The 56474-nt window shown below is 72.7% G+C and carries 49 protein-coding genes and 2 pseudogenes (1 of these 51 running past the window's edge); 21 read left to right on the forward strand and 30 right to left on the reverse strand.

The window, feature by feature from the left end:
• Positions 1-275 precede the first annotated feature (275 nt).
• A complete protein-coding gene (locus R2S09_RS32240; RefSeq protein ID WP_306191731.1) occupies positions 276-1535 on the reverse strand; it encodes an extracellular solute-binding protein in 1260 nt (419 codons plus the stop codon).
• 296 nt (positions 1536-1831) lie between these two features.
• Here R2S09_RS32240 and R2S09_RS32245 point away from each other — a divergent pair, with 296 nt between their 5' ends.
• Entirely contained in the window at positions 1832-2047 is a 216-nt protein-coding gene (locus R2S09_RS32245) for a dodecin (protein ID WP_306191730.1), read from the forward strand.
• 36 nt (positions 2048-2083) lie between these two features.
• Here the strand turns inward: R2S09_RS32245 and R2S09_RS32250 are convergent, their stop codons facing one another.
• A complete protein-coding gene (locus R2S09_RS32250; protein WP_316744842.1) occupies positions 2084-2575 on the reverse strand; it encodes a hypothetical protein in 492 nt (163 codons plus the stop codon).
• 342 nt (positions 2576-2917) lie between these two features.
• Here R2S09_RS32250 and R2S09_RS32255 point away from each other — a divergent pair, with 342 nt between their 5' ends.
• From R2S09_RS32255 to R2S09_RS32265, 3 genes are all read left to right on the forward strand, one after another.
• Positions 2918-3160, forward strand: coding sequence for a hypothetical protein (locus R2S09_RS32255; protein WP_316744843.1), 243 nt, complete (start codon positions 2918-2920; stop codon positions 3158-3160).
• A gap of 220 nt (positions 3161-3380) precedes the next feature.
• Positions 3381-4403 carry an LLM class flavin-dependent oxidoreductase gene (locus tag R2S09_RS32260; protein ID WP_306191727.1) on the forward strand — a complete coding sequence of 341 codons (1023 nt, stop codon included), beginning with the start codon at positions 3381-3383 and terminating at the stop codon, positions 4401-4403.
• A 46-nt stretch (positions 4404-4449) separates the two neighbouring features.
• Complete coding sequence (locus R2S09_RS32265) at positions 4450-5532, forward strand: MerR family transcriptional regulator (RefSeq protein WP_316744846.1); 1083 nt, start codon at positions 4450-4452, stop codon at positions 5530-5532.
• 16 nt (positions 5533-5548) lie between these two features.
• Here R2S09_RS32265 and R2S09_RS32270 read toward each other — a convergent pair whose 3' ends face one another.
• Positions 5549-5881, reverse strand: a complete 333-nt coding sequence (locus tag R2S09_RS32270; RefSeq protein ID WP_316744848.1) for a deoxyxylulose-5-phosphate synthase — start codon at positions 5879-5881, stop codon at positions 5549-5551.
• 142 nt (positions 5882-6023) lie between these two features.
• On the opposite strand from R2S09_RS32270, the gene R2S09_RS32275 reads away from it, so the two are divergent.
• Positions 6024-8438: an excinuclease ABC subunit UvrA gene (locus R2S09_RS32275; RefSeq protein ID WP_316744849.1), complete on the forward strand. Its 2415-nt coding sequence runs from the start codon at positions 6024-6026 to the stop codon at positions 8436-8438.
• A 95-nt stretch (positions 8439-8533) separates the two neighbouring features.
• Positions 8534-10288 (forward strand): hypothetical protein, encoded by a 1755-nt coding sequence (locus tag R2S09_RS32280; RefSeq protein ID WP_316744851.1) that lies wholly within the window; start codon positions 8534-8536, stop codon positions 10286-10288.
• A gap of 58 nt (positions 10289-10346) precedes the next feature.
• Here R2S09_RS32280 and R2S09_RS32285 read toward each other — a convergent pair whose 3' ends face one another.
• From R2S09_RS32285 to R2S09_RS32310, 6 genes are all read right to left on the reverse strand, one after another.
• Positions 10347-11177, reverse strand: a complete 831-nt coding sequence (locus R2S09_RS32285; protein ID WP_316744852.1) for a lysophospholipid acyltransferase family protein — start codon at positions 11175-11177, stop codon at positions 10347-10349.
• Complete coding sequence (locus tag R2S09_RS32290) at positions 11174-11950, reverse strand: GNAT family N-acyltransferase (RefSeq protein WP_316744854.1); 777 nt, start codon at positions 11948-11950, stop codon at positions 11174-11176. The genes R2S09_RS32285 and R2S09_RS32290 overlap by 4 nt, the downstream gene beginning before the upstream one ends.
• Positions 11951-12102: 152 nt before the next feature.
• Positions 12103-13131 (reverse strand): hypothetical protein, encoded by a 1029-nt coding sequence (locus tag R2S09_RS32295; RefSeq protein ID WP_316744855.1) that lies wholly within the window; start codon positions 13129-13131, stop codon positions 12103-12105.
• A gap of 98 nt (positions 13132-13229) precedes the next feature.
• Positions 13230-13979, reverse strand: coding sequence for a succinate dehydrogenase/fumarate reductase iron-sulfur subunit (locus tag R2S09_RS32300; protein ID WP_306191719.1), 750 nt, complete (start codon positions 13977-13979; stop codon positions 13230-13232).
• Positions 13976-15925, reverse strand: coding sequence for a fumarate reductase/succinate dehydrogenase flavoprotein subunit (locus tag R2S09_RS32305; protein WP_316744858.1), 1950 nt, complete (start codon positions 15923-15925; stop codon positions 13976-13978). Before R2S09_RS32305 ends, R2S09_RS32300 begins: the two co-directional genes overlap by 4 nt.
• A 1-nt stretch (position 15926) precedes the next feature.
• The gene (locus R2S09_RS32310; RefSeq protein WP_306191733.1) at positions 15927-16598 is read right to left on the reverse strand and encodes a succinate dehydrogenase; all 672 of its coding nucleotides are present in this window, start codon (positions 16596-16598) and stop codon (positions 15927-15929) included.
• A gap of 119 nt (positions 16599-16717) precedes the next feature.
• Between R2S09_RS32310 and R2S09_RS32315 the strand changes: the two genes are divergently transcribed.
• Positions 16718-17605 carry a LysR family transcriptional regulator gene (locus R2S09_RS32315; RefSeq protein ID WP_306191717.1) on the forward strand — a complete coding sequence of 296 codons (888 nt, stop codon included), beginning with the start codon at positions 16718-16720 and terminating at the stop codon, positions 17603-17605.
• A gap of 22 nt (positions 17606-17627) precedes the next feature.
• Here the strand turns inward: R2S09_RS32315 and R2S09_RS32320 are convergent, their stop codons facing one another.
• Positions 17628-18518 (reverse strand): NAD(P)H-binding protein, encoded by an 891-nt coding sequence (locus tag R2S09_RS32320; protein ID WP_316744860.1) that lies wholly within the window; start codon positions 18516-18518, stop codon positions 17628-17630.
• Positions 18519-18685: 167 nt separating this feature from the next.
• Here R2S09_RS32320 and R2S09_RS32325 point away from each other — a divergent pair, with 167 nt between their 5' ends.
• The gene (locus tag R2S09_RS32325) at positions 18686-19654 is read left to right on the forward strand and encodes a LysR family transcriptional regulator (RefSeq protein ID WP_306191715.1); all 969 of its coding nucleotides are present in this window, start codon (positions 18686-18688) and stop codon (positions 19652-19654) included.
• A gap of 3 nt (positions 19655-19657) precedes the next feature.
• Here the strand turns inward: R2S09_RS32325 and R2S09_RS32330 are convergent, their stop codons facing one another.
• The 3 genes from R2S09_RS32330 to R2S09_RS32340 form a co-directional block, all read right to left on the reverse strand.
• On the reverse strand, positions 19658-21799 hold the full coding sequence (locus R2S09_RS32330) for a bifunctional diguanylate cyclase/phosphodiesterase (RefSeq protein WP_306191714.1): 2142 nt from the start codon (positions 21797-21799) through the stop codon (positions 19658-19660).
• Positions 21796-22632, reverse strand: a complete 837-nt coding sequence (locus R2S09_RS32335; RefSeq protein WP_306191713.1) for an SAM-dependent methyltransferase — start codon at positions 22630-22632, stop codon at positions 21796-21798. The genes R2S09_RS32330 and R2S09_RS32335 overlap by 4 nt, the downstream gene beginning before the upstream one ends.
• Before the next feature lie 369 nt (positions 22633-23001).
• Positions 23002-23967, reverse strand: coding sequence for an SCO0930 family lipoprotein (locus R2S09_RS32340; protein ID WP_306191712.1), 966 nt, complete (start codon positions 23965-23967; stop codon positions 23002-23004).
• A 774-nt stretch (positions 23968-24741) separates the two neighbouring features.
• Between R2S09_RS32340 and R2S09_RS32345 the strand changes: the two genes are divergently transcribed.
• From R2S09_RS32345 to R2S09_RS32355, 3 genes are all read left to right on the forward strand, one after another.
• Positions 24742-24870, forward strand: a complete 129-nt coding sequence (locus tag R2S09_RS32345) for a hypothetical protein (protein WP_306191711.1) — start codon at positions 24742-24744, stop codon at positions 24868-24870.
• Positions 24871-24886: 16 nt separating this feature from the next.
• On the forward strand, positions 24887-25651 hold the full coding sequence (locus R2S09_RS32350) for a DUF4239 domain-containing protein (RefSeq protein ID WP_306191709.1): 765 nt from the start codon (positions 24887-24889) through the stop codon (positions 25649-25651).
• A gap of 249 nt (positions 25652-25900) precedes the next feature.
• Positions 25901-26323 carry a hypothetical protein gene (locus R2S09_RS32355; RefSeq protein ID WP_306191708.1) on the forward strand — a complete coding sequence of 141 codons (423 nt, stop codon included), beginning with the start codon at positions 25901-25903 and terminating at the stop codon, positions 26321-26323.
• A gap of 99 nt (positions 26324-26422) precedes the next feature.
• On the opposite strand, the gene R2S09_RS32360 is transcribed toward R2S09_RS32355, so the two are convergent.
• Entirely contained in the window at positions 26423-26899 is a 477-nt protein-coding gene (locus tag R2S09_RS32360) for a hypothetical protein (protein WP_316744864.1), read from the reverse strand.
• A 338-nt stretch (positions 26900-27237) separates the two neighbouring features.
• Between R2S09_RS32360 and R2S09_RS32365 the strand changes: the two genes are divergently transcribed.
• Positions 27238-27927 (forward strand): class F sortase, encoded by a 690-nt coding sequence (locus R2S09_RS32365; RefSeq protein WP_306191705.1) that lies wholly within the window; start codon positions 27238-27240, stop codon positions 27925-27927.
• A gap of 48 nt (positions 27928-27975) precedes the next feature.
• On the opposite strand, the gene R2S09_RS32370 is transcribed toward R2S09_RS32365, so the two are convergent.
• Complete coding sequence (locus R2S09_RS32370; RefSeq protein ID WP_306191704.1) at positions 27976-28812, reverse strand: polysaccharide deacetylase family protein; 837 nt, start codon at positions 28810-28812, stop codon at positions 27976-27978.
• Between the two features lie 358 nt (positions 28813-29170).
• Here R2S09_RS32370 and R2S09_RS32375 point away from each other — a divergent pair, with 358 nt between their 5' ends.
• From R2S09_RS32375 to R2S09_RS32395, 5 genes are all read left to right on the forward strand, one after another.
• Entirely contained in the window at positions 29171-29650 is a 480-nt protein-coding gene (locus R2S09_RS32375; protein ID WP_030178298.1) for a universal stress protein, read from the forward strand.
• Between the two features lie 130 nt (positions 29651-29780).
• Positions 29781-31208, forward strand: a complete 1428-nt coding sequence (locus R2S09_RS32380) for an amino acid permease (protein ID WP_316744868.1) — start codon at positions 29781-29783, stop codon at positions 31206-31208.
• A 372-nt stretch (positions 31209-31580) separates the two neighbouring features.
• Positions 31581-32129 carry a sigma-70 family RNA polymerase sigma factor gene (locus tag R2S09_RS32385; protein WP_030178304.1) on the forward strand — a complete coding sequence of 183 codons (549 nt, stop codon included), beginning with the start codon at positions 31581-31583 and terminating at the stop codon, positions 32127-32129.
• A 145-nt stretch (positions 32130-32274) separates the two neighbouring features.
• Entirely contained in the window at positions 32275-32787 is a 513-nt protein-coding gene (locus R2S09_RS32390; protein WP_306191701.1) for a hypothetical protein, read from the forward strand.
• A gap of 178 nt (positions 32788-32965) precedes the next feature.
• Positions 32966-33616 carry a zf-HC2 domain-containing protein gene (locus tag R2S09_RS32395; protein ID WP_306191700.1) on the forward strand — a complete coding sequence of 217 codons (651 nt, stop codon included), beginning with the start codon at positions 32966-32968 and terminating at the stop codon, positions 33614-33616.
• Between the two features lie 7 nt (positions 33617-33623).
• On the opposite strand, the gene R2S09_RS32400 is transcribed toward R2S09_RS32395, so the two are convergent.
• Both R2S09_RS32400 and R2S09_RS32405 read right to left on the reverse strand, forming a co-directional pair.
• On the reverse strand, positions 33624-34487 hold the full coding sequence (locus tag R2S09_RS32400; protein ID WP_306191699.1) for an Fpg/Nei family DNA glycosylase: 864 nt from the start codon (positions 34485-34487) through the stop codon (positions 33624-33626).
• A 52-nt stretch (positions 34488-34539) separates the two neighbouring features.
• Positions 34540-36645, reverse strand: coding sequence for a SpoIIE family protein phosphatase (locus R2S09_RS32405; RefSeq protein WP_316744872.1), 2106 nt, complete (start codon positions 36643-36645; stop codon positions 34540-34542).
• 111 nt (positions 36646-36756) lie between these two features.
• Between R2S09_RS32405 and R2S09_RS32410 the strand changes: the two genes are divergently transcribed.
• Entirely contained in the window at positions 36757-38181 is a 1425-nt protein-coding gene (locus R2S09_RS32410; protein ID WP_316744874.1) for a lipase maturation factor family protein, read from the forward strand.
• Between the two features lie 269 nt (positions 38182-38450).
• On the opposite strand, the gene R2S09_RS32415 is transcribed toward R2S09_RS32410, so the two are convergent.
• From R2S09_RS32415 to R2S09_RS32425, 3 genes and pseudogenes are all read right to left on the reverse strand, one after another.
• Positions 38451-39440 carry an aldo/keto reductase gene (locus R2S09_RS32415; protein WP_316744876.1) on the reverse strand — a complete coding sequence of 330 codons (990 nt, stop codon included), beginning with the start codon at positions 39438-39440 and terminating at the stop codon, positions 38451-38453.
• Positions 39437-40192 carry an SDR family oxidoreductase gene (locus tag R2S09_RS32420; protein ID WP_316744878.1) on the reverse strand — a complete coding sequence of 252 codons (756 nt, stop codon included), beginning with the start codon at positions 40190-40192 and terminating at the stop codon, positions 39437-39439. Before R2S09_RS32420 ends, R2S09_RS32415 begins: the two co-directional genes overlap by 4 nt.
• A gap of 140 nt (positions 40193-40332) precedes the next feature.
• A pseudogene (locus R2S09_RS32425) lies at positions 40333-40569 on the reverse strand (fuconate dehydratase); the annotation flags it as partial.
• Positions 40570-40780: 211 nt separating this feature from the next.
• Between R2S09_RS32425 and R2S09_RS32430 the strand changes: the two are divergent.
• On the forward strand, positions 40781-41476 hold the full coding sequence (locus tag R2S09_RS32430) for an FCD domain-containing protein (protein ID WP_316744891.1): 696 nt from the start codon (positions 40781-40783) through the stop codon (positions 41474-41476).
• A gap of 28 nt (positions 41477-41504) precedes the next feature.
• On the opposite strand, the gene R2S09_RS32435 is transcribed toward R2S09_RS32430, so the two are convergent.
• From R2S09_RS32435 to R2S09_RS32465, 7 genes and pseudogenes are all read right to left on the reverse strand, one after another.
• A complete protein-coding gene (locus R2S09_RS32435) occupies positions 41505-41972 on the reverse strand; it encodes a DUF4231 domain-containing protein (RefSeq protein ID WP_306191692.1) in 468 nt (155 codons plus the stop codon).
• 100 nt (positions 41973-42072) lie between these two features.
• The gene (locus tag R2S09_RS32440; protein ID WP_316744880.1) at positions 42073-45093 is read right to left on the reverse strand and encodes a glycoside hydrolase family 38 C-terminal domain-containing protein; all 3021 of its coding nucleotides are present in this window, start codon (positions 45091-45093) and stop codon (positions 42073-42075) included.
• A 59-nt stretch (positions 45094-45152) separates the two neighbouring features.
• Positions 45153-47196 (reverse strand): annotated as a pseudogene (locus tag R2S09_RS32445) (endo-beta-N-acetylglucosaminidase).
• The gene (locus tag R2S09_RS32450; protein WP_316744882.1) at positions 47193-48449 is read right to left on the reverse strand and encodes a cellulase family glycosylhydrolase; all 1257 of its coding nucleotides are present in this window, start codon (positions 48447-48449) and stop codon (positions 47193-47195) included. Before R2S09_RS32450 ends, R2S09_RS32445 begins: the two are co-directional and overlap by 4 nt.
• Before the next feature lie 64 nt (positions 48450-48513).
• Entirely contained in the window at positions 48514-49419 is a 906-nt protein-coding gene (locus R2S09_RS32455) for a carbohydrate ABC transporter permease (protein WP_306191688.1), read from the reverse strand.
• Entirely contained in the window at positions 49416-50357 is a 942-nt protein-coding gene (locus tag R2S09_RS32460) for a carbohydrate ABC transporter permease (protein WP_306191687.1), read from the reverse strand. The genes R2S09_RS32455 and R2S09_RS32460 overlap by 4 nt, the downstream gene beginning before the upstream one ends.
• Before the next feature lie 6 nt (positions 50358-50363).
• Positions 50364-51656, reverse strand: coding sequence for a sugar ABC transporter substrate-binding protein (locus R2S09_RS32465; protein WP_306191686.1), 1293 nt, complete (start codon positions 51654-51656; stop codon positions 50364-50366).
• Between the two features lie 236 nt (positions 51657-51892).
• Here R2S09_RS32465 and R2S09_RS32470 point away from each other — a divergent pair, with 236 nt between their 5' ends.
• A complete protein-coding gene (locus R2S09_RS32470; RefSeq protein WP_306191685.1) occupies positions 51893-52939 on the forward strand; it encodes a LacI family DNA-binding transcriptional regulator in 1047 nt (348 codons plus the stop codon).
• 210 nt (positions 52940-53149) lie between these two features.
• Here R2S09_RS32470 and R2S09_RS32475 read toward each other — a convergent pair whose 3' ends face one another.
• Entirely contained in the window at positions 53150-54376 is a 1227-nt protein-coding gene (locus R2S09_RS32475) for an SPFH domain-containing protein (protein WP_316744885.1), read from the reverse strand.
• A 13-nt stretch (positions 54377-54389) separates the two neighbouring features.
• A complete protein-coding gene (locus R2S09_RS32480) occupies positions 54390-54641 on the reverse strand; it encodes a hypothetical protein (RefSeq protein ID WP_306191683.1) in 252 nt (83 codons plus the stop codon).
• 356 nt (positions 54642-54997) lie between these two features.
• On the opposite strand from R2S09_RS32480, the gene R2S09_RS32485 reads away from it, so the two are divergent.
• On the forward strand, positions 54998-56359 hold the full coding sequence (locus tag R2S09_RS32485; protein ID WP_316744886.1) for an amidase family protein: 1362 nt from the start codon (positions 54998-55000) through the stop codon (positions 56357-56359).
• 83 nt (positions 56360-56442) lie between these two features.
• On the opposite strand, the gene R2S09_RS32490 is transcribed toward R2S09_RS32485, so the two are convergent.
• On the reverse strand, positions 56443-56474 hold the 3' end of the coding sequence (locus tag R2S09_RS32490; RefSeq protein ID WP_316744887.1) for a GNAT family N-acetyltransferase. 451 nt of this gene lie beyond the right edge of the window; only the last 32 of its 483 coding nucleotides appear in the window; its start codon lies off the right edge, out of view — the gene reads right to left on this strand; its stop codon occupies positions 56443-56445.

Consider the following 56474-nt stretch of genomic DNA (forward strand, 5'->3'; position numbering starts at 1 on the left):
GCCTGACTTGCTGGTGGACCGACACCGACAACCGCTTCGCACTGTCGCTGAGCGTGGCGCGGTGACCTAGGGGGTATCTCGTCGATCAGGCCGGATCAGGGAGCGGTGGCCGGCGGTGGGGGTACCTCCCACGCCGTTCAGACAGTGGGGGAGCATCTCAAGGCGCAGGAGGGAGTCGATGCGGAGCATCGGCGACCGACGACAACGCCGCGAGGCGCGGCGCCGGCCACCGCGAGCCCGGCATGATCGGCGAGACACCCTGCCTGTCCGGGAGGTCAGCCGAGGCCGGGGGCCAGTTCTTCGGTGATGCGTCGGGAGGCCTGGCGGGCCGCGGTGTGCGGGTCGGCGCCGTCGAGCACCTTGGTCATGTACTCCTTGATCGGGTTGTCGGCCTCGACGGCCGCCCACTGCGGCGTACTGGGGGTCGCCCGGCCGTGGGCGGCGCCGGCCGCCATGGCGGCGACCGCCTCCTCGCCGGCGACGGCCGGGGCGAGTGTCGTCTTGTTGGGGACGTAGTTCATCGTGCGGGCCAGGTCGGTGTCCCACTTGGTGCCGGTCAGGGCCGCGACGACGGCGACGGCGGCGTCCCGGTCGTCGGTGTTCCTCGGTACGACGAAGTCGGAGCCGCCGGTGAAGACGGTGCCCGGCCGTCCGGCGGTCTTCCCGGGCACGGGGAAGAAGCCCAGTTCGTCCTTGAGGGCGGGGTTCTGCTGCACGATGGCCTGGACGACCCCGGGCACGGCCACGATCTGGGCCACCTTCCCGCCCGCGAACACCCCGGCCTGCGGCGGATGCTCCTCGTCGGCGTCGGCCGGGCCCTTCCCGAGTGCCTGCAGCCGCCGGTAGAAGTCCATGCCGCGCAGGGCTGCCGGGGTGTCCAGGGCGCCCTTCCAGGTGTTGGCGGACTGCTTGGCGAGGTCGCCGCCCTCGTCCCAGATGAAGCCGGACAGCGTGTACCAGTCCTGTCCGGCCAGGTAGATGCCCTGGTTGCCACCGGAGTTGAGCTTCTCGGTGTCGGCGAGCCACTCGGCCCGGGTGCGGGGCGGGGAGGTGATGCCCGCCTTCTCGAACAGGTCCTTGCGGTAGATCACCACCCGGCTGGCTGCGTACCAGGGGATGCCGAACTGCGCGGAGTTGTCCAGTCCCGGCTCGGCGAGGCCGGGCAGCCAGTCCTGCATACCCCAGTCGCGCATCGACTCCAGGGTCAGGTTGGTCAGCCGGCCGCCCTCCACGTACTGGGCGACCTGTGTGTTGCCGACCTCGATGACGTCGGGACCGTCGTCGGAGGTCACGGAGAGCGCGGCCTGCACCTTCGGGCCGATGCCGGTCCACTGCTGGATACGGATGTCGAGGCGCAGATCGTCGTGGCTGCGTTCGAAGTCCTCGGTGAAGCGGCGCAGGAAGTCCTGCGACGCGCTGCCCTGCATCAGCCACACGGTCACGGTGTGCCGCCCGCCTCCACCGCCGGGCAGCACACCGCAGGCACTGACCAGGGAGGCGGACGCACAGACGAGGGCAAGAAGGCGACGTCTCACGAAGGGTCCTTTTCTGTCTGTGGACTTCTGTCTGTGGACAGGGAAGATCCCGACGTGGGGGGCCGAGCAGAAGGCTCGCACGGGCGTGCTGGGATTTTGGTATGGACCAATACCCAGGTCAAGTGGCACACCGGTCACGGTCCGCACATCTCGCGATCCGCCTCCGCATACGGCACGGTGGAGTGACGTGGGACACGCGCGTCACCGGCGCCTCACCGACGGGTGTGACGTCCCCCGTCACCGTCACCGTCCACGGCGCCCGGCATCCAGGCGTCGTCCGCGAGAGGAGCACCCGCATGACCGACCACATCTACCGGGTCACCGAGATCGTCGGCAGTTCGCACGAAGGGGTGGACGACGCCATCCGCAACGCCATCAACCGTGCCTCGCAGACCCTGCGCAACCTGGACTGGTTCGAGGTGACCCAGGTCAGGGGCCAGATCGAGAACGGGCGGATCGAGCACTACCAGGTGGGGCTCAAGGTCGGCTTCCGGATCGAGGACGCGGACTGAGGCCGGCCGGGGCCGCCGCGGGCAGCCCGGCACCCGTCAGGTCCGCCCCTCGCGCTCCTGCGCGATCTTCAGCTCGGCGGAGGGAGTCGCCCAGCGGGCGCGCAGGACGCGGAAGCCCGCCCCTTCGGCGTCCGCGCACACCAGCTCGTCGTCGTCCACGAGGACGCGGATCTCCCGGGTACGGGCGAGCCGGCGCAGGATCTCCAGCTTGGTGCGGCGGGCCGGCCTGCGGTCTTCGTCACGCCGCATGTGCACACGTCCCTCGGGCAGCCCGTGGGCGGCGAGCCAGTCGAGGGTGTCCCGGCGGCACCACTCGGGCCGCCCGGTGAGGTAGACGACCTCGCATTCGCGCGCACTGTCCAGGGCGAGCCGTACGCCCTCGGCGAGCGGGGGATCCTGGGGCGCGGCGGCGAAGAAGGCGTCCCAGTCCCGGGGCCGCTGCTCGAGGAACCGCTGCCGGTGCGCCGTGTCGGCGAGGGTGTTGTCCAGGTCGAACACGGCGAGGGGCCGCTGACCGCTGTCCTTCACACGCACAGCCTAGGGCCTTTCGTTTGGATCAGGCCGGATCAGGGAGCGGGGTCTGGTGCTGGGGACACCTCCCACGCCGTTCAGGCAGTGGGGGAGCATCGCAAGGCGGAGGAGGGAGTCGATGCGGAGCATCGGCGACCGACGGCGACGCGGCGAGGCGCGGTGCCAGACCCCGCGAGCCCGGCGTGATCCAAACGAAAGGCCCCAGGGCGCCCGGGCGCCGGGGCGCCGGGGCGCCGGGCGGAGCGGACAGGGTGCCGGGCACAGCGGGCGGGCCGCCGTCGGCGGCGGACCGCGTGCCGTCCGGATGCGGGGGCGGGCCCGGCGCCTGATGCTGGGAACATGTCCGGATCACTGCCCGTGACCGTGCACCCGCCCTCGCCGACGGGCGGCCGGCGCGTCCGTGTGGACGGCGAGATCCTGGGGCTGGCGTACAGCATCGCGGATGTCGCCGAGTTCCTGCGCCGGGCCGGCCTCGAGGTGGACCCCGCGGAGGTCTCGGTGTCCCCGCTGATCGACTGGCGCGGCGGCGGCCCCGAGTACTGGGGCCCGGAGACGGACGGCGCCTCCCCCGACTCCGACTGACCCCGCCGTCGCACCGCGCACCCCACGGCCTAACTCACCGCACCCCACGGCCCACCCCGCGGCACCCCACGGCTGCCCCACCGCACCCCACGGCACCCCACGGCGGCCCCACCGCACCCCACGGCCCACCCCGCGGCACCCCACGGCTGCCCCACCGCACCCCACGCCGCCCCACGGCACCGCGCGGGAATCACGGGCGTGCCCCCGCGTTGAACCGGGTGTGAGTTCCCCGATCGCGGCCACCCGCTTCTCCGTCCTGGACCGCTCCCGCACGCGCGAGGGCCACCCGCCCTCGGAGGCGCTGCGCGACACCGTGCGGCTGGCGCAGGAGGTGGAGCGCCTCGGCTACCACCGGTTCTGGGTCTCGGAGCACCACGGCGTGCCCGGCGTCGCCGGGTCCGCGCCGACGGTGCTGGCCGCCGCCGTGGCGGCCGCGACCCGCACGATCCGGGTGGGTACGGGCGGCGTGATGCTGCCCAACCACCAGCCGCTGGTGGTGGCCGAGCAGTTCGGTGTGCTGGAGTCGCTGTACCCGGGGCGCATCGACATGGGCCTCGGCCGTTCCGTCGGCTTCACCGACGGCGTGCGCAGGGCCCTGGGACGGGACAGGCACGCCGCCGAGGACTTCGAGGCGCAACTGGCCGAACTGCTCGGCTGGTTCGAGGGCACGTCCCCGACGGGGGTGCGCGCACGGCCCGCCGAGGGCCTGCGCGTGCCGCCGTTCGTGCTGGCGATGGGCGAGGGCGTCGCGATCGCGGCCCGCGCGGGCCTGCCCATGGTCATCGGTGACCTGCGCGACCGGGAGAAGATGCTGCGCGGCATCGAGCGGTACCGCGACGCCTTCCGCCCCTCCCCCTGGGCGCGGGAGCCGTACGTCGTGATCTCCGGCACGGTCGCGGTCGCCGGCACCCGCGAGGAGGCCCGCCGGCTCCTGATCCCGGAGGCCTGGTCCATGGCCCACGCCCGCACCCACGGAACGTTCCCGCCCCTGCCGCCCGCCGACCGCGTCGAGTCCCTGCCGATGACCGCGAAGGAGCGCGGCTTCTACGACTCCGGTCTGACCGGTCACCTCGCGGGCACCGAGGATCAGGTGGCCGACGAACTCGAGACCGTCCTGAAGCAGACGGGCGCCCAGGAGGTCCTGCTCACCACCAGCACGTACGATCATCACGCCCTGCTGGACTCCTACCGGCGGCTGGCGCGGGTCTTCAGCGCCTCCAAGGCGGTGCCGGGGCGGGCTTGACCCTCGACCTGGTCGAGGGCTCAGGGTTCCGGGTGTGGAGAGCGAGATGCGCAGTATCGGGGAGATGGCCCAGGAGAGCGGACTGAGCGTGAGCGCGCTGCGGTTCTACGACCGTGCCGGGGTGCTGGGCCCGGCCTGGGTCGATCCGGTGAGCGGCTACCGCTGGTACGAGCCGGAGCAGCTCGGCGAGGCGCGGGTGCTGGCCCGGCTGCGCCGGGCCGGAATGCCGCTGGCCGACATCCGGCTGGTGCTGGCCGGCTGGTCCGGCTCGGACACCGATCTGGTACTGACGCTTCTGCAGGCGCATCTACGCCGGCTCGAAGCGGGACTGTCCGATGCCCGCGGTGAGTTCTCCGCACTCCGAGCCCTGCTCGACCACCGGGAGAACCCCATGTCATCGCTCCGCACCGCCCCCGCCCGCCTGTCCCTGTCCGCGTCCGGGCTGGCCGCCGCGCTGGACGCCGTCCGCTTCGCGGTCAGCACCGACCCGGAGCTGCCGATGCTGGGCGGGGTCCTGTTCGACATCGAGGGCGACGGGCTCCAGGTCGTGGCCACCGACCGCTACCGCATGGCCGTCGGGCGCACCGCGACCGTAGGGTACGGCGATCGCCGCGTCCGGGTCGTCGTGCCCACCCCGCTGGTCGATGCGATGCGGGCCCTGCTGAGCGGCGACGAACCCGTCCGGCTCACCGTGGACGGCGACCGCGTCACACTCGAGGCGGGTGCCCGTCAGACGGCAGGCCAGTGCCTCGACCACGACTTCCCCGACTACCGTCGCCTCCTCCAGCTGCCGGCGGGACGCCGCGCCCTCGTCGATGTGCCGGACTTCCGGAAGGCGCTGGAAACAGGCCCTGTCCGGGTCGGTGAGGTGCGCGAGCAGGACGGCGTCTCCTGCGACCTGACGGTGCTCGGCGTCGCGGACGACGGCACGGTGACCGTCCGGGCGGACGGCGACGACGACCTGGGCCGTGTCGCCGTCAACCGCGCGTTCCTGCTGGAGGCACTGGCCTCCGGGGGCGACGACCGGCTGATCCTGGATTTCGGGGCTCCCACGGCCCCGGTGGCGATCCGCCGGCCCGGTGACGAGGACACGTTCTCCATCCTGATGCCGGTCCGTCTGGAGGACTGACCGCAACCGCTGGTCCCTACGGAACGTCGAGCCGTACCAGGGCCTCGCCGAAGGGCTCGCCGCTGCGGCGGGCGTACGTCATGCGCTCACGGACCTCGCGCGGGGTCCGCGGGCGATACCCCGGCCCGCCGCAGCAGCTCTTGTGGAAGCGCACGCCCGCGTGGAGCAGGACGGCGAGGACCCGCCAGGCCGCCCGGTCACGACGCGGGGGCGCGGCGAAGGCGGAGCCCGCATGGATCAGCGGCCGTGCACAGCGGGGGCAGATCCGCTCGGGCCTTTCCCGGTCGTAGGGCTGCTTGTAGGAGGCCCGGCAGGGCAGACAGACGAAGGAGGTCTTCGCGGACGGCATGTGCGCAGGTCAAGCACCCTCGGAGCCGCACGCCAGGCGGTTTCGGCCGGGGAGTCGGCCGGAGGCGAACTCCGGCCCGGCGATGCGCGTAGGATCGCGGGGTTTGCCCCTCGACCACCGCACCTCCGTACGGAGCGACCCCATGCACACCCCCCACGACCCGTACGTCCGAGTCCGCGGTGCTCGTGAGCACAATCTCAAAGGCGTTGACGTCGATGTGCCGCGGGACGCGCTGGCCGTGTTCACAGGGGTGTCGGGGTCGGGGAAGTCGTCGCTTGCGTTCGGGACGATCTACGCGGAGGCGCAGCGGCGGTACTTCGAGTCGGTGGCGCCGTACGCGCGCCGGCTCATCCACCAGGTGGGGGCGCCCAAGGTCGGAGAGATCACCGGGCTGCCGCCCGCGGTGTCGCTGGAGCAGCGGCGGTCGGCCCCGACCTCGCGGTCCTCCGTGGGGACGGTGACCAACCTCTCCAACTCGCTGCGCATGCTGTTCTCCCGGGCCGGTGACTATCCGCCGGGCGCCGAGCGGCTGGACTCGGACGCCTTCTCGCCCAACACGGCGGCCGGGGCCTGCCCGGAGTGCCACGGGCTGGGGCGGGTGCACCGTACGGAGGAGGAACTGCTGGTCCCGGACCCCTCGCTGTCGATCCGCGAGGGGGCGATCGCGGCGTGGCCGGGTGCCTGGCAGGGCAAGAACCTGCGGGACATCCTGGACGCGCTCGGGTACGACGTCGACCGGCCCTGGCGCGAGCTGCCCGCCGAGCAGCGGGAGTGGATCCTGTTCACGGACGAGCAGCCGGTGGTGACCGTGCATCCGGTGCGGGAGGCCGATCGGATCCAGCGGCCCTACCAGGGCACGTACATGAGCGCCCATCGGTATGTGATGAAGACGTTCGCCGATTCGAAGAGTGCGACGCTGCGGGCGAAGGCCGAGCGCTTCCTCGTCTCGGCGCCCTGCCCGGTCTGCGGTGGCAGCAGGCTGCGGCCGGAGGCGCTGGCCGTCACCTTCGCCGGGCGCACCATCGCCGAGCTGGCCGCGCTGCCGCTCGGCGAGCTGGCCGGGGTCCTCCAAGGCACCTCGGAGGCGGCCCGCGTCCTCACCGACGACCTGAAGTCCCGTATCGCGCCCGTCGTCGAGCTCGGCCTCGGCTATCTCAGCCTGGACCGGGCCGCGCCCACCCTGTCGGCCGGTGAGCTCCAGCGGCTGCGCCTGGCCACCCAGTTGCGCTCCGGGCTGTTCGGTGTCGTGTACGTCCTCGACGAGCCGTCGGCGGGGCTGCACCCGGCGGACACCGAGGCTCTGCTCACGGTGTTGCAGCGGTTGAAGGCCGCGGGCAACTCGGTGTTCGTGGTGGAGCACCATCTGGACGTGGTGCGCGGCGCCGACTGGGTCGTGGACGTGGGGCCGCGGGCCGGGGAGCACGGCGGGCGGGTGCTGCACAGCGGGCCGGTCGCCGAGCTGGCGGGGGTGGCCGGGTCGGCCACGGCCCGTCACCTGTTCGGCCGGGGCGGCGCGCCGGCGCGCCGGGTCCGGCCGCCGCGCGGGCAGCTGAAGGCCGGGCCGGTCACCCGGCACAACCTGCGCGGGGTGACAGCCGAGTTCCCGCTCGGTGCGTTCACCGCGGTCACCGGTGTGTCGGGGTCCGGCAAGTCCACGCTCATCGGGGCGATCACGGAGGATCTGGCCGGGGTCGGGCGGCTGGTCCGCGTGGACCAGAAGCCGATCGGGCGGACCCCGCGCTCCAACCTGGCCACCTACACCGGGCTGTTCGACGTCGTACGGAAGGTGTTCGCGGGCACCGGCACGGCCGGCGAACTCGGTTACGGGGTCGGGCGGTTCTCCTTCAACGTGGCCGGTGGCCGGTGCGAGACCTGCCAGGGCGAGGGGTTCGTCAGCGTGGAGCTGCTGTTCCTCCCCAGCACCTACGCCCCCTGCCCGGACTGCGGTGGGGCCCGGTACAACCCCGAGACGCTCCGGGTGACGTACCGCGGGCGGAACATCGCCCAGGTGCTGGACATGACAGTGGAGGGCGCGGCCGAGTTCTTCGCCGACACCCCGGCCGCGGCCCGCAGCCTCGGCGCCCTCCTCGACGTGGGCCTCGGCTATCTGCGTCTGGGCCAGCCCGCGACCGAGCTGTCCGGCGGCGAGGCACAGCGCATCAAGCTGGCCAGTGAGCTGCAGCGCGGGCGCCGCGGCCACACCCTCTACCTCCTGGACGAACCGACGACCGGTCTGCACCCGGCCGATGTCGAGGTGTTGATGCGGCAGCTGCACGGGCTGGTCGACGCCGGGCACACCGTGATCGTCGTCGAGCACGACATGTCCGTCGTCGCGGACGCCGACTGGGTCGTGGACCTGGGGCCGGGCGGCGGCGACGCGGGCGGCCGGATCGTGGCGGCGGGACCGCCGGCTCAGGTGGCCCGGGCGGAGGGAAGCGCCACGGCGCCCTATCTGGCGCGGGCACTGCGGCCCGGCACCGGGAGCGCCGAGGGGACTCGGGGCGGCATGGACGGCGGGGACCGCGAGGAGGGAGGCGAGACCCCGGAACGGGACTGACCGGACGCATCGGGAGGCTCAACGCATAGGTATCTTACGAGACTTGTCCCGAGTCGGCGCTCGTGGCTGCCGGGCCGTGTTGGATCATGGCCGCCATGACACGCACCTCTCGTCGCGGCCTGCTCGCCGCCTTCGCCGCCACCGCCGCCGCCGTTCCGCTCAGCGGCCTGGCCGCGGCTCCCGCCCGCGCGGACGCCGCCCCCACGACCGTGGACCCCCTGCCGGCGCCGGCGGGCCTGACCTCGGCCCGCTCCTCGGTGACCCTGCCTCCGCTGGACGCCTCCTACTTCACGCCGGTGACGCTGACCTCGCCGCTCACCGCCACTGTGCTGTCCGGGACCCCGGCCCGCACGGAGATCACCTCCGGTGGCAGACGCGTCGCTCTGCTGACCCACGGCGCCCGGACCGTGCTGCTGCCCGGCCCGCGAAGAACGTTCGCCGAGAACAAGCGCCCCTTCGTGGACGACTTCGGACGCACCTTGCCGGACACCACGCTGCCGGAGGCCGACCGGAAGTACTGGGGCACCTCGCCGGGCGGCGGCAGCTGGTCCACGCTCGGCCCCGACGTCACGGACTACTCGGTCGTGCCCGGCACCGGCATCATCGCCCTGACCACCGACTACGCCAGCCGTCACGCGACCCTGCGCGACGACGAGATCACCGACGTCGACGTGCGTTCCGTGGCCCGGTTCGACAAGGTGCCCACCGGGCAGGCGTGTTCGTACGCGCTGTCCTTCGGTTACCAGGACACCCACAACAACTACCGGGCCCGGCTGTCCTTCCTGACCACCGGAGCGGTCGAACTGCGGGTCGAGAAGGAGGTCGCCGACGCGGTCACCCAGCTCGCCTCCGCCATCACGCTGGCCACGGGCAACCCCGCCGGCACCGACTGGACGATCCGGGTGCGCCGCGAGGGCTCGCGGATCCGGGCCAAGGCCTGGCGCTCGGACGCGACGGAGCCGTCCGCGTGGGCCGTGGACATCAACGACTCGACTTTCGGCAAGGGCCGGGTGGGGCTGCGCGCCCTGGCCAACAACGGGTGCACGAACCTGCCGGTCAAGCTGTATGTCAGCCGCTTCGAGGTGGACGCCGCGAACTGGGACACCCCGCCGACCGTCACCCACGGCGACTGGGTGCGGGTGCTGCCCCAGCCCTTCGACGGCACCTGGACGGCGGAGCTGGAGCAGACGATCCGCGGCTGGGCCGGCTCCACCGTGCCGGACGTGCTGGCGTACGCCGCCATGTTCCTCGGCGGCGCTCCCGCGGTCACGGCCGGGGACGGGCCGGCGCAGGGCAAGCAGGTGCTGGGCGAGTCCGGTTACGGCTATCTGAACCCGCAGGGCTACCGCTACGAGGGCGCCGACTTCCACGAGTACATGGACGTCGGCTGGACGTTCCCCGACGGCACCTACACCGGTCCGTCCAGCAAGCAGGTCGGCAACATGGACTGCTCGGGCTACACGCGCATGGTGTACGGCTACCACATGGGCGTGCCGATGGCCGCGGGCGCGGACACCTCCGGGGAGCGGATACCGCGCAACTCCCGCTACATCGTCGACTACGCGCCCGGTGTCGTCATCGACCGGACCGACGGCACCAAGCCGCCCGCCGCGGCCCTGCTCCAGCCCGGTGACCTCGTCCTCTTCAACGCCGACTCCGGCGACGACAACCCGACCGTCACGGTCGACCACGTCGGGATCCATCTGGGCGCGGACGTGGCCGGCAAGCGCCGCTTCGTCTCCAGCCGCAAGACCGTCGACGGGCCCACCATGTCCGACCTCGGCGGCGCCTCGCTCCTCGACGGCACGGGCACCTACGCCACGGCGCTGCACACCGTGCGCCGCATCTGAGGAACCGCGCTCTCTGCGTGTTCACGCCACCAGGGAGTGTCTCGTCGATCAGGCCGGATCAGCCCGGCATGATCGGCGAGACACCCCCTAGGGCCGCGTGCGCCCACCGAGGTTCGCCGGTGCGGACCGGGTGGGCGGCGCGGGCCAGGGTGCGACGGTCCGGGTGGGTGCCGGGTGCGATGGCGGGCCGTACGTCGACCTCGGCCGTGAGGCCGCGGGCCGAGGCGACCCGCCACAGCGACGCGAGCAGGGAGTCGTCCCCCACGAAGGCCGGGGCGGTGCTGGCGGCCCCGCCGGCGACGCGGTAGCGGATGCGGACCGGCTGGACCGCTACGCCCGCGTCGAGGGCGGCCTGGAAGACGGCCCGGTGGAAGCGGCCCTCGGCCCGGCCGCACCAGGTGCTGCCCTCGGGAAAGGCCGCGACCGCGGTGCCGTCACGCAGCGCGCCGGCGATCAGCGCGACCGTGCCGGGCAGGGCGCGCAGCCGGTCCCGTTCGAGGAACAGGGCGCCGCCGCGGGCGGCGAGCGGGCCCGCCACCGGCCAGCGGCGGATCTCCGCCTTGGCCAGCATCCGGGCCGGGCGCACCGCGGTCAGCAGCGGGACGTCCAGCCAGGAGATGTGGTTGGCGACCAGCAGCAGGCCGCCGGTGGGCGCGGCGGCGCCGGCGATCCGTACCCGGACTCCGCAGGCCCGTACGATCGCCCGGCACCAGCGCCGGATCCAGCCGGCCGGGACCCGGCCGCCGAGCGGCGCCAGCACCACCCCGGCGAGCAGCAGGGCCGCGACCGCCGCCAGCCGCAGCACGGCGCGCGGCAGAGCTGCCGCCGGCCCCGTCGTCTCCACGCACGCCGTGGGGGTGCAGGGCGCTCCGGGCAGCCAGACGCTCATCGGACGGCCGGCAGCAGGGACAGGAAGTGGCGCAGATAGCGCGGGTTGATCCGGCGGATCGACAGCAGCACGTAGAGGTCGGCGACGCCGAAGTCCGGGTCGTGGGCGGGCTCGCCGCACACCCAGGCACCCAGGCGGAGGTAGCCGCGCAGCAGGGCGGGCAGCTCGGTGCGTGCGGCGGGCGGCTCGGTGCCCGGGATCCACGGCAGCAGGGGCCGTACCCGGAACTCCTCCGGCGCCAGGTGCCTGGCGCGGACCCGGTCCCAGGTGGCGGCGGCCACGGTGCCGCCGTCGGCGAGCGGGATCGAGCAGCAGCCGGCGAGCCAGTCGTGGCCGTGGTCGACCATGTAGCGGGCTATGCCCGCCCAGATCAGGCCGATCACCGCGCCGTCGCGGTGATCGGGGTGCACGCAGGAGCGGCCCACCTCCACCAGGTGGGGCCGGATCGCATCCAGCGGGGCGAGGTCGAACTCGCCCTCCGAGTACAGGCGTCCGGCGATCGCTGCCCGCTCCGGCGGCAGCAGCCGGTAGGTGCCGACGACCTGCCCCGTCGTCTCCTCGCGCACCAGGAGGTGGTCGCAGTACGCGTCGAAGGCGTCGATGTCGTGGCCGGGCTGCGGGGTGGTCAGCAGGGCGCCCATCTCGCCGGCGAAGACGTCGTGGCGCAGCCGCTGCGCGGCGCGTACGTCCGCCTCGTCGCGGGCCAGGGTGACGGTGTAGCGGGTGGGTGCCGCGGGCTGCGGGGGACGGTCGAGGGTGGAAACGCCGGTCATGGCTGACTCCTGGGCACGGGCCGGTTCGGCGACGGGGGTGGCGGGGCCGTGGCGTACGGCCCCCGCCCCTGTTCTTCCGATGCCGGTTGGCGCGCGCGTGACCTGTGCCGGGAGAGCAGATGTGGGGATGCTGAACGGCGGGTCGAGGACGCTCAGCCCTCCTTGGTCACGCACCCGGCGAGCAGCCGCCCTGCCTCCTCCCGGTCCAGGACGCGCTCCAGGACGAGGCCGCCGGTCATGTGCGGGAAGAACCGGCCGGCGGGCCAGCTACGCTGGTAGGACGGCGGGTCGAGGACGAGCAGCCGTACGCCGTCCACGACGGGGATGTCCGAGGGGGTGCCCTCGTTCCAGATCCATTCCCCGGTCGGGGCGACGAGGTCGAAGGAGCCGGTGGTGGGCACCTGCCCGGGCTGGTCCCGGCAGACGGCCGCCTCCGCGGCGGACGGGGCCCGGCCGGGTATGTGGCCGCCGCCGACGAGGACGTCGGCGAGCAGGGTGTGCAGCTGGAAGTTGTCCCCGATGCCGCCCATCCGGAGCGCGTAGCCGGTTCCGGTGGGGCGGTGCAGGACGACCAGCGGTTCGTCGTCCAGCACGAGCAGGGCGTACACCAGGCACTTGAAGTCGTGCCCGGAGGCCTTCTGAACCGGGCGTACGGCCGACAGCAGCCGGTTGCGCAGGGCGTCGCCGAGCGTGGTGCGCACCTCGGGGCGGTTCAGCACCGCGACGGACGCCATCTCCCACTGGGGCAGCGTCCACCAGCCCTGGGCCGCCTCCCAGCCGGCCCGCTCGACGACGGCGGGGTCCGGATCGCCGGGGTCCGGTTCGGGGAAGTCCCCTCCCCCGGTCGCCGCCCAGCGCTCGCAGAACTCGCCGGCGTCGGCCAGCGCGCCGGCGAGCCCGTCGAAGACGTACGAGGCGCACCGGCGTGCGTCCGCACCCCGCTCCACGCAGGCGCCGACCACCACGGCGATCACCCCGCGCGGCCCCGGCGGGACCTCGGACAGCAGCGCGGCCAGGCGCGGGCCGGCCGCCGCGATCTCCTCGTCGCCCGCCTGCTGGAAGTGCCGGTGAATCTCCTGGAACGCCTGCGTCGACCGGTCACCGTCCCGGTCGAGCACCGCGGCCTCGAACGCCGTGACGGCGTCGAGGAACCGCTCCCTCCCCTCGTTGCCGAAGATCATGCGGGCACCCTACCGCCGCCCACTGACAACGGTGCCTGGCGGGACCGGGGTTGAGCACCACGCCCGGTCCCGCCCGTCCGCACCCTGTCGGCGAACGCCTATCGCTTGGCGACCTTGCGGGTCGCCCGCAGCCACTCCTTGTTCATGCTGGTGATGGACATCAGCGGGATGCCCTTGGGGCAGGCGGTGGCGCACTCGCCGGTCAGGGTGCACCCGCCGAAGCCCTCCGCGTCCATCTGCGCCACCATGTCCAGCACGCGGGTCTCCCGCTCGGGCGCGCCCTGCGGCAGCACGTTGAGGTGGTTGATCTTGGCGGAGGTGAAGAGCATCGCGGCGCCGTTCGGGCAGGCCGCGACGCAGGCCCCGCAGCCGATGCACTCCGCGTGCTCGAAGGCGAAGTCGGCGTCCGCCTTCGGCACCGCTGTCGCGTGGGCCTCCGGCGCGGAACCGGTCGGCGCGGTGATGTAGCCGCCGGCCTGGATGATCCGGTCGAACGCCGAGCGGTCCACGACCAGGTCCTTCACCACCGGGAACGCCGCGGCCCGCCACGGTTCGATGTCGATGGTGTCGCCGTCCCGGAAGGACCGCATGTGGAGCTGGCAGGTGGTGGTGCGCTCCGGCCCGTGGGCGTCGCCGTTGATGACGAGGCTGCACGCGCCGCAGATACCCTCGCGGCAGTCGTGGTCGAAGGCGACCGGCTCCTCGCCGGAGAGGATGAGCTGTTCGTTGAGGACGTCCAGCATCTCCAGGAAGGACATGTCGGGCGAGATGCCGTCCACCTCGTAGGTGGACATGGCGCCGTCGGCGTCGGCGTTCTTCTGCCGCCAGACGCGCAGGGTGAGCTTCATGCGTAGCTCCGCTGGGTGGGGTGGACGTACTCGAAGACCAGGTCTTCCTTGTGCAGGGCAGGGGCCTCGCCCGTACCCGTGAACTCCCAGGCGGCCGCGTAGCCGAACTCGTCGTCCTTGCGGGCGGCCTCGCCGTCGGCGGTCTGGGACTCCTCGCGGAAGTGGCCGCCGCAGGACTCGGAGCGGTGCAGGGCGTCGAGGCACATGAGCTCGGCGAGCTCCAGGTAGTCGACGATGCGGTTGGCCTTCTCCAGGGACTGGTTGAGTTCCTCGCCGGTGCCGGGCACCTTGATGCGCCGCCAGAACTCCTCGCGGATCTGCGGGATCCGGTCGAGCGCCTTGCGCAGGCCCTCGTCGGTGCGGGCCATGCCGCAGAACTCCCACATCAGTTCGCCGAGTTCGCGGTGGAAGGAGTCCGGGGTGCGGTCGCCGTCGACGGAGAGGAGCAGGTTCAGCCGGTCCTCGGTCTCGGCCAGGACCTCCTGGACGACCGGGTGGCCGTCGGTGACCGCGTCCTGGTGCGGGTGGCGGGCCAGGTAGTCGTTGATGGTGGCCGGCAGGACGAAGTAGCCGTCGGCCAGGCCCTGCATCAGGGCGGAGGCGCCGAGGCGGTTGGCGCCGTGGTCGGAGAAGTTGGCCTCACCGACGGCGAACAGGCCGGGGATCGTGGTCTGCAGGTCGTAGTCGACCCACAGGCCGCCCATCGTGTAGTGCACGGCGGGATAGATCCGCATGGGCACCTCGTACGGGTTCTCCGCGGTGATCCGCTCGTACATGTCGAAGAGGTTGCCGTACTTCTCCTCGACCTTCTTCCTGCCCATCCGCTTGATGGCGTCGGCGAAGTCCAGGTACACGCCTTGTCCGCCGGGGCCGACGCCGCGGCCCTCGTCGCAGACGTTCTTCGCGGCGCGGGAGGCGATGTCGCGGGGCACGAGGTTGCCGAAGGACGGGTAGATGCGCTCCAGGTAGTAGTCGCGCTCGTCCTCGGGGATCTCGTTCGGCGGGCGGGTGTCGCCCTTGGCCTTGGGCACCCAGATACGGCCGTCGTTGCGCAGCGACTCGCTCATCAGCGTCAGCTTGGACTGGTGGTCGCCGGTGCGCGGGATGCAGGTGGGGTGGATCTGGGTGAAGCAGGGGTTGGCGAAGTAGGCGCCGCGCCGGTGCGCCCGCCAGATGGCGGTCGCGTTGGAGTTCATGGCGTTGGTCGACAGGTAGAAGACGTTGCCGTAGCCGCCGGAGGCGAGGACGACGGCGTCCGCGAAGTAGGTGTCGATCTTCCCGGTGATCAGGTCGCGGGCGACGATGCCGCGGGCGCGGCCGTCCACGACGATCAGGTCCAGCATCTCGGTGCGCGGGTGCATCTCGATGTTCCCGGCGGCGATCTGCCGCGACAGCGCCTGGTAGGCGCCCAGCAGCAGCTGCTGGCCCGTCTGGCCGCGGGCGTAGAAGGTGCGGGAGACCTGGACGCCGCCGAAGGAGCGGGTGTCGAGCAGGCCGCCGTACTCGCGGGCGAACGGCACGCCCTGGGCCACGCACTGGTCGATGATCTCCACGGAGATCTGGGCCAGGCGGTGCACGTTGGACTCGCGGGAGCGGAAGTCGCCGCCCTTGACGGTGTCGTAGAACAACCGGTGGATCGAGTCGCCGTCGTTGCGGTAGTTCTTGGCCGCGTTGATGCCGCCCTGCGCGGCGATGGAGTGGGCGCGACGCGGGGAGTCCTGGTAGCAGAACTGCACGACGCGGTAGCCCTGTTCGGCGAGGGTGGCGCCGGCGGAGCCGCCGGCCAGACCGGTGCCGACGACGATGACCGTCTGCTTGCGGCGGTTGGCCGGGTTGACCAGCTTGGCCTCGAAACGGCGCTTGTCCCAGCGCTCGTTGATCGGGCCGGCGGGGGCCTTGGTGTCGGCGACCGGCTCACCGGTCGTGTAGTCCAGGTACGAGGTCATGTCAGCTCACCAATCCGGTCATGACGCCCACGGGAATGGAGATGAAGCCGGCCGTGAGCAGCAGTGCGAGAAGGTTGGCGGTGGCCTTCAGGGCACGGTCGCGGGTACGGCTGCCCGCACCCAGGGTCTGGGCGGCACTCCAGAAGCCGTGCCGGATGTGCAGGCCGAGAGCCAGCATCGCGACGATGTAGATGACGTTGCCGTACCAGGTCGAGAAGGTGTCGACGATGTTCTCGTACGGGTGGGCGTCCTGGAAGCCGCCGGGGTGCACGGTGCCGGTGGTCAGGTCGAGGATGTGCCAGACGATGAACAGCCCGAGGATGACCCCGCCCCAGCGCATGGTGCGCGTGGCGTAGGTCGCCCGCGGCTTCTTGTGCACGTACGTGCTGGGACGGGCCTTGATGTCGCGCCGGCTGAGCTGGTACGCGCTGACGGCGTGGGCCACGACGGCGACCACCAGCACGGCGCGGACCAGCCAGAGCGTCCACATGCGGTGCATGAACGGTTCGCCCACATTGCGGAGCCAGACGGCGTAGTCGTCGATCGCCTCGAGCCCGAAGAACACCTTCAGGTTCCCGTACAGGTGGAGGACCAGGTACAGCAGCATGATCAGCCCGCTGACCGCCATCACGGTCTTCTTGCCGACGGTCGAGTCCCACACGGTGCGCGCCATGGACGGCCGTCGGTCCGTCCGCGTTGCCAGAGCCATGCGCATGACGCTAGGGCCGAAGGACCCCATCGGTCCAAGACATGGTGCGGCTTGTTTCGATAGGAGCTGGCTATGATGGCACGGTGCAGTTCCAGCAGCTCCAGTACTTCGTGGCGGTCGCCGAGACCCGGCACTTCACCCGGGCCGCCGACCTGGTGCACGTCGCCCAGCCCTCGCTCTCCCAGCAGATCAAGGCGCTGGAGCGGGAGCTGGGCGCGGACCTGTTCCTGCGGGCGCGCGGCAACATCACGCTCACCGACGCGGGCGAGGCGCTGCTGCCGCTGGCCCGGCGCATCCTCGCCGACGCGGACACCGCCCGGCACGAGGTGCAGGAACTGGTACAGCTGCGCAGCGGCCGGGTACGCCTCGGGGCGACCCCGAGTGTGTGCACGGGCCTGCTGCCGGACGTGCTGCGCGCCTTCCACGACCGCTACCCCGGCATCCGGCTGCTGGTGGAGGAGGGCGGCTCGCACGACCTGGTACGGGAGCTGGCCCGCGGCGCCCTCGACCTGGCCCTGGTGGTCCTGCCGCTGCCCACCCCGTCCCCCGCGCTGACCACGGTGGAGCTGCTGCGCGAGGACCTGGTGGTGGTGTCGTCGCCGGAGGCGCCCGTGCCGGGCGGTTCGGAACGGCGGACGGTGCGGATCGCGGACCTGGAGGGCGAGCGCCTGGTGATGTTCCGCCACGGCTACGACCTGCGCGAGCTGACCGTGGCCGCGTGCCGGGCCGAGGGCTTCGAGCCGGAGTTCGCGGTCGAGGGCGGCGAGATGGACGCTGTGCTGGGCTTCGTACGGGCCGGTCTCGGCGTCGCCGTGGTGCCGCGCATGGTCGCCGCCCGCTCCGGGCAGGGGCTGCGCGTCACCCCGCTGGCCCGCCCCGGCCTGTACCGCACGATCGCCCTGGCCCACCGCAGCGACGTGGCCCCGCCGCGCGCCGCCCGGGAGCTTCAGCGGATGCTGCTGGAGCGGTGAGCCGGTGCCGCGTCCGCCGCGTTCAGGCGAGGACGGCCGGCTTGAGCACCTCCTCGCACCACTGGCGGAAGCCGGTGGGCGCGGTGTCGGGGGTGCTCGGCTGCGAGGCTCCGTAGAAGCCCTGTTCCTCGAGCGCCCAGGCCATGTCGGCCACGCCCTGCGCCCAGCCCTCGGACGCCCCGGAGCGCAGCACGGCCGCCTTGTAGTCCGCGATGCTCATGCGCTGCACGCGCACCGGCCGCTCGAGGACCTCGGAGAGAACCCGCGCCATCCCCTCGGGGGTCAGCGCGTCGGGTCCGGCCAGCGGAACGTCGCCGTGCCCGCTCCAGGAGCCGTCGAGCAGCAGCCGGGCCGCCGTGGCGGCGATGTCACGGGTGGCGCAGGTGCGTACGACTCGGTCCTCGGGCGCGGCCAGGCGGAACACGCCCTGGGCGCGGATCGACTCGGCCTGGCCGAGCAGGTTCTCCATGAGGAACGGGGGGCACAGCGCACGGTAGTGCACGCCGGTGGCCCTGATCCGGTCGTCCATGGCCAGCGACGCCGAGATCTGGCCGGCGTTCTGCGCCACCCCGCGGCCCAGTGTGGAGACGGCGACGACCCGTTCGACCCCCTGGGCGTCGATCACCTTGCACAGCGCCTGAGTGAAGGTGCGGAAGTGCTCCTCCGCGCTGTCGGCGCCGGGCGTCGGGGGCACGAGCCAGAACACCTGGTCGGCACCGTCGCACGCCGCCGCGAGGACCTCGGGATCGGCGTGCGAGCCCTGGAACACCTCGGCGCGGTTCCGCGCCGACGGCGCCAGGCGTGCCGGGTCGCGGGCGATCACCCGGAGCTGCCCCGTGGTGTCCGGGGTGTCGAGCAGGCGGTCGAGAAGCTGACGGCCGATCTGGCCGGTCGGGGTGGTCACTACGATCACGGGAATCTCCAGAGTCCGGAAGTCGCGAAGGGAACGGATCGACAGGTCGATGGGTCAACGGATCGACGGATCGACGGATCGATCCTGCGCTCCGGGCGGCCGCGGCTGAAGGATCGATCCGCTCCTGGTCGTTACCCTGAAGGCAATACCGATCTCAGGGGGATGACGTGGAGTCCCGTCCGCTGCGCTACTTCGTCGCCGTCGCCGAGGAGCTCAACTTCGCCCGCGCCGCCGAACGGCTGGGCATCTCGCCGCCGCCCCTGTCCCGGGCGATCCGCCGGTTGGAGACGGAGCTCGGCGTCACCCTGTTCGAGCGGACCACCCACAGTGTCGCGCTGACCCCGGCCGGCGAGGTGCTGCTGGCGGAGGCGCGGATCGCGCTGGACGCGCTGGAGGCGGCCGGGCACCGGGCGCGCCGTGCGGCCGCCCCGGCCGGCGGCCTGGTCCTGGCGGTGAAGGCCGACGGCGACGCCGGTCTGCTGGAACCGGTCCTCGAGCGCTACGCGGCCGACCCGGCCGCGGTCCCGGTCACCGTCCGCCTGTGCGCATGGCAGGAGTCGCCCCGGCTGCTGCGCCGCGGCGAGGCCGATGTCGCCCTGGTCCACGAGCCGTTCGACCGCACCGGCCTGGACAGCGAGACACTGGCCGTCGAGCCGCGCGTCGCCGCGCTGGCCTCGAACGACCCCCTTGCCGCCCGCGACCGTCTCGCCCTCGAAGACCTCGGTCTGCGCCCCGGGGAGCTCCACCGGTTCCTCGACGGCAGGCGGAGCAGGGGCCGCGACCTCGCCCAGCTGCTGACGCTCGTGGCGCTGGGCGAGGTGATCAGCCTGCTGCCCGCCTCCGTGGCCGACCGCTATCCGCGCCCCGGGGTCGTCTACCGCCCCGTCACCGACGCCCCGCCCGCGGTCGTGGCGATCGCCTGGCCGCAGCAGTCGCGTTCGAGGGCCACGGCCGCACTCGTCCGGGCGGCCGTCGCGGTGGCCGAGGACTCATGCGGACAGGCCCTCGACGTTTGGGGTCAGCCCCAGGACGCACGCCGACGGGCCGAGGGCGCACGCGGGCAAGCTGAGGGCGCACGCCGGCAGGCCGAGGGGGCGCGCGCACAGCCCGAGGAGGCGCCGTTCGTGCGCCCGTGAGGGTCAGCCCGTCGCGTCCGCCAGGGCCAGTTCGTGCAGGCGGTCCGGGGGGCCGGGGCGGGCGTAGTACCAGCCCTGGGCGGTGTCGCAGCCCAGTATGCGCAGCTGTTCGGCCTGGGCGCCGGTCTCCACACCCTCCACCGTGACGGCGAGGTCCAGACTGTGGGCCAGCGCCACGATCCCCTCGACGATCTTGAGGTCGACGGGGTCGGCCGGGAACTGCTGCATGCCCCGGGTGAAGGAGCGGTCCAGTTTCAGCACGCTCACCGGCAGCCGGCGCAGGTTGGCCAGGTTGGAGTAGCCGGTGCCGAAGTCGTCCAGGGCGATGTCGACGCCCATCTCGGCCAGCCGGCGCAGCGGTTTGAGCAGGTCGTCGTCCGCGCCGATGAGCGCCGACTCGGTGACCTCCAGGCACAGCGCGTCGGGGGCCACGCCGGTGCGCTCCAGGATGTCGACGGTGTCCTGGACGAGGCCGGGGTGGGTGAGCTGGCAGGGCGAGAGGTTGACGTTGATGCGCAACGGGCCCCCGCTCCCGTCGCCGTAGCGCTCGCGCCACTCACGGGCCTGGCGCACCGACTGCTCCATCACCCAGCGGCCCAGCGGCACGATCAGCCCGGTGTGCTCGGCGAGCGGGATGAACCGGTCCGGTCCGAGCACGCCGTGCTGCGGGTGCAGCCAGCGCACCAGCGCCTCGGCGCCGCGCACACTGCCGTCGCCGAGGTGCACCAGCGGCTGGTACTCGATGAAGAACTCGCCCCGGTCCAGGGCGGTCGGCAGGGCCGTGGTCAGCCCGTGCCGGGTGATGGTGCGGGCGTCGGCCTCGGGGTCGGCCAGCTCGAAGCGGTTGCCGCCCGCCGACTTGGCCCGGTACATGGTGATGTCGGCGCTGCGCAGCACCTCCGCCGCGCTGCGCTCCCCCACGGGACCTTCGACGACGCCGATGCTGCCGCGCACCGTCAGCTCCCGGCCGTCGATGCGGATGGGTGCCACGAGCGCGTTCATGATGCGCGAGGCGAGCTCGTCGACCTCGCGCTCGGTGTCGGGTCCGGTGGTCAGTGCCACGAACTCGTCGCCGCCGAGCCGGGCGACCATCTCGCCGGGCGCGGTCGCGCACGCCTGCAACCGGTCGGCGACCTCCACCAGCAGCCGGTCCCCGGCCGCGTGCCCGAGGCTGTCGTTGATGGTCTTGAAGCCGTCCAGGTCGAGGTAGCACAGGCCGAAGCGGTGGCCGTCGCCCGCGTTCAGCGCCTTCTCCAGGCGTTCGAAGAACAGGGTGCGGTTGGGCAGTCCGGTCAGCGCGTCGTGCGTGGCCTCGTAGCGCAGCCGCAGGTTGAGCAGCCGCCGCTCGGTGGTGTCCTCCATGAGGGCCAGCTGGTACTGGGGGTTGCCGTCGGGGTCACGGAGCAGGGAGACGGTGAGGTTGGTCCACAGGACCGTGCCGTCGGGCCGGTAGAAGGCCTTCTCCACGTGGTAGTGCTCGCGCTCCCCGCGTACCAGCTCCTCGTACAGCCGCCAGACCTGCGGGGCGTCCTCGGCGTGCGTCCAGTCCCGGACGTTGCGCAGCCGCAGGCTCTGCTCGGACCCGCCGAACATGCGCAGCAGCGCGCCGTTGACCTGGAGGACGTTGCCCTCCAGGTCGGCGATGCCGATGCCTATCGCCGCGCCTTCGAACACCGCCCGGAAGCGGGCCTCGCTGGTGTGCAGCGCCTGCGCGACCACGCCCTGGGCACGCAGCGCGGCCTGGGCGATCGCCTCCTGCTCGGCGAGCGTGCGTTCGCGCAGGGCCCGTGCGAACCCGGCCGCCATGGCGTGCTGCAGCCGCGCGCAGCGCGCCCGCAGGTCCTCCTGGTCGCCGCCCTCGCCGCAGTACAGCACCAGATAGGCGTCCACGCAGTCCAGGGAGCGGCTGAGCGCCTCCGGGGCGGTGCAGTGGGCGTCGACCAGCGCGGCGCCGACCGCCTCGCCCTCACCGGCGTCGAAGGCCCTGGCCCGCAGCGCCCGGCTCAACCTGGCGGCCAGCGGCAGCAGTTGCTCCGCGAACTCCGGGCGGGTCAGCGAGGTGGAGGTCACCGGGAAGACCGCCCGGCTCCAGATCGTCGTCAGCCGGCGGAGTCTGCCCTCCGGCCCGTCCGGTTCCGCGATCACGCCGTACGCCCGCCCGTTCGCCCGCCGGCGCGCCCCACGCCGGCGAATCCGGAGAAGGCATAAGGATCCTCGTCCTCCGGCGCCGTCTCGGGCCGCCAGAGGGGCATCGGCACCAGTCCGGGTTCCACCATGTCGTACCCCTCGAAGAACCGCGCGATCTCCTCGCGCGAGCGCATGATCAGCGGATTGCGAATGTCCTTGTACACGTCGACCGCGCCCTCGCTCCGCTCCGGCGGCAGCGGTATTCCCTCGTACGAGGCATGTGTGAGGACGAGCAGGCTGCCGGGCGCGAGCGCGTCGCGCAGCTCGGCGACCGCACCGTACGGGTCGTCCGTGTCTTCCACGAAGTGCAGTATGGCAACGAGAAGCAGCGCCACTGGCCGATTCAGGTCGATCAGCCGCTGCAATCGGGGGCTCGCGAGGATCTCCTGGGGCTTGCGCAGGTCGGCCGCGACCACGTCCGCGGCATCGTTGTCCGCCAGGACCGCCTCGCTGTGGGTGACCGCCACCGGGTCGTGGTCGACGTACACGACGTGGCTGCCGGGGTGGGCGGCCTGGGCGACCTCGTGGACGTTGCCGAAGGTGGGGATGCCCGAGCCGATGTCCAGGAACTGGGTGATGCCCTGGTCCGCGGCGTGGCGCACGGCGCGGCGCATGAACGCCCGGTTCGCCTGCATGATCTTGGGCAGCCCCGGCATGAACTCCATGGCCTTGCGGGCGGCTTCCCGGTCGACCTCGAAGTTGTGCGAACCGCCCAGGTAGTAGTCGTAGATGCGAGCGACGCTCGGCACCGAGATGTCGATGCTCCGTGGGGCCCAGGCGGGACGCTCCATCTTCTCTCCACAACGCAGGCGATCCGGTGTTCGAGCTGAGGCTACTGATCGCCCGCCAAAGGAGCGAGCGGAAACGGAAATTGACCATCCGTTCCCGGTCACCACCTGCGCTCACACCACCCTGCCCGTGCCCGTATCACGGTGGGTTGCGCCGATTGCGGATATGGCGAACGGTTCTCGAAGGCGCCGTTGCGCCGCGTCGGGACACAGCGAACCGCCCCCTCCGTGCGGTGCGGAGGGGGCGGTCCGGTCGGTGGCGCGCCGGGGGATGCGTCTGTGCGTCCGGCACTTCGCCGTGTTCGTGTCATCCCTCCCTTCCGTGTCCGGCACCGTCGGGTGGGTGGGGTGATCGACCTGGGGAGGTGATCTCTACTTGGGCGCGCCGACCGGCTTTCCGTCAGGGGACACGGCGTACCAGGTGCCGCCGACGCCCTGACCGTTGATGTCCCCGGGCACCTTGTCCCCGGAGAAGGTGTAGATCGGCCAGCAGTTCACGGTCATCTGCTTGACCCCGTCCGGCCGGGTGAAGCCCATCAGACCCTTCTTCTTGACGCCCTTGGTGTCGTTGGCGGGCACCGGGGCCACGGCCGGCCACTTCTCCAGGCAGGCGCCGGTGCACGCGGACACCGACTTCGGCCACGCCTTGTCCTTGAGGAAGCGGTAGACCGTCATGCCGTTCTTGTCGACGACGAGGTCCCCGAGTTCGGTCTTCTTCACGGACAGGCCCGGCAGGTCGGCGAGCGAGGCCTTCTTGCCGTTGGGTGCCATGGCGTACCACTTGCTGCCCACGCCCTGGCCGCTGGTCTCGCCCGCCTTGGTGTCCTTGGCGTAGCGGTAGGCGGGCCAGCCGGCGATGGTCAGCTGCTTGGTGCCGTCGGTGCGGGTGACCTCGCCCAGCAGGGCCTTGTCGATGCCGGCGCCGGCGGTGGCGTCGTCGGCGGGTACCGGCGGCCAGGCCTTGGCGCAGTCGGCGTCGCAGTTGGACTTGGGGGGTTCGGCCGTGTCCTGGTCGAAGCGGTAGAGGGTCATACCGGCGCTGTCCGTCAGCACCTTGCCCAGCTCGGCGTTGTCGGAGACGGCGAGCCGGCCGGCAGCCTTGGCCGCTCCGGCAGAGCCTTGCTGTCCGTCGGCGCCGTAGCCGTTGCCGCTGCCCGCGCCGATCTGGGAGCCCGCGCCGGCGGCTGAACCGGAGCCGCCGAATCCGCCGGCCGGGGCCGTCGCACCCACGTTCTGGCTGCCCGCCGCGGGGCCGCCGTCCTGACCGCACGCCGTCGTCAGCGCCAGTACGGCCGCGGCCGTCGCCACGAGCGATGCGCTCCGCCAGGAGGTGTTCATCGTCAACTCCACATGATTCCAAGGGTGTTGCAGCGCCCTGCTGCGCCGCCGCACGACACTGGTTACGCATACGGGTGGCGGTTGTGTTCAACCGGGGCACGAATTTCTTCCCGGGACGCGTGATCCGTCCGCCGTCACGACGCGCGCCGGCCGGCGCCGGGCCGTACGCGCGTGCGTGTCCGTCGCGCCGCGGCGACCGGCCGCCCAAACCCTCGCTCGCCTCGTTTCCCCTCTTCGGGGCAATCACCGGGGGCTGCGGCGTGCCCCGGCCCGCCGCGGCTCATGATCTCCGTCGTGCATCGACCGAAACCGGCCCGACCGGGCCTGACGCTACGGGTGTTGGCGCCGGTGGCCCTGGCGTGGACGTGCGCGGGCGCGCCGGCGGCACCGGCCGCGGCGGACGCCTGCGCATACGCCTCCACGGGCCCGGGCGGAACGGTGGCGGTGTCGGTGGCCGGCGGCGACTCCTGGCCGTCGCTCCCACCGTGCGGGCAGCCCACACCACCGCCACCCTCGCCCAGCCCCAGCCCCAGCCCCACACCCACTCCGCCACCCCCGCCGCCTCCCCCTCCTACGCCTCCAGCCCCGAAGCCCGCCCCCCGGCCGGCGCCGGCGAAACCGAGACCCACCCCGCCACCGGAGCCGACGCCGCCGCCCGTACGGCCGGCCCCCGCGCCCTCACCGCGCCCGACACCCCCGCCACCACCACCGCCGGCCCCTGCCCCGACGCCCGAGTCACACCCCGAGCCCGGCCCCCGCCCCTCGGCGAAGCCGGTGACCTACCCGCGCTACCGCCCGCAGCCGCACCGGGCCACGCCCCGGCGGAGCCCGTCGCCCGTCACGTACGTCCTGCTCATCGCGGTGCCCGCGCTGGCCGCCGTCGCCGCGCTCCGTCCGCGCTGATCCCTGGAGGAACCTGTTGTCGGAATGGCTTGTTCTCGTTCTCGCGATGCTGGCCGCCTGTGCCGTGGTGGTCGTCATCACTCTCGTACGGCACCGCACGGCGGCCGAGGACGACGATCCCAGCGACACCCCGGACGTCATCGAGTACATGACGATGTGGATCGGCGTGGTGTACGCCATCGTGCTGGGCCTGGCCATCGCCGGTGTCTGGGAGGCGCGCGTCGCCGCCCAGGACCACGTCCAGGCGGAGGCGCAGGCGCTGCACGAGATCTCCGAGCGCGTCCGGGTCTACCCGCCGGACGTCCGCGACCGCGTCCGCGCCGATGTCAACGCCTATGTCGGACACGTCGTCACCACCGAGTGGAAGACGATGGCGGACCACGGCCAGGTCACCACGCGGGGCGACGAGCTGCTCGACAAGATCCGCGCGGACGTCACCGACCACCGGCCGGCCTCCGACTTCGAGGCGCAGGCCTACCAGCCGCTCGTCGACCAGGTGGCCGCGGCCGACCAGGCCCGCGCCGCACGCGCGGGCTCGACCGGGGCGACGATGCCGGGCGTGGTCTGGTTCGGGCTGATCGCCGGGGCCGTCGTCACCGTCGGCATGGTGTTCGCGCTGCAGATCCGGCGTACGACCCGCGAGCTGGTCCTGGCCGGGCTGTTCTCCGCCCTGATCGCCTTCCTGCTCTTCCTGATCTGGGACTTCGACGCGCCCTACAGCAGAGGGGTATCGGCGTCGACGGCACCCTTCCTCGACCTGTTCCCGCACATCCTCGGCTGACGGGTCCTCACCGCACGACGCCTGCCATTCCTTCATCCCGGTCGGGCCGTCCTCCGGCGGCCCGACACGGCCGTCGTGTCCCCCGCCCGCCGGAACGCCGTCCCCTGTGCGGCCCACACGGTTGCCCCGTTCGCCCGAGTGCGATCGCGCCGGAGTGCACATGTTCCTAGCGTTTCGATCATCGAGGTGCATATCCGGCACACGCGGAAGAGGTCCGCAGCTGCTCCTCGGGGACCCGGAGGATCCATCATGCGCGTGATACGCGTCGTTTCGGCCGCACTGCTGGGCGTGAGCGCCCTCACCTTCTCCGCACCCGCCGCTCTCGCCAGCGGCGGCGACGGCAACTCCTACGGCAACGAGGGCCGCTCCTACGGCGACAGCCGCTCCGACGACGGCGGAGGCTACGGCGGAGGCGGCGGGGACAGCCGCTCTCACGGCGGTGGTGGTGGTTACGGCGGCTCCGACGACGGCGGCTACGACGACGAGGGCCGCGGCGGTGGAGGGGGCGGCCGGCCGGAGCACTTCCGGCACGGCGTCCGCGCGGGCGAGGGCGGCACCATCGCCGGCTTCGACCTCAAGGAGATCGGCATGGGCACCGCGCTCATCGCGGGCTCCGTCGGCGCGGCCTACTACCTCTCGCGCCGCCGCACCGGCGAGGAGGGCGTGGCCTGACCCGGCACAAGGCACTCGGCACGACGCGGATCCGGCCTCCGCACGGGCGGGGGCCGGATCCGCGGCCACCGGAGAGACCCTGGCCTCGAGGTGCCGCCGTCAGACGCGCCTGCCGAAGCGTCCGCGCATCCAGAAGACGGCGCCCACGAGAACGCCGGTCCCCATCAGCCCGCCGCCGATGGCGATGTCGGCCTTGGTGGCACCGCCCGGGGCCGTGCCACCGTCGGCACCGCCGCGGGCGCGGCCGGCGGCGGTGAAGGCCGCCGGACGAGCCGGGGCGCGGCCGTCGCAGCGGACCGCGACGCCGTACGTGACGGCGGGGGCGGGCGGACGGAGGGCCACGACGGACCTCGCCGTGACGCCGGCCCCGTCAACCGGCCCCGTCGGCACCGCGCCGAACGCGCGCGACACCGCCTGCCCGCCGCCGTGGCACACGCCGGCCGCGACGGCTCCGCGTCCCGGCCCGGCCGCCGCGCCGGCGCGCGGGGTGCCGCCGCCCTTCTCCACGGCCGTCGGGGCCGCCGAGCCGACGGTGGCGACGACGGCGACCAGGACCGCCAAGGGGATACGAGTCATGCGCATGTGATCCTCCGCGGAAGGCGCCCCGGGACACGTACCCGGTCGATCGGCGAGACAGCGCCTTCCGAACACACCGTCAGATGCCGTGTGCAAGCGCGCATTTCGGGCGTGGTCCGTCCTAGTGAGCCCCGATCCGGCGGGAATTCACCCCGCCGGACGTCGCCGCAGGTCATGGGCTGTCGGAAGACGCCCGTCCGGAACGACCCGGACGGCGCACCGGAATTCCGGGACGCCACCCGTTCGCCTCCGTCCCGTCGCCGGCTGCGCGCGCGGGACCTAGCGTTCCTGTATGCGCGAAGGACGGGGCGACGGCCACCTTCGAGAGGGGATGGCGAATGTCAGTGAGCAGGCTGACCGACACGGCCGAGGAGGAGGAGCGGGGGCCACAGGGCAAACGCGTCCCCTGGGGCGTGATGGTGCTCGTTCTGCTCACCGGAATCGCCCTCGTCCGCAATGGCTCGGGGGAGTTCGAGACTGGTCCGCCGCAGCCCGCGAAGGCCGCCGCGCCTGACGGAGGCCCACATTCCGGTGCCTCGCCCGCGACCGGATCCGGGGCGCCTGGACCGCTGTCGTACTCGGTGCCCGACCGGGTGCGCATCCCTCTGATCCAGGTCGACGCGCCCGTCACTCCGGTCGGCGTGGACGCGGACGGGTGGGTGGCCGCGCCGCCGCCGGACGACCCGAATCTGGCCGGCTGGTTCAACGGTGCCGTCACCCCCGGGGAAAAGGGGACCGCGGTGATCGACGGCCATGTGGACAACAGGAACGGCCCGGCGGTGTTCTACGGGCTCGGCTCCCTGAGGAAGGGGAACCACATCGACATCCACCGGGAGGACGGGAGGACGGCGGTCTTCGAGGTGTACGGGGTCGAGGTGTTCCAGAAGGCGGACTTCCCCGGGGAGCGCGTGTACGGCTCGAAGGGCACACCGGAACTGCGGGTCATCACCTGTGGCGGCGGTTACACCAAGCAGACCGGATACGCGGGAAACGTCGTCGTCTTCGCTCGCCTGGTCGGGGTCCGCTGAACCCCCCGCACGGCGGCTCTCGGGCCCGCGGGGCGAGCGCGGGCCGTGTCAGGTGTACGTGCGGCGGGGCAGGGTGAAGCGGTAGCCCTCGTCCAGCAGTCTGGGCAGGTATCTGCGCAGCGCGCGGACGGTCTGTGTGCGGTTGCCGCCGGCGTCGTGCGAGAGGACCACGACACCGGGGTCGGCGCCGCGCTCGACCCGGCGGACGATGGTGGCGGTACCGGGGGTGGTCCAGTCCAGGCTGTCGACGGTCCAGGCCAGCGGTTCCATGCCCATCTCGGCGTTGAGCTGGAAGACGTTGCGGTTCCAGGCGCCGTAGGGGGCGCGGAACCACAAGGGCCGCTCGCCGTAGGCCTTCTCGATGATGTCGCTGGTGGCCTCGAGCTCGTCGCGGATCTCCCGGCGGGTGAGCCGGGTGAGCAGCGGATGGGTCCAGGTGTGGTTGCCGACGACATGGCCCTCGTCGGCCATCCGCGCGAGCAGGTCCCGGTTCCAGTCGGCCATCTCGCCGCACACCATGAACGTGGCCCGCACGTCGTAGCGGGCCAGGGTGTCGAGGATGTGCGGGGTGTACCGCGGGTTGGGACCGTCGTCGAAGGTCAGCAGCATGGTGTCGCCGAGGCCGGAGAAGCGCAGGATCGGCGCGTGCCGCACCTCGGCCGGCAGCGGCAGGGCGCGCGGCGGGGCGTCTCCGGTCAGGGGGCTCAGGCGGTTCGCGGAGGACTTGAGGGCGCTGCCCGCCTGGGCACCCGCGGCAGGGGCGGCCGGCCGTGCCTCGGTGCCGGAGCGCAGCAGACCGGCCGTCCCGGCGGCGCCGGCCGCCCCGAGGGCGACTGCCCCGGCGAGCAGCGCCCGGCGCCGCGTGAGCAACTGATCCTTCCGCATGACTCATCAGTGACCGCGGGCCTGCCACCGAACCGGCGCGGCGGCACGATTGCACCCGCGTGGCCGAGTCCGCTCCAGGGGGTGTCTCGTCGACCAGGCCGGCTCAGGGAGCGGTGGCCGGCGGTGAGGGTACCTCCCACGCCGTTCAGGCAGTGGGGGAGCATCGCCAGGCGGAGGAGGGAGTCGATGCGGAGCATCGGCGACCGACGACAACGCGGCGAGGTGCGGTGCCGGCCGCCGCGAACCCGGCATGATCGACGAGACACCCCGTAGCACCGGCCGGGCGGCCCAAGGCCGCTGGTCATCGGGGTCGCCCCGGGCCTCGGCCGGAACGGCTGCTTCCGATAGCCTCGCAGGTGTGACGGAACAGCACGAGGAGCGCGAGCGGCACGCGCAGGGGTTCGAGCGGGGCACGGACGGCCCGAAGGTGATCGTGGCCGGGGTGGACGGCTCCGAGTCCTCGATGCGGGCGGCCGCCTACGCCGCCGGTCTGGCCCGGCGCCAGCGCGCCCTGCTGGCCCTCGTGTACGTGCAGCCGGTGATGTCGACCGGGGCGGCGCTGGGGGCGCCGGTGGCCGAGACGACCGACGAGATCGCCGAGGAACTGGTGCAGCAGATCCGGGAGGCCTCCGAGCGGCTGAAGGGGATATTCGAGGTCCGCTGGGAGTTCCACACCTTCCGCGGCGATCCGTACAACGGCCTGGTGAAGGCCGCGGACGAGCTGAAGGCCGACGCGGTGGTCGTCGGCGCCTCCGAGAAGGCCGGCCACCGGATCATCGGCTCGGTGGCGGTCCGGCTGGTCAAGGCGGGGCGCTGGCCGGTGACGGTGGTGCCGTAGGGGGTCTCGCGCCGGTCGTGGCGGCGCGGCTGGGGCCGCCCGGGCCATGCGTGGTGTCTTCCGTACACGGCCGGGCTGGGCCATCATGATCCGCCGTCAGCCGATTGCCGTCTGTGAAGAGGTGAGGCCCATGGCCGGGCTCCGGATGGGTGAAGGCATTCTCCGGCGTAAACCCATCGAACACATCGAGGAGACGGAAGCCGGCGAGGGACCGAAACTCGAACGGTCGCTCGGGCTGTGGCAGCTGACCGCGATCGGCGTGGGCGGCATCATCGGCGCGGGCATCTTCACACTCGCCGGCACCGTGGCCAACGGCACGGCCGGCCCCGCGGTGCTGGTGTCCTTCCTCGTCGCCGGTGTGGCCAGCGCCGCGGCCGCGCTGTCGTACGCCGAGTTCGCGGGGATGATCCCGAAGGCAGGCTCCGCCTACACCTACGGCTACGCGGTGCTCGGCGAGTTCGCCGGCTGGTTCATCGGCTGGGACCTGCTGCTGGAGTACACCGCGATCGTGGCGGTGGTCGCCATCGGCATCTCGGGGTACTTCAGCTTCCTGATCGAGGACATGGGCGCGAAGCTGCCCGCTTGGATGCTGGGCGCGCCCGGCACCGGGTCCGGGCACAAGGTCGACCTGTTCGCCGCCGTGCTGTGTCTGCTCATCGCCTGGCTGCTGACCCTCGGCATCCGCAACGCGGCGCGCTTCGAGACGGTCGTGGTGGTGCTGAAGGTACTCGTGGTGCTGGTGGTGATCGGGGTCGGTGTCTTCCACATCGACACGGCCAACTACCACCCGTTCTTTCCCTACGGGGTCGGCGGGGCGTTCACCGGCGCGGCGACCGTGTTCTTCGCGGTCTTCGGCTACGACGCCATGTCGACGGCGGCCGAGGAGTCCAAGGACGCGCAGCGGCACATGCCGAAGGCGATCATCTACTCGCTGGCGATCGCGATGGTGCTGTACGTGCTGGCCTGCCTGGTGCTGACCGGAATGCAGAACTACAAGGACATCGACAAGGAGAGCGGCTTCTCGACGGCGTTCAAGTCGGTGGGGCTGAGCCGCCTGGCGGACGTGATCGCCGTGGGCGCGATCATCGGCATCCTCACCGTGATGTTCACGTTCATGCTGGGCGTGACCCGGGTGTGGTTCTCGATGTCCCGCGACGGGCTGCTGCCCCGGTGGTTCGCGAAGACGCATCCCACGCGGCACGTGCCGACCCGGGTGACGTGGATCGTCGGGGTGGCGTCGGCGGTCATCGCCGGGTTCCTGCCGATCGCCGAGGCGGCCGAACTGACCAACATCGGCATCCTGCTGGCGTTCGTGGTGGTGTGCACGGCGGTGGTCGTGCTGCGCTACCGGCAGCCGGACCTGCCGCGCAGCTTCCGCACACCGTGGATGCCGTTCGTGCCGGCGCTGGGCGTGGTCTTCTCGATCTGGCTGATCACGTTCCTCCAGTGGCAGACGTGGGTGCGGTTCGCCGTGTGGTTCCTGATCGGCTGCGTGATCTACTTCGGGTACTCGTACAAGCGGTCGGTGCTGGCCGGGAGCCAGAGGACCGTGGACTGACCCCGGGAGGAGGCAGGGTCCCCCTGGTCCCGGCGGTCGGCCTGGCAGGCGGCGGCCACGGCGAGGACGGCCGTCAGGATCAGGCCTACCAGGTGTCTGCGTGCGATCATCGGTTCACCCCACTGCGTTCGTTCGCCGGACCAGTCCTATGGACGGACAAGACAGACAAGACAACAGACGGACAAGACAGATAAATGGGTATGAAGTCGAGGGCCGTCGCAAACGGCCCGGGCGCGTGCCGTTGGTCCGTCCGGGGGGCGCGCGGGCCGTGACGGACCGTTCGTCGAACCGTTCGTCGACGCGATCGACCGTCCGCCGCACAGCCCTGCGCGTGCCCTGTCCCGGCGCGGGACCCTGCGCTGCGATACGGCCATGACGGCCGGAACCGCCCTCCCCCGCGTGACCACGACCGCCGAGCACGAGCTCGCCGCGCTCCAGCGCGAGCACGGCCGGCCGCTGTTCGCCCTGCTGCTGCGGCTGTGCGACGGCGACCGGCAGCGCGCCGAGGACCTGCTCCAGGAGACGCTGGTGCGCGCCTGGCAGCATCCCGAGGCGCTGCGCGCCGACGCCTTCGCCTCCGTACGGCCCTGGCTGCTGACGGTCGCACGCCGGCTCGCCATCGACGCGCGCCGGGCCCGGCAGGCCAGGCCGCCGGAGGTCGGCGACGCGGTCCTGGAGAACACACGGGTGATCGCCGACCACGCCGAGCGGGCCGCCGCCACGCTCGACGTGCGGGAGGCTGTGAAGACACTCACTCCGCAGCACCGTGAAGTCCTGGTGCTGGTGTACTTCCAGGGGGCGAGTGTGGCGGAAGCCGCCGAAACCCTGGGCATTCCGCCCGGTACCGTGAAGTCCCGTGCGTACTACGCGCTGCGCGCCCTGCGCAGGGTGCTCCCGGGATACGCGGCCGACCTGCGGTGAAACCGACCGCCGGGTCAAACCTCCGTAAAGCGCCTTGCTGTGGACCACTGTTGAGTAATCGGCTGTTCTCATCCGTGTTCCGGATGGGCCTGTCCCAGGAGCCGGGGTCGGGCGACGCGCACGCACCGGAGGAAGGCAGGAAGGGATGCTGCACAGAGGTCAAGAGAGCACGGACGGCGACGGCGGTGAACTGGTCGTCCCCATGGCCTGGTTGTACGCCGAGTACATCGCCGACGAACTGCTGCGCACCGGCGATCTGATGCCGCCGGCGTCCGTGGAGTTCCGCGCCGGGCGGGACGCGCTGGCACTGACCGTCTTCCTGTCCGACACCGGCGGCGAGCTCTGCGGCATCCGGGTGGTCTCGCAGCTGGAGACGTGGCTGTCCCTGACCGCGTACGACCAGCCGTGGGAGGACTGGGTGCGCGAGCGGATGGCCGACCTCGCGGCCGACGCGCACGCCCGCGGCGTCCGCCCGCCGGACCTGGCGCTGGCCGAGGCCGCCTGGCGGTGGCTGGAGGAGACCGAACTGCTCGCACCCGACCTGGACGCGGTGCCGGGCGGGGCGGGCGCGGTGAGCGAGGACGAGGGGCCGAAGGTGTGGACGCCGGCCTGGCGGCTGGGACTGCCCCTGGGACACCTCGCGATCCATCTTTTCTAGCCGGGGACGCGCTCCGGGCACCTTTTCCGGCCAGTGCCGGGATCGGACCAATCCGCGGCCCCGGCCGCTCCGAATCCCTTGATTACGATTCGGTGCGCGCCTTGAGTGATTCGGGACTGCGGTGCGTACGGGTGGGAGCAACGAGTAACCCCACCCGCACCCACCGCGAGGATTCGGCATGAGGTCCCTGGAAAGGCATCGCGACGTCGGCGCTTACGCGCTCGGCGTGCTGGACGAGGCGGAGGCCTTCCGCTTCGAGGACCACCTCATGGAGTGCCCCAGCTGTTCGGCGCAGGTGACCGAGTTCGGCCCCACGGCGCGGCAGTTGCTGCTGTACCGGCGGGCCACGCCGCGCTTCGTGCATCCCATGGCCCAGCCCGGTCCCCGGCTGCTGGAGCGGCTGGTCGGCGAGGCGGCGCGGCGGCACCGGGCCGGGCGCCGTCGCCTGCTGTACGGCCTGGCCGCCTCCGTGGTGCTCGCCGTCGGCGGGCCGGCGGCCGCGGTCCTCGCCCGGCACGGGGACGGGCCGGTGCGGGTCGCCGCGACCGACGCGACGACGGGGGTGTGGGCCGAGGTCAGGGCGGCGGACGCGGAGTGGGGCAGCGAGGTGCGGTTGCGGGTCGAGGACGCGGCGGGGCCGCACTCCTGCCTGCTCGTCGCCGTGGGCCGGGACGGCTCCGAGCAGACGGTGACCACCTGGATGGTCCCCTCCCACCAGGACCGGCCGGACACCGTGATGGGCGGCGCGGCGCTGCATCCCGGCCAGATCGCCCGCTTCGAGGTGCGCACCGCGGACGGAAGGCACCTGGTGACACTCGATCCGACCTGAGCTCCGGCTACTTGAGCAGCCTGGACAGCCGGCGGTCCGCCAGGGGCTTGCCGCCCGTCTGGCAGGTCGGGCAGTACTGCAACGAGGAGTCGCTGAAGGACACCTCGCGGATGGTGTCCCCGCACACCGGGCAGGGCTCCCCGGTGCGGCCGTGCACCCGCAGACCGCTCTTCTTCTCCGCCTTCAGCCGGCCGGCCGCCAGGCCCCGGGAGCGCTCGACCGCCTCGGTCAGGGTGGAGCGCAGCGCCTCGTACAGCCGTCCGGTCTCCTCCGGCGTCAGGGAGGCGGCCAGCTTGTACGGGGACATCCTCGCCGCGTGCAGGATCTCGTCGCTGTAGGCGTTGCCCACACCCGCGATCAGGCTCTGGTCGCGCAGCGCGCCCTTGATCCGGCGCCGCTCCCCCGCCAGCAGCCCGGCGAAGCGCTCCTCGTCGAAGTCGCCGGCCAGCGGGTCGGGGCCGAGCCGGGCCACGCCCGGCACCTCCCGCGGATCCCGTACGACGTACACCGCGAGCCGCTTCTGGGTACCGGCCTCGGTGAGGTCGAAGCCCGCACCGGTCTCCAGCGCGACCCGCAGGGCCAGCGGGCCCTTTCCCGGCCGGGGCGGGCCGTCGGGCAGCCGGTCCTTCCACTGGAGCCAGCCGCCGCGGGCCAGATGGGTGACCAGGTGCGGGCCGCCGCCGGTCACCAGGTCCAGGAACTTGCCGTGCCGGGCGACGGCGGTGACCTCGCGGCCCTCCAGGGCGCCGAGGGGAGGGTCGTAGGTCTTCAGGACGCTGATCGCGACGGGCAGCACGCGGACGATCTCGTGACCGACCAGGTTCTCGGTCAGGAAGTCCTTGAGCGCTTCCACCTCGGGCAGTTCCGGCATGCCTCCAGGGTGCCACCCGGCACCGGCGGCGCCACGCGCCGCGCGGGGCGGCTCAGGCGCTCTCCGGCACCACGAACTCGCACCACAGGCACTTGCCGCCGCCCCGCGCCTCCACACCCCACACGTCGGTGAGCCGGTCGACGAGCAGCAGACCGCGGCCCGACACGCCCTCCTCCCCCGGCTCCCGGCGGCGCGGCAGGGCGCTGGAGGAGTCCTCGACCTCCACCCGCAGCCGCCGGTCGCTGCCCCTGAGCTCCCGCAGGGTGAGGATCGCCGCGCCCTCGGTGTGCAGCAGGACGTTGGTGATCAGTTCGCCGACCACCAGTTCGATCTCGTCGGAGCGCTCCCGGGCGCCCCAGGAGCGGACCGTGGCGCGGACCATGTGCCGGGCCCGGGTCAGGGCCTCCGGGTCGCCGGGCGCCACGTGCTGCTGGAGACGGCCCACGGGCTGCCGCTCGGACAGCGCGCGGCGGCGCAGCACCAGCAGCGCCACGTCGTCGTCGCCGCCGCGCTTCTCGGCCATCTCGATCAGCCGGTCGGCGAGGTCCCGTACGTCCTCGGGCCCCGCGGCGATGGACGCCGCGAGGGCCCGCATGCCGTCGTCGAGATCGGCGCCGGGCACTTCGACGAGGCCGTCGGTGCACAGCACCAGGGTGTGCCCGGGGTCGAGCTCCATGGCGCAGACCGGGTACTCCAGTCTGCCGAACTCCGCGGACAGGCCGAGCGGCAGGCCGCCGTCGACGGCGACCCGGCGGCAGCTGCCGTCGCCGAGCCGTACCAGCGGGTCGATGTGGCCGGCGCGCACCATCTGGACGACGCCGGTGGACAGGTCGGCCTCCGCGTACAGGCAGGTCGCGAAGCGGTCGGTGTCGAGCTCGTGCAGGAAGGTCGAGGCCCGGGCCATCACGGTGGCCGGGGTGTGGCCCTCGGCTGCGTAGGCGCGCAGCACGATGCGCAGCTGGCCCATGACGGCGGCGGCGTGCGTGTCGTGGCCCTGCACATCGCCGATGACGGCGCCGACCCGGCCTCCCCCAGAGGGGGTACCCCCAGGCAGCGGGATCAGGTCGTACCAGTCGCCGCCGATGTCCCGGCCGAGGGAGCCGCCGGCGTAGCCGGAGCGGTAGCGGACGGCGACGTCGGCGCCGGGCACGCCGGGGATGGCGCGCGGCAGCATGGCCTGCTGAAGGCTCTGGGCGAGGTCCTTCTCCTGTTCGTAGAGCATGGCCCGTTGCAGGCTCTGCGCGATGCTGCTGCCGAGGGCGACCAGGACGTTGCGCTCGTCCTGGGAGAAGCCGTGGCGGCCGCTGTAGAGCAGACCCATGCCGCCGATGGGACGGGCCTGGGCGATCAGCGGCAGATAGGCGGCCGAGGTGATGTCCAGGCAGGTGATGTGCGGCCACAGGACGGGATAGCACGCGGCGAACTCCTCCGCGGACTCGATGAAGCGGGGTCTGAGGGTGCGCACCGCCTCGCTCATCGGGTAGGGCTCGTCGATCCGGGTGACGCGGGTGCCCGGTACGGAGGTGCCCTCCGGTCCTTCGGCGACGAGCCGGATCCGGCCGGCCTCGACCAGGCCAAGGACCAGGCTGGTGGAGCCGAGGAGGGCCAGGCCGTGGCTGTCCTTGACGACGTCGATGACGTCCTGGACGGTGCGCGCGTGGGCGAGGGCGGCGGTGGTCGCCTGGACGACGTTGGTCTGCTCGCGCCGGGCGGCGTCCAGGGCCTGCCGCTGTGCGCGGCCGGCGCTGTCGTCGAGCTCCTCGGTGGCGTCCCGGACGATCCCGATGATCCGGCGGGGGCGGCCGCTCTCGTCGCGGCGGATGCAGCCCTGGGTGTAGGCCCAGCGCAGGGAGCCGTCGCGCAGGCGCAGGCGGACGTAGGTGCCGTAGTGCTCGCTGCCGTCCTTCATGGCACGGGCCACCAGGGCGTCCAGCCGCTGTCCCTCGCCGGCGGGGACGCGGCAGCCCAGGCTCTCGGGGTGGCCGTCGTACTCCTCGGGGGTGATGTCGAAGATCCGGTAGGCCGTGGCGTCCAGGCTGCACAGACCCGTGTCCAGGTCCCAGTCGAAGGTTCCCATGCGGTGGAGAGCCAGGATCGGGTCCGGGTGGACGGGCCAGTCGTCCGGCAGTGACAGGGCGCGCGCTCCCCGTTCAGCCATGGGGCCACCTTGCCAGGGTTTGTCCGATTCTTCGAGCTGGGAGAGGGGTAGCCGGAGCCCCGGAGCCGAGGACTGGCGGCGGCACCATGGAGGAGAGGAGCGTGCAGGGCCGTGGGATGGTTCATCGCACCCGACTACTGGCTGAGCCGGCTGGTCTTCCAGCGGGCCCTGGCCGCCGTGTACCTCGTGGCCTTCCTGACGGCCGCCCTGCAGTTCCGGGCGCTGCTCGGCGAGCGCGGCATGCTGCCGATCCCCCGGTTCGTCGAGCGGGTGCCGTTCCGGCGGGCGCCGAGCCTGTTCCACTGGCGCTACTCCGACCCTCTGTTCGCGGCGGTCGCGTGGGCCGGGTGCGCCGTGTCGGCCGCCCTGCTCGCGGGGCTGGACTCATGGCTTCCGCTGTGGGGCGGCATGCTGCTGTGGCTGGTGCCGTGGGCGCTGTATCTGTCGATCGTCAACGTCGGGCAGACCTGGTACGGCTTCGGGTGGGAGTCGCTGCTGCTGGAGACCGGCTTCCTCGCGGTGTTCCTGGGCAACGACGAGGTGGCCCCGCCGATCGTGGTGCTGTTCCTGCTGCGCTGGATCCTCTTCCGTGTCGAGTTCGGCGCCGGGCTGATCAAGCTGCGGGGCGACGAGTGCTGGCGGAAGCTGACCTGCCTGGACTACCACCATGAGACACAGCCGATGCCGGGCCCGCTGAGCTGGTTCTTCCACCATCTGCCGGCGCCGCTGCACCGGGCCGAGGTCGCCGCCAACCACGTCACACAACTGCTGGTGCCGTTCCTGCTGTTCACCCCGCAGCCGGTCGCCACGGCCGGGGCGGCGCTGATGATCGTCACCCAGCTGTGGCTGGTGCTCTCGGGCAACTTCGCCTGGCTGAACTGGATCACGATCGTGCTGGCCCTGTCGGCCGTCCAGTGGCCGGGGCACGCTCCGGCGTCCGTGCCCGCGGCCCCGCTCTGGTACCAGGTGGTGGTCCTGGCCGTCGCCGTGCTCGTGGTGGCCCTGAGCTACCGCCCGGTGGTGAACATGATCTCCCGGAGCCAGGTCATGAACCGCTCCTTCGACCCGCTGCACCTGGTCAACACCTACGGCGCGTTCGGCAGCATCAGCCGCGCCCGCTACGAGGTGGTGGTCGAGGGCACGCTGGACGACGGGCCGCCCGAGGACGCGGAGTGGCGGGAGTACGAGTTCAGGGGCAAGCCGGGGGACCCGCGGCACTGGCCGCGCCAGTTCGCGCCGTACCACTTGCGGCTGGACTGGCTGATGTGGTTCGTGGCGCTGTCCCCGGCGTACGCCGGTGCCTGGTTCGGCGCCCTGGTGGAACGGCTCCTGGAGAACGACCGCGACACCCTCCGGCTGCTGCGCCGCTCCCCCTTCCCGCCCGACCGCCCCCCGCTCTACGTCCGCGCCCGCCTGTTCCGCTACCGCTACACGTCGTGGCGGGAGCTGCGCGAGACGGGCGCCTGCTGGGACCGGACCTACGTGCGGGAGTTTCTGCCGCCGGTGCGGCTGGCGGAGGCCGCCGAGAGGCCCTGACCGGGGCCGGCCGGGTCACCGGCTCACAGTCCGTGGACGGCGGGTGGCCGTTCCCTCGAAGATCTCCGTGCGTTCGGGCTCGCTCAGGACGGCGGTCAGGCCCTGGGCGGTGGTGAGGACGCCGGAACAGTCCCCCGCGAGGGTGCGGACCGGCCAGTCGGAGCCGTACATCAGGCGGCGCGGGCCGAGGCTTCGAGGACCACGTCCGCGTAGGCGCGCAGGTCGAGCGGCTCCCGGCGCGGCCGTCGTCCCGGTTCTCGGTGAGAGTCTCATCGGGGCCCCTCCTCGGCGGGGACGGGCGCTTCGGCGGGCAGCAGCCCCGTCTCCCGCAGCTCCCGCCAGAAAGCGGCGGGGACGGGGGTCGCGAACTGCTCGGCGCAGTCGCGTACTTCGGCGGCCGAGCGCGCACCGCTCAGGACGCTCGCCACCGCCGGGTGGGCGGAGCAGAAGGCCAGGGCCGCGGCGCGCAGGGTGACGCCGTGGCGGTCGGCGAGCCCCTTCATGCGCAGTGCGCGGTCGAGCGGTTCGGCGGGCGCCCGCGCGTAGTCGTAGGTGGCGTCCGGCCTCGGGTCCGCGAGGACGCCCGAGTTGAAGGCGCCGCCGATCACCACCGGCACGCCTCGCTCCGCGGCGGCGGGCAGCAGGTCGGCCAGCGCGCTCTGGTCGAGCAGCGTGTAGCGGCCGGCGCACAGCACCACGTCCACGTCGGTGTCCTTCACGAAGCGGGTCAGCATCCGCGACTGGTTCATGCCCGCCCCGATCGCGCCGACCACCCCCTCCGAGCGCAGCTCCTCCAGCGCCGGGTAACCCTCGCGGAAGGCCTGCTCGGCGTGGTCGTCGGGGTCGTGGAGGTAGACGACATCCACGCGGTCCAGGCCCAGCCGTGCCAGGCTCTGCTCCAGGCCCCGGCGGACACCGTCCGCGCTGAAGTCCCACACGCGGCGGTGGGTGGCGGGCACGGCGAAGCCCTGGGCGAGGTCGTCGCCGCCGCGGTCCGTGGGCTCCAGCCGACGGCCGACCTTCGTGGACAGCGTGTACGCCGACCGGGGACGGGTGCGCAGGGCCGCGCCGAGGCGGCGCTCGGACAGGCCGAGGCCGTAGTGCGGGGCCGTGTCGAAGTAGCGGATGCCGTGCTGCCAGGCCGCGTCCACGGTCTCGTACGCCTGCTCCTCCCCGACCTCGCGGTGCAGGTTGCCGATCGCGGCGGCGCCGAAGCCCAGCGGGCTGATCTCGGCGCCGCCGCGGCCCAGGCGGGTCACCGGTCCGCCGGGCTCGGCCGCAGGCCCTGCATGCCTCCGTCGACGGCGAGTGCGGTGCCGGTGGTCGCGCCGGACAGCGGGCTCGCCAGGTAGGCGATGGCGCCCGCGACCTCGGCGGCCGCCACCAGGCGGCCGGCGGGCTGACGGGCCTGGAGGGCCGCGCGTTCGGCGGCCGGGTCGGGGGCGGCGTCCAGCAGACGGCCGACCCACGGGGTGTCCACGGTGCCGGGGTTGACGCAGTTGACGCGGATGCCCTCGCGGACGTGGTCGGCGGCCATGGCGAGGGTGAGGGAGTACACGGCGCCCTTGGTGGCGCTGTACAGCGCCCGCCGGGGCAGGCCGGCCGTGGCCGCGATCGAGCAGGTGTTGACGATCGCCGCGTGCCGCGACTCGCGCAGGTGCGGGAGGGCGGCGCGGGCCGTGCGGACCATGCCGAGGACGTTGACGTCGAAGACGCGGTGCCACTCCTCGTCGTCGTTGTCCTCGACGGTGCCCTGGGCGCCGATGCCCGCGTTGTTGACCAGGACGTCGAGTCCGCCGAGCTCGGTGACGGCCGCCGCGACGGCCTCGCGCAGCACGGCGTCGTCCGTCACGTCGGCGCGGAAGGCGAGCAGCGGCTCGTCCACGGACGACGGGTCCAGGTCGAGGACGGCGACCCGGGCTCCCCGCTCGGCGAGGAGCCCGGCGGTGGCCCGGCCGATGCCGGAGGCACCGCCCGTCACCAGCGCCCTGAGTCCGGCGAAGTCGCTCATGCGGTCTGTCCCTTCTGCGGCTGCCGCGGGTCGGACTCGGCGTCCCGGAAGGTGCCGCCGGGGCAGGTGCAGCGGGCGGCGGACTCCGGCCGCACGGCGGCCGAGAAGCCCGGGACGGCGGGCGCCGTGCAATGGCTGCGCACCACGTGGTGGCGCAGTGCGTGGATCGGGGCGACCTGGACGTCCTTGCCGCGCCCGATGGTCAAGGCGAAGCCGTGTCCGTCCAGGCCGTCCGAGGCGTCGGTGCGCAGCACGACACGGGCCCCCGAGCAGTCGGGGTCCGGGTTCATCGCGTCGGAGCCGTCGAGCTCGCGCGAGGCGGGAAAGCGGATGTCGTGGGTGTCTGCCGCGGTGATGCGCTCGGGTGTCGGGGACACGATGGCCTTTCGGTCGGGCGGTTGCCCGCATAGTTATCAGACCACTTGGCGCCCACAACACCCTCTGGCGCCAACGTTTCCCCCATTCTCGCCATAGTGGTCGGACCATGCCGGTGACTAGACTGCCGCGCACGGCGACAGGAGGATTGGCGTGGCGGAGATCCCGACCGGGCCGGTGCGGCAGACGGCGGCGGAGGCCGGCGCCTCGGCGATCGCTCCGCGGAAGGGCACGGTGACCCAGCGCGCCATCGAGCGGATCAAGGGGATGATCGCCGACGGTCTGCTGGAGCCGGGGCAGCGGCTGCCGACCGAGCGTGATCTCGCCGCCCGACTGGGCATCTCCCGCAGCTCGATGCGCGAGGCCATCCGCGCCCTCACGGTGCTGGGCGTGCTGGAGGCCCGGCACGGCTCCGGCATCTACGTCACCCGGCTGGAGGCCGGCGATCTGCTGGAGACGTTCGGCGTCGTGGCCGATCTGACCCGCGGCCCGCGCCTGGTGGAGCTGCTGGAGGTGCGGCGGATCCTGGAATCGACGGCGACCGCGCTGGCGGCGGCGCGGATCACCCCGGACCGGCTGGCCGTGGTCGGGAAACACCTGGCGGCGATGGACGCCACCGACGACCTCGAGGAGATCCTCGCCCACGACCTCGCCTTCCACCGGGAGATCGCGGCGGCCGGGGGCAACGAGACCATGGCCGCCATCCTGGAGGGCCTGTCCTCGCGCACCTTCCGCGCCCGGGTCTGGCGCGGCTACCAGGAGGAGGGTGCCATCGCCCGCACCCGGCGCGAACACGCCGCCGTCTTCCGGGCGTTGACCGCCCGCGACCCGGAGGCGGCCCGGGCGGCGGCGGCCGCACACGTGGGCGAGGTGGAGGAGTGGCTGCGCGCGCGGGTGGCGCAGTCATGACGGCTGCGGGGCCGTCCCGCCGCCGCGCTCAGGAACCGGGGGCCGGCAAGGACGGTTCCGGTCGCTGTCCCTGCGTCTGCGACCACTCCCGCAGCTCGTTGGCGCCCACCTCCTCGAGCACGCTCTGCAGGGCCTGCCGGGCCGCCGCGTCGCGTTCGGACTCCGGCAGCAGGAGGTAGCGGTCCAGGGCCCGGCGCAGCGTCTCCCGCGCCTGCGCCGCCAGCACCCAGCGTGAACCGGGGCTGTACAGCTGCCGCATGCCGGTGAAGAAGACGGCTCCGCCCGCGATCAGCGCGGTCAGCCAGGCGGGCGCGTGCAGCCCGGCGGCGACGACCGTCACCGAGGTGGTGCCGAGCGCACCCAGCTCCGTGACATGGTGCAGCCCGCGGGCGCGGTCGCAGGAGCGCGCGTAGAACTCCAACTCCCGGCGGGTCAGGGCCAGCAGGGGGTCCGGCTCGGAGGCCCAGGACTGATCGGGGACCCTTCTTCGTCGCATCGCCCCATCATCGCGGCCGGGGCCGTGCGCGCAAAGGCCGGGGAGCGCGGCGCGGCGGCCGAGGGCCGTGCCGCGCTCCCCGAAGGCCTGTCCGACCGGCTCAGGCGCGGCGCAGCCGCAGTGTCACCAGCTCGAACGGCCGCAGCCGCACCGCGATCCGGCCGCCGTCCCGCTCCGGTGCCGTGGAGCCGGCCAGGGGCCGCTCCAGGAGGTCCGTCACCGTGACGTCCGCGACCTCGAAGCCCGCCGTCAGCGTGGCCCTGGTCCGTCCGCCGTGGGCCTCGTGGAAGCGGACCACCACGTCGCCGCTGCCGTCGTCGGCCAGTTTCACCGCCGTCACGACCACCGCGTCCTCGTCCACCGTCACCAGCGGCGCGACCTCCCCGGCACCGGTCAGCCGCCGCTCGGGCACGTTGACGCGCCAGCCCTCACGGACCGCGTCGCCGATGTCCGCGCCCGGCACCAGGGCGTGCCGGAAGCGGTGGACGCCCTGGTCGGTCTCGGGGTCGGGGAAGCGCGGGGCGCGCAGCAGCGACACCCGGACCGTGGTCGTGGTGCCCCGGTCACCGTCGGTGCGGACGGTACGGGTCACGTCGTGGCCGTACGTCGAGTCGTTGACGATCGCCACGCCCCAGCCCGGCTCCTCCAGGTGCACGAACCGGTGGTTGCAGGCCTCGAACTTGGCCGCCTCCCACGAGGTGTTGGTGTGGGTGGGCCGGTGGAAGTGCCCGAACTGGGTCTCCGACGCGTACCGTTCGGCGTGCACGTCCAGCGGGAAGGCGAGCTTGAGGAACTTCTCCGTCTCGTGCCAGTCCACCTCCGTGTCCACCACCAGCCGCCGCTCCCCCGCGGCCAGCGACAGCACCTGGGTGACCCGGGAGGCCCCGAAGGACCGTACGATCCGCACCGAGGCGCCGTCCTCGCCGGCCGTCACCGAGTCCGTGTCCGTCAGATCGGTGACGGTGTTGCGGTAGAACTCGTCCACGTCCCAGGCGTCCCACATGTTCGGGAAGTCCGGGTGCAGCTGGAGGAGGTTCGCGGCCCGGCCCGGGGCGATCGTCTCCCGGTCGGCCTCCACGTCGTACGCCGAGACGACCAGGCCGCGGGCGTCGATCCCGATCCGCAGCAGGCCGTTGTCCAGGACGTGTCCGCCGCCCTCGCGGGGCGTCAGGCGCGTCCGGCCCCCGGCGGCCGGCGCGGCGGCGCCGCCGGCCGGGACGCCCGCGCGGGCGTGCGGGGCCGCGTTGAAGACGAGCGGTGTGGCGCCCTCGCCCGCCAGCGCGCGCTGGGCCGTCTCGATGATCGCGGTCAGCTCCGCGGCGATCCGCTCGTACGTCGCCCGGGCCTCGCGGTGCACCCAGGCGATGGACGAGCCGGGCAGGATGTCGTGGAACTGGTGCAGCAGCACCGTCTTCCAGATCCGGTCCAGCTCCTCGTACGGGTAGGGGAATCCGGTCCGTACGGCCGCCGTCGCCGCCCACAGCTCCGCCTCCCGGAGCAGGTGCTCGCTGCGCCGGTTGCCCTGCTTGGTCCTGGCCTGGCTGGTCAGGGTGGCGCGGTGCAGCTCCAGGTACAGCTCGCCGACCCACACGGGCGGTTCGGGGTACTCGGCCTCGGCCTTGTCGAAGAAGGCCCGCGGGGTCTCCCACACCACCTGCGCGGACCCTTCCAGGTCGCGCAGCCTGGCCGCCTTGGCGACCATCTCACGGGTGGTGCCGCCGCCTCCGTCGCCCCAGCCGGTGGGTGCGAGCGAGTGCCGCGCGACGCCCTTGTCCTTGAAGTTGCGGGCCGCGTGGGCGATCTCGCTGCCCTTCATGGAGCAGTTGTAGGTGTCGACCGGCGGGAAGTGCGTGAAGATCCGGGTGCCGTCGATGCCTTCCCACTGGAAGGTGTGGTGCGGGAACTTGTTCGTCTGCGACCAGGAGATCTTCTGCGTCAGCAGCCGGGTGGAGCCGGCCGCCCTGATGATCTGCGGCAGCCCGGCGGCGAAGCCGAAGGTGTCGGGCAGCCAGGCCTCGTCGTTCTCGATGCCGAACTCGTCCAGGAAGAACCGCTTGCCGTGCACGAACTGCCGGGCCATCGCCTCCGAGCCGGGCATGTTGGTGTCGGACTCCACCCACATCCCGCCGGCCGGCACGAACCGCCCGTCCGCGACCGCCTTCTTCACCCGCGCCCACACCTCGGGCCGGTGCTCCTTGATCCACGCCCACTGCTGCGCCTGCGACATGGCGAAGACGAAGTCCGGCTCGTCCTCCAGCAGGGCGGTCATGTTGGACGTCGTACGGGCGACCTTGCGCACGGTCTCGCGCAACGGCCACAGCCACGCCGAGTCGATGTGCGCGTGCCCGACCGCGCTGATGCGGTGCGCGGAGGGCACGGCGGGCGCGGCGAGCACGCCGGTGAGCCGTGCGCGGGCCTGTTCGGCGGTGCCGTTCACGTCCTGGAGGTCGACGGCGTCGAGCGCCCGGTCCACCGCGCGCAGGATCTCGTACCGGCGCTGGGAGTCCACCGGCAGCTCGGCCATCAGCTCACCCAGCACCTCCAGGTCGATGACCAGCTGCCACACGGTCTCGTCGAAGACCGCGAGGTCCATGCGGGTCAGCGTGTACTGGGGCTCGCTGCCCGCGGTCTCCTTGTCGCCGAGCCGCGTGGGCAGGAAGGGGTGGTAGTCGAGGATGACCGGGTTGGACGCGGCCTCGATGTGCAGCCGCACCTCCTCGCCGCCCGCGACGGGCCCGCCGATCCGGACCCACTGGTTGCGCGGGTTGAGGCCCTTCACGGGGGTGCCGTCGGGCCGGTGGACCAGGCCCTCGCACTGAAAGCCGGGCATGTTCTCGTCGAAACCGAGGTCGAGGAGGGCCTCGACGGTCCGCCCGGCCCACTCCTGCGGCACGGTCCCGGTCACCCGGAACCAGCTGGTGCCCCATGGAGCACCCCAGCTGGCGCCCACCTCGATCGGCTCCGGCTCGGCGGCCAGTCCCTCGGCCACCGGCACGGGCTCGCCGGGCGCGTGCCACACCGCGACCCGGAGGGGGACGGACTCGGGGTACACGGCGGGGCGGATGCGCTCGTCGAGTACGCGCTTTAGGCGGGCTTCGACCAGGCTGCGGTCGTCATGCATGAGGGGTGCTCCGTGGGTCGTACGTCAGTGGGTGGATCAGTGGGTGGGGCGGCGGAGGGCTACCAGGGGTGGGTGACGGTCGCGGGGGCCGACGCGGTGTACAGCTCCCCCACCGCGCGCACTTCGAACCGTACGGCCCGCTCGCCCGCGGCGGGTGTCAGGCCGCCGGCGAAGTACGCCCGCTGGCAGGTGCCGCCGAGGAAGCGGCGGGTGCCGTCGGGCAGCACGCGGTGCACGGTGTAGTGGCGTACCGTGCCGGGCGCCGGATGGTTCCAGGCCAGGCGCAGGTCGCCCCCCGGAGGCCGCGGTGATCCGCGGCCCGGAGGGGGTGGCCGGGGCGCCGGTGCCGGTGCGGTCGTGGACGGCGAGGCGGCCGAGCCGCCAGCGCACCGGCCCGCCGTCACCGGTCGCGGTCAGCCGGACGCCGATCGCGTGCACGGTCCCGGACAGGCCGGTGAGCCGGACCGTCGAGGTCCGCCAGGCATCGCCGGTGCCGGCCGGCAGGGGGATGTACGTGTACGGCGGTGCCGCCCCGGCCTCGTCCGGCTCGGCGGTCGCCGCGGCCAGCTCGGCCCGGGCGGCGCCCGCCTCCGCGCGGTGGGTCAGCTCGACGACCGTGTCCGGGCCGATCGGCAGCCGGGTCGCGTACAGGTCGAGCACGGCGGGCCGGTCGAGCGCGCCGTCCACCAGCACGCTGCCGCCGCCGCGCCAGGCGTCGGCGAAGTCGAAGCGGACGGCGGGCCGCTGCCCGTCCGTGCGCACCACCCAGCGCCGGGACGGCAGCCGGTCCTGGAGGCCGAGATGGTTCCACGGGGCGCCGGAGGTGACCTCGCCGTCCTCGTACCAGCGCAGCCCGTGCCCGGTGTTGAACGTGCTCGCGAACGGCAGCGAGGCGACCGTCGACCGGTCCGCGACGGACACGGCGGGCGCCCGCCAGCCGTCGGCCGGGTCGGGCCGGGACGGATCGAGGGAGCGGCCGGTCCAGAACCGGTCGTCGGCGGCGTGGAAGTCCTCCGGGGTGTGCCCGGCGGGCAGGTGGTTTCGGGTCCACTCGGGGCGGTAGAAGCCGACCGAGGTGACGTGCTGCCGGTCGGTGGGCACGATCGCGTCCCAGTCCACGGATGTGTTCGACCCGTTCGACTCCACGTCCACCCCGGCCCACAACTCGTAGGGGTCGCGTCCCAGTTGTGCGGCCCTGTCCGCCGAGGAGGCGAGCGATTCCCGGCTCCAGCGGAAGTCGACGAACATGTCGTCGGCGGCCTGGAAGAATTCCTGGTTACGGCTGTCCAGCGCGCCCTGCCAGCTCACCGAGCCGTCCACGGTCATCGCGTCGTACCAGGTCACCCGCTGCCCCTTGGCCGCGGACAGCTGCTCGAGCTCGCGTACGAAGCCCAGCATGTCCGCGCCGAGCGTGCTGTCGCCGCCGCCGGTCTCGGCGTTGACGAACCAGCCGTCGAAGCCGTACGCCGCCGCGACCGCGACCAGTTGCGCCGCGAGCAGGTGGTGGCCGGAGGGGTCCTTCTGCACCAGGTCACGGGTCCACCGCAGCTGTCCGCCGTAGGCGGCGGGCGGCAGGAAGACGTTGCCGAGGACGGGGACGCCGTGCCGGTGGGCCGCGTCCACGACGGGGGCGTTCGGGGCCAGGATCAGGCCCTCCCCGGCCGAGCCGCCCCAGAACACCAGCTCGTCGATGTACGCCCAGTGCGTGAGGGCGTAGGTGTCGGCGGTGGCCGAGCCCTGGGAGGGGTTGGAGGAGGTGGGTCCGAAGGAGACCAGGGACTGGATCCGGGCCTGTCCGGTGCGGGCGGTGGTGTTGGCGGGGGCCGGAGTGAAGCGGCGGGCGAGCGGGACGGAGGAGGCGTTGAAGGCGAGGTCGGGGTCGGTGGCGGCGCGCCACGTCTTCAGGCTGCGCCAGGTGATGCCGGGACCCGGGCTGCCGGCGGGCAGGGAGTCCGGGTACCAATAGGAGGCGTACGGCTGGAGCGCGGCCGTCGTCTTCGGGGCGCTCTCGGCGGCCCGGGCGGGCGGCGCGGGCAGCGCGGGCAGGAACGCGGCCGCGGCGCCGGCGATCAGGACGGTGCGTCTGGTGGGCTTCGGGTTCACGTGCGGGTGCCTCCTTGCGAAGTGGGGAGTACCTGGTCGGACGTGACGACTTCGGTGATACCGCGGGCGGCGAGGTGGTCCCGGTCGGATGCCCGGGTGTCGAGGACGGTGGTGGGACGGGCGCCGTCCGCGGTCAGCCGGAAGAAGGCCTCGAAGACGTCGCCGCCGGGCGCGCAGCGGGAGCGGGCGGCCGGGTCGGCGGGGACGGCGAGGGCGGTGGTGCGCGGGGCCGGGGCGTAGCTGTGGCCGCGGGCCGCGCGGGCCAGGGTACGGGCGATGTCCTTGGGTTCGCGGTCGTTGGTGAGCAGGCCGAGTGTGTACTCGAGTTCGGGGAAGTCGGCCAGCTCGCGGGAGACGTCGTGCGAGCACCACCAGGTGATGCCCCACAGGTCGGGGCAGTCCAGGGCTCCCGCGACGGTGGCCTCGGTGAACGCGGCGGCGTGCTCGGCGGGGACGAGGGGTGCGGGGGCGCCGACCTCCTGGAGCCAGACCGGACGGTGCGGGTCGCCGGCCCAGGCCTTGCTCAGCTCGATCAGATACGCGGCGTGGTGCTCGGTGGGGACGGAGCTGCGGCCGTGGCGCTGGGCGGTGCCGTTGAACACCCAGGAGTGGACGGCCGTGAGGGCGCCGTGCCGGGCGGCCTGGGCCGGGGTGAAGGGCATGTCGTCCTGGTACCAGGTGGCGTCGTACTCGGCGTGCAGGTGCAGCTTGCCGGGGGCGCCCTTCTCGCAGGCGGCGAGCATGCGCTCCAGCCAGGCGTCGATCTGGTCGGCGGTGGCCCGGTCGGGGTCGGGGTGGGGGCCGGCGGAGAACTGGTTGACCTCGTTGCCGAGCGTCATGCCGAGGAAGTTGGGGCGGTCGGCGAGGGCGGCGGCCAGGGCGTGCAGGTAGGCGGCCTGGCCGTCGAGCACCTCGGGGTCGGTGAACAGGTTGCGCCGGTGCCAGGTGCGGGTCCAGGCCGGCAGGAAGTCGAAGCTGGACAGGTGTCCTTGCAGACCGTCCACGTTGACGTCGAGTCCGCGTTCGGCGGCGGCGTCGACGAGCTGGACGAGCTGTTCCACGGCGCGGGGGCGGATCAGGGCGCGGTCGGGCTGGAAGTAGGGCCACAGGGGGAAGACCCGGATGTGGTCCAGGCCGAGTTCGGCGATGGAGTCCAGGTCGGCGCGGACGGCGTCGAGGTCGAAGTCGAGCCAGTGGTGGAACCACCCCTGGCTCGGGGTGTAGTTGACGCCGAAGCGCACGGCAGAAGGCATGCGGGGTCCTTGCGGGTGGGAGTACGGGGACCGGCCCTGCTGACGGCCGGGCGGTTCTCGGTGGTCAGCCCTTGACCGCGCCCTCGCCGACACCGCGGAAGAAGTAGCGCTGGAGGCAGGCGAAGAGCGCGATCAGCGGGGCCACGGCGATGATCGTGCCGGCGGCGACGAGGCGTTCGTCGTTGGCGAAGGTGCCGTGGAGGTAGTTGAGGCCGATGGTCAGGGTGAACTTGGAGGGGTCGCTGAGCACGATCAGCGGCCACAGGAAGTCGTCCCAGGCGCCCATGAAGGCGAAGATCGCCACGACGGCGAGGGTGCCCTTGACCGACGGCAGGGCGATGCGCAGGAACCGCTGCCAGACATCGGCGCCGTCGACGTAGGCGGCCTCCTCGATCTCGTAGGGCAGGTTGAGGAAGGCGTTGCGCATCAGCAGGACGTTCATGGCGGCGACGGCGCCGGGCAGGACCACGCCGAGGAGCGTGTTGTTCAGGCCGAGGTCGCGCATAGTGGTGAACTGGGCGATGACGATGCTCTCCGCGGGCACGAGCATGGCGAGGACGAAGACGACGGTGGTCGCGCGGCGGCCCCGGTAGCGCAGCCGGGCCAGGGCGTAGCCGGCGAGGGCGGAGCCGACGCAGTTGGTGACCACGTTGGCCGTGGCGACCTTCAGCGAGTTCAGGGCGTAGTCCCAGACCGGGATGGTCTGGGACACCCGCTCGTAGTTGTGCAGGGTGGGGTGGCTGGGCAGGAACTTCGGCGGGGAGCTGAAGATGTCCTCGGTCGGCCCCTTGAGCGAGGTGGACAGCTGCCACAGGAACGGCCCGACGGTCAGGGCGAGGACGGCGAGCAGCAGCACGTAGCGCAGGGTCAGTTCCCACGCCCGGATGCGGCGGCCGTTGTCGCCGGTGAAGCGGGGCCGCCGGGCAGGGGCCGGGGTCCTGGTGGCCGGGGTCTTCTGGACGAGGCTCACGAGTCCTCCCTGCGGTCGGCGCGCAGGACGAGCAGCATCAGCACGACGGTGACGACGAAGACGACCAGCGAGATGGCGGAGGCGTAGCCGACCCGGCCGGTCAGGCCGGTGCCGGTGCGCTGCACGAGCATCACCAGGGTGGTGTCCTCACCGGCCGGGCCTCCGCTCGGGCCGGCCATCAGGTACACCTCGGAGAACACCTTGAAGGCGGAGACCGAGGCGAGGGCGGCGACCAGGACCATGGTGGAGCGGACGGCCGGGACGGTGACGGTGAGGAAGCGGCGCACCGCGCCCGCTCCGTCCACGGCGGCGGCCTCGTGCAGCTCGCGGGGCACGTTGGCGAGCGCCGCCAGGTAGATGATCATGTAGTAGCCGAGACCCCTCCAGACCGTGACGGCCATGGCGCTCAGCAGGAGCAGCCACTGGTCGCTGAGGAAGCCGACCTTGCCCACCCCGACCGTCTCCAGCAGCGAGTTCACCAGGCCGCGCTCGTCCAGCAGCCACACCCAGATCAGGCCGACCACGACGATCGAGGCGACGACCGGGGTGTAGAAGGCGGACCGGAAGAAGGTGATGCCGGGGACGTTCTTCTGCACCAGCAGGGCGAGCAGCAGCGGCAGGATCACCAGCGCCGGGACGACGCCGAGGACGTACAGCGCGCTGTTGCGCAGCCCGGTCCAGAACATGTCGTCGTGCAGCAGCTCACGGAAGTTGGCGAGCCCGACGAACCGGCCCGGGATGAGGGTGCGGCGGTCGGTGAAGGCGCTGATCACCGTGGAGGCGAACGGGTAGAGGATGAAGGCGCCGGTGACCAGCAGTCCGGGGGCGGCGAACAGCCAGGGGCTGGTGGGAAGCTGACGCCGCACCCGGTTCGCCGGGCGCCCGGGATGCCGGGCCGGACGCGACGGGCGCGTCCGGGAGACGGTCGAGGTGGCCATGGTGCGTTACCCCTGCTGCTTCAGAAGCTGGTCACAGGCTTTGACAGCGTTGTCAAGAGCTGCCTTGGGGCTCTGCTTGCCCTGGAGCGCCTTGGCGACCTCGTTGCGCAGCGCGGTCTTCATCTGGTCGCTGAACAGGACGGGCGTGTAGTTGACCGCGTTCTTCAGCGACTTGGCGGCGGCGATGCGCACCCGGGTCTCGTCGGTGCCGTCCTCCTTGGTGAAGTACGGGTCGTCGAGGGAGCCGGCGGTGCTCGGGAAGATGGCGACCTTCTTGGCGAACGACATCTGGTGCTCGGCGTCGGTGACGTAGTGCGCGAAGGCGACCGCGGCGGGCGTGTGCTTGGTCCTCGCGTTCACCATCAGGCCCATCACGTACATGTTGACGTGGCCGGTGCTGGTGATCTGGTCGGTGATGCCGATGTTCTTGTACAGGTTCGGCGCCTGCTTCTTGAAGTTGTCCAGGTCCAGGGCGCTGCCGGGGTTCATGGCGACGGCGCCGGTGAGGAACTTCTTCCCGGACGACTCGGGGGTGGCGGTCAGCGCCTGCGGGTCGAGGGCCTTGGCGTCGTACAACTGCTTGTACTTGGTGAGGAGTTCGACGCCCTTGGGGTCGTTGAAGGTGAAGGCGGTGCCTTCCTTGTTCATCAGGGGGACGCCGTAGCGGCCGAAGTCCTCGATGGTGGGGATGTTGGCGAGGGTGGCGACCTTGCCGCCGGACTTGTCCGCCATCCGCAGGGCGTCGGTGAAGAGCTCGTCGTAGGTCTTCGGCGGCTTGTTCGGGTCGAGCCCGGCCTTCTCGAACAGGGTCTTGTTGTAGAACAGCGGGCCGGTGTTGAGGTACCAGGGGAAGGCGTACGTGCCGGTCATGCCGGGGATCCGGTGGCCGGCCCAGGCGCCGGGCAGGTACTCCGCCTTGTACTGGGCGGCGGCCTTGTCCAGGTCCATCGCGAGGCCCGCCTTGGCGAGCGGGGCGACCAGGTCCGGGGAGACGTTGACGACGTCGGGCAGGGTGCCGCCGGCCGCGTCCGCACTGATCTTGTCGGCGTAGCCCTCGGCGGGCTGGTCCACCCACTTCACATGGGTGCCGGGGTACTTCTTCTCGAAGTCGGCGACCAGGCCCTCGAAGTAGTCCTTGAAGTTGGCACGCAGGTTCCAGGTCTGGAAGGTGATGTCGCCCTCGACCTTGCCGGAGGCGTCCGTCGAGCCGCCGCCGTCGCCGCCCGAGCCGCAGGCGCTCAGCGGCAGGACGAGGGCGGTGAAAGCGGCGGCGGCGAGTGCTCTGCGGGATATGGGCACGGTGACACGGCTCCCTTGCGGCGTCGGTGACGGGTGTCGGCAGTGACCATGCATGCCGGGTTAACGGAAAGTCAATGGATTCGGCGCCGCTAAAGTGATCGGAAGAACATTAGTGCAGGTCACTGACGCCACGGATAGGGCTTGCCAGCCGCGACTAATGCGCTTTAGGGTGCTGGCACTCAAGCGCTTTAGCGATCACCGCTCCACCGCATCACCGCTGAGAAATGAGGGGGAACATGCCGGCCAAGCGGTCCCCGGCACGCCGGCCGACCATGAAGGACATCGCGCGCCGCGCCGGTGTCTCGGAGAGCGCCGTCTCCTTCGCGCTCAACGACCGGCCCGGGGTGTCGGAGGCGACCCGCGCCCGGGTGCGCCGGGTCGCCGAACAGCTGGGCTGGCGGCCCAGTACGGCGGCCCGCGCGCTGTCCGGGGAGGGCGCGGCCACGGTCGGCTTCGTACTGGCCCGCCCCGCGGACACGCTCGGCGTGGACTCCTTCTTCCTGCAACTGGTCTCGGGCATTCAGGAGGTGCTCGCGGAGCGCCATCTGGGCCTGTTGTTCCAGGTGGTGGAGGACGTCGCCGACGAGTGTGCGGTGTACCGCAGATGGTGGGCCGAGCACCGGGTCGACGGCGTGCTGGTGGTGGACCCGCGCACCGACGATCCGCGTCCGGGCCTGCTCGACGAACTGGGCCTGCCCGCCGTGGTGATCGGCGGCGCCCCGGACGAGCGGCACCCCGGGCTGTCCACGGTGTGGGCGGACGACGCGGGCGCGATGGCGTCGGTGGTGGACGGGCTGTACGGGCTCGGCCACCGGCGGATCGTGCACATCGCCGGGCTGGCGGGCCTCGCCCACACCGAGCGCCGCATCCGCACGCTGCGCGCCGAGGCCGAGCGCCGTGGACTGACCGGGGTGGAGTCGGTGACCACCGACTACTCGGACGCCGAGGGCGCCGCCGTCACCCGCGAGGTCCTGCGCTCGGCCGCTCCCCCGACGGCCCTGATCTACGACAACGACGTGATGGCCCTGGCCGGTGTCGCCGTCGCGGCCGAACTCGGCTTCTCGGTCCCGGCGGACGTGTCGGTGGTGTCCTGGGAGGACTCCGCCCTGTGCCGCATGGTCAGGCCGTGGCTGTCGGCCCTGTCCCGGGACAGCATGGAGTTCGGCCGCACGGCGGCCCGTGAGCTCACCGCCCTGCTGGACGGCGGCCCGGCCCGCACGGTCCGGGTGCCGGTGCCCCGCCTGATCGAACGGGAGAGCACGGGGGCGGCGCGGGACGCGTGAAACTCACGGGGCCGCGCGCCCCGGCGCGGGGTGCCCACCGTGCGACGGGCACCGCCACCGTGTCCGACACAGCTACGTGCCGGGTGCTCGCGCCGCGCGGACACCCCACGCGGCACCGCCGACGCAAGGCGTCTGCCTCATGCCGAACACCTCGTGCGCCACTGCGCGCGCGCCGCACGAAGAGCCCCGGTCCGCGCCCGGTCCGGAATCTCACGGCGTCCGGGGCCGCGGCCGGTCCCCGGCGGCCGAGTCGTCGCCCGGCTGCTTCTCGTCGGTCTCCGGCTTCGCCCCGTCCGGGCCCCGCAGCTCGAGCCGGCCGTTGCCCTCCTCGGGGCGTCCGCCGGAGTTCTGGCCGCCGTGGCCGTTCAGGTTCTGCCGGACCGAGTCCAGGATCGTCAGGCCCTGGGCGACCAGACCGGCCGCGATCTCGCCGAGCCCGTCCGCGCCGTTGAGGACATTGACATTGGCTCCGGAGAGGCCGCCCGCGGCCTCCTTGACGATCAGCGGGAGCTGGTCGATCAGCATCCGGTCGAGCGCGACCCGGTCGTACGACGCCGCTGCCTCGGCCTGGACCTTCATCCGCTGCGCCTCCGCGGCGGCGAGGATCCTGACCCGCTCGGCCTCGGCCTCCGCGGGCTTCACGATCTCGGCCACCAACTCCTGCTGGCGGAGCTTGGCCTGCCGCTGCGCCAGTTCCGTCTGGGCGGCGAGCACCTCCTGCTGAGCGTGCGCCCGCGCCAGCGGGCCGGCCTGGGCCGCGTGCGCCTGGGCCCGGTCCACCTCCGCCGAGTACTCCGCCTTCACCACGGCCGTCTGACGGGCGTACTCGGCCTGCCTGCGCGCGGCTTCCTGCTCCGCCTCGGCGGCGGCCTGGTTGGCCTGGGCCTGGGCGATCTGGGCCTGCCGCTGGATGGCCGCCTTGTGCGGGGCGGACATCGCGTCGATGTAGCCGGTGTCGCCGTCGTCGATCGACTGGATCTGCAGCGAGTCCACGATCAAGCCGATCTTCGCCATCTCCGTCTTGGAGGTGTCCAGCACCTCGGCGGCGAGCTTCTGGCGTTCGGTGACGATCTCCTCCACGGTCATCGAGCCGATGATGGCGCGCAGGTGACCGGCGAAGATCCGGCCGGTCAGGACCGACATCTGGTCCTGGTCGGAGAGGAACCGCTGCCCGGCGTTGATGATGCTCTCGTTGTCGTTGCCGACCTTGAACGCGATGACGGCGCGGACGTGCAGCGCGATTCCCTGCTTGGTGACGCAGGTCTCGACGACCTCGGACTCGCACATGGACAGGGTGAGGAAGCGGACCTTGCGGAAGACGGGCAGCACGAACTTGCCGTGCCCCGTCACCACCCGGAACGGCGCGCCCCCCAGTCCCCGCCTGCCTCCGGAGATCAGCATCGCCTCGTCGGGGGCGGGAACGCGGTAACCGAACATGGGCTTGTTCTCCTTAGCCTGCGTCGGCCGAATCGTCGCGCAACCTGTCCAACGGGTCGGACCACTCGATGACGTCGACCTCACGGCATCCACGGGATTCGACCACGAGTACGGTCGCACCGATCGGCAGCGGTTCCTGCGACCAGGCGAGGAAGGTCTCGGAACCGCCTCTGACCCGCACCAGGATCTCGCCGGGACCGGCGGATCCACGCGTACCGATGAGAAGCTCCCCCGTGCAGCCGATCACGGCCTCGTCCTGCGCCATCGCCGACTACTTCCCCTCGTACTCGTCCTGTCCTTCCGACCATAGCCCCACCGGGGCGAGCCGCATACGCCGCGGCGGGCCCGACCGGGAGCGACCGGCGCGGTGCCGTGCGCACCGTATGCGTGCCGCATACACGCGAGAAGCTCTCCACCCGCCGGCCGTGCCGGACGTCCTCCGCCGGCCGGATGCGGTCCGGTCCGCAGGTCCGCCTCGTCGTCCTGCCCTGAGCCGGCGAAGTCGGGTCATTGACCGGACAACGTGCCCCGACCTCTCGACGGGAGGGGCTGCCTGCGGGCACAGTTCCCCACAACGTACTCGTGAGTACGACCATGTCCGCCCCCTCCCGAGGAGCGCCCGTGACCAGCTGGGTCGGCCTGACTGCCGCCGAGATCGCCGTCGCCGTACGAGAGAAGCAGGCCATGCCCCGCGAGGTGGTGGCCGAGCACCTCGCCCGGATCGAGCGCCTGGACGGCCGGATCGGCGCCTTCCGTACCGTCCGTGCCGAGGCGGCACTGGCCGAGGCCGACGAGGTCGCGGCCCGGTCCGACCTGGACGGACTGCCCCTGGCGGGCGTGCCGGTGGCCGTGAAGGACAATCTCGCGGTGCGCGGCGAGTCCACGCGCCTCGGCTCGGCCGCGACACCGGAGGCGCCCGCCGGCGACGACCATGTCACCGTGGCCCGGCTGCGGGCGGCGGGCGCGGTGGTGGTGGGCCTGACCAATGTGCCCGAGCTGTGCGTCTTCGGCACCACGGAGGGCGTGCACGGCACCGCCCGCAACCCGTGGGACACCTCGCGCACGGCGGGCGGTTCGTCGGGCGGCAGCGCGGCGGCGGTCGCCGCCGGGATGGTGCCGATCGCCCTCGGCAACGACGGCATGGGGTCCCTGCGCATCCCGGCCGCCAACTGCGGCCTCGTCACCATCAAGCCGGGGCATGGCGTGGTGCCGGCGGGCATCGGCAACGGCGACTGGTTCGGCATGTCGGAGAACGGGCCGCTCGCGACGACGGTCCAGGACGCCCGCCTGACGCTCTCGGTCCTGGCGGACGGCGGGGTGGACGACGAGGCGACATCCGGGGCGCAGGACGCGGCACGCACGATCGCCGTGTCCGTGCGCAGCCCGCTGGCCGGGGTCACGGTGAGCAGGCCGTACAGCAACGCGGTCCGGGAGGCCGCACAGCTGCTGGCCGGAGCCGGTCACCGGGTGCGGCGTGCCGACCCCCCGTACCCGATGTCGCTCGGCGTCACGGCCGTGCGGCACTGGACGGCCGGCACGGCCGTGGACGCGACGGGCCTGGACCCGCGGCGGCTGGCCCGCCGCACCCGTGTGCACGCGGCCGTCGGGCGGCGGTTCGTCGACGGCGTGCGCACGGGCACCGCGCGCGAGCGGCTGCGCGAGCGGCTGGAGCCGTTCTTCGCCGAGCACGACGTGCTGCTCACCCCGGCGCTGGCCCGCCGCTCCCCGCGGGCCGTGCCGTGGCACGAGCGGGGCTGGCTGCGCAATGTGCTCGCCAACACCGCCTACTCGCCGATGACTCCGCCGTGGAACCTGACGGGCTGGCCGGCGATGGCGGTCCCCTTCGGCACCCTGCCCTCCGGCGCGCCCTGCGCCGTGCAACTGGTGGGCCGCCCGGGCTCGGAGGCCGTCCTGCTGGAGCTGGCGGAGCAGATCGAGCGGTCGCGCCCCTGGCGCAGGACAGCCGGCCTGGAGCTCGGGTAGCCGCGGGGGCCACCCCACGCCCTCAGATCCAGGGCTCCGGGCCTCGGGCCTCCAGGCCTCGGGCCTGGAGGCCTCCGGGGGCTCTACAGGGACCTGTACATGATGTGCAGGCCGA

Source organism: Streptomyces sp. MK7 (assembly GCF_032658145.1).
Lineage (GTDB): Bacteria > Actinomycetota > Actinomycetes > Streptomycetales > Streptomycetaceae > Streptomyces > Streptomyces spiralis.

What these genes read in the sequence shown, in the direction of transcription:
- R2S09_RS32335 (WP_306191713.1), bottom strand. Translation starts at nt 22,632, where the DNA reads ATGGAGCGTCCCGCCTGGGCCCCACGGAGCATCGACATCTCGGTGCCG.
- R2S09_RS32480 (WP_306191683.1), bottom strand. Translation starts at nt 54,641, where the DNA reads ATGGCGCAGGACGAGGCCGTGATCGGCTGCACGGGGGAGCTTCTCATC.
- R2S09_RS32245 (WP_306191730.1), top strand. Translation starts at nt 1,832, where the DNA reads ATGACCGACCACATCTACCGGGTCACCGAGATCGTCGGCAGTTCGCAC.
- R2S09_RS32295 (WP_316744855.1), bottom strand. Translation starts at nt 13,131, where the DNA reads ATGATCTTCGGCAACGAGGGGAGGGAGCGGTTCCTCGACGCCGTCACG.
- R2S09_RS32470 (WP_306191685.1), top strand. Translation starts at nt 51,893, where the DNA reads ATGCCGGCCAAGCGGTCCCCGGCACGCCGGCCGACCATGAAGGACATC.
- R2S09_RS32380 (WP_316744868.1), top strand. Translation starts at nt 29,781, where the DNA reads ATGGCCGGGCTCCGGATGGGTGAAGGCATTCTCCGGCGTAAACCCATC.
- R2S09_RS32435 (WP_306191692.1), bottom strand. Translation starts at nt 41,972, where the DNA reads ATGCGACGAAGAAGGGTCCCCGATCAGTCCTGGGCCTCCGAGCCGGAC.
- R2S09_RS32450 (WP_316744882.1), bottom strand. Translation starts at nt 48,449, where the DNA reads ATGCCTTCTGCCGTGCGCTTCGGCGTCAACTACACCCCGAGCCAGGGG.
- R2S09_RS32290 (WP_316744854.1), bottom strand. Translation starts at nt 11,950, where the DNA reads ATGACCGGCGTTTCCACCCTCGACCGTCCCCCGCAGCCCGCGGCACCC.
- R2S09_RS32300 (WP_306191719.1), bottom strand. Translation starts at nt 13,979, where the DNA reads ATGAAGCTCACCCTGCGCGTCTGGCGGCAGAAGAACGCCGACGCCGAC.
- R2S09_RS32370 (WP_306191704.1), bottom strand. Translation starts at nt 28,812, where the DNA reads ATGCGGAAGGATCAGTTGCTCACGCGGCGCCGGGCGCTGCTCGCCGGG.
- R2S09_RS32395 (WP_306191700.1), top strand. Translation starts at nt 32,966, where the DNA reads ATGAGGTCCCTGGAAAGGCATCGCGACGTCGGCGCTTACGCGCTCGGC.
- R2S09_RS32265 (WP_316744846.1), top strand. Translation starts at nt 4,450, where the DNA reads ATGCGCAGTATCGGGGAGATGGCCCAGGAGAGCGGACTGAGCGTGAGC.
- R2S09_RS32255 (WP_316744843.1), top strand. Translation starts at nt 2,918, where the DNA reads ATGTCCGGATCACTGCCCGTGACCGTGCACCCGCCCTCGCCGACGGGC.
- R2S09_RS32270 (WP_316744848.1), bottom strand. Translation starts at nt 5,881, where the DNA reads ATGCCGTCCGCGAAGACCTCCTTCGTCTGTCTGCCCTGCCGGGCCTCC.
- R2S09_RS32355 (WP_306191708.1), top strand. Translation starts at nt 25,901, where the DNA reads ATGCGCGTGATACGCGTCGTTTCGGCCGCACTGCTGGGCGTGAGCGCC.
- R2S09_RS32440 (WP_316744880.1), bottom strand. Translation starts at nt 45,093, where the DNA reads ATGCATGACGACCGCAGCCTGGTCGAAGCCCGCCTAAAGCGCGTACTC.
- R2S09_RS32365 (WP_306191705.1), top strand. Translation starts at nt 27,238, where the DNA reads ATGTCAGTGAGCAGGCTGACCGACACGGCCGAGGAGGAGGAGCGGGGG.
- R2S09_RS32385 (WP_030178304.1), top strand. Translation starts at nt 31,581, where the DNA reads ATGACGGCCGGAACCGCCCTCCCCCGCGTGACCACGACCGCCGAGCAC.
- R2S09_RS32460 (WP_306191687.1), bottom strand. Translation starts at nt 50,357, where the DNA reads ATGGCCACCTCGACCGTCTCCCGGACGCGCCCGTCGCGTCCGGCCCGG.
- R2S09_RS32275 (WP_316744849.1), top strand. Translation starts at nt 6,024, where the DNA reads ATGCACACCCCCCACGACCCGTACGTCCGAGTCCGCGGTGCTCGTGAG.
- R2S09_RS32420 (WP_316744878.1), bottom strand. Translation starts at nt 40,192, where the DNA reads ATGAGCGACTTCGCCGGACTCAGGGCGCTGGTGACGGGCGGTGCCTCC.
- R2S09_RS32285 (WP_316744852.1), bottom strand. Translation starts at nt 11,177, where the DNA reads ATGAGCGTCTGGCTGCCCGGAGCGCCCTGCACCCCCACGGCGTGCGTG.
- R2S09_RS32405 (WP_316744872.1), bottom strand. Translation starts at nt 36,645, where the DNA reads ATGGCTGAACGGGGAGCGCGCGCCCTGTCACTGCCGGACGACTGGCCC.
- R2S09_RS32280 (WP_316744851.1), top strand. Translation starts at nt 8,534, where the DNA reads ATGACACGCACCTCTCGTCGCGGCCTGCTCGCCGCCTTCGCCGCCACC.
- R2S09_RS32340 (WP_306191712.1), bottom strand. Translation starts at nt 23,967, where the DNA reads ATGAACACCTCCTGGCGGAGCGCATCGCTCGTGGCGACGGCCGCGGCC.
- R2S09_RS32360 (WP_316744864.1), bottom strand. Translation starts at nt 26,899, where the DNA reads ATGACTCGTATCCCCTTGGCGGTCCTGGTCGCCGTCGTCGCCACCGTC.
- R2S09_RS32390 (WP_306191701.1), top strand. Translation starts at nt 32,275, where the DNA reads ATGCTGCACAGAGGTCAAGAGAGCACGGACGGCGACGGCGGTGAACTG.
- R2S09_RS32400 (WP_306191699.1), bottom strand. Translation starts at nt 34,487, where the DNA reads ATGCCGGAACTGCCCGAGGTGGAAGCGCTCAAGGACTTCCTGACCGAG.
- R2S09_RS32305 (WP_316744858.1), bottom strand. Translation starts at nt 15,925, where the DNA reads ATGACCTCGTACCTGGACTACACGACCGGTGAGCCGGTCGCCGACACC.
- R2S09_RS32475 (WP_316744885.1), bottom strand. Translation starts at nt 54,376, where the DNA reads ATGTTCGGTTACCGCGTTCCCGCCCCCGACGAGGCGATGCTGATCTCC.
- R2S09_RS32310 (WP_306191733.1), bottom strand. Translation starts at nt 16,598, where the DNA reads ATGGCGCGCACCGTGTGGGACTCGACCGTCGGCAAGAAGACCGTGATG.